Below are 50,564 nucleotides of genomic sequence, written 5' to 3'. Positions count from 1 at the left end.
GACGCGCTCGCGCGGCAGGTTTTCCGGCAAGGCCTTGCGGCCGCGCTTCTTTCCCGTCGCCCCTTCGCTCGCCGGCAAGCCCGTGTCCGGCAGGACAACGACGTCGCCATCTTCGTTGTCGGCGGCGTCCTCATCCGCGGCCTGTTCGGCTTCATTGAAGAGGCGGTCAATGTGCTTTTCACTGCGCGGCGCAAAACGATGCAGTCGTGCAAGCGCCAGCTCTTCCTCGAGTTTGACGACGCGTTCGGTGAGTTGACGGTTCTGCGCCTGCAGCGCAGCAATACGCGCCATCAACGCTTCAACAGTCGGTTCGCCGGGTCGATTCATCAGATTCTTGAATCGAAAGCATGCCGCCGCGTCAACCGCTCAATTCGAGAGCCCTCAACCGGCAACCTGATATTGCCGCACCGGATGGCGGACCATCGCATCGATGTCGATGCCGTCGAGGATCCAGTGCAATTGCTCGGTCGTAAGCGTGACCACCGCTGCCTCCCGGCGCGGCCACCGGAACTTGTCCTCGGTCAGCCGCTTCAGGACCAGCACAAAGCCCGACCGATCGAAGAACAGGAGCTTCATCCGGTCGCGACGGCGATTGCAGAACGCAAAAACCGCCGGAGCAAACGGATCGAGCGCCATCGTCTCTTGGACCAGAACCGCAAGGCTGTTGATGCCGGCCCGGAAGTCGATTGGCTCGCGGTGCAGGTAGACTTTCAGGTCAGCGCCCAGTCTGAACATGACCCAGTGCTCCGATGGTCGCCGTCAACGCATCCACATCACCGCATTCCAGCGTCAACGTCACGCCGTTCGGCAGCGACGCGCTCACCTTGGCTGGAGAGGAAAAAGGCGCTGTCCTTTTCGATGCCGATCTACGTGCCCCATCGCAAGTCCCCGGCAAATCCACCGCAGCCATGCTGCTCTGTCGCAGCAAGGCCCGATCGGAAGTGCTTTCAATCTGAACCGGGATGAACGCCGATGGTGGGGGCTGTGGGAGGGACTGGGTCTCCGCCCGCTTCTTTATCCACTTCCGAAGAAGGTTCGCATTGACCCCATGTTCGAGCGCAAGCCTCGATACCGACACGCCAGGCTCAAGACAGGCCGAGACAAGACGGTCCTTCGATGCCGGGTCGTATCGGCGTCGCCCGTCCCGACCGACAAGCCTCACCCGCAGTTTCTGCTCATCTTCTTCCATCACAAGGTGTCCACCTATTTTGGTGGACACCTCATGCATCAGAGCACTCAACAGCAAAAGGTGCGGGGAAATTCGCGCTTACTAAAGAAGCGCTCCGAGAAGAAGCCTCTACAAAACCGGACCTCGCCGGTCCGTCAAGCGCACCTTCTAGGGTGTACATTCCAAAATTAACTCGGCATGACCTTCGTTTTTGACCCCCTGACCCGGGCGCGTTCGCTGTCGGCGCGGTATTGAAGCAGAACCAATGCCGCGCCTGCTTCGGCTTTCCGAAACCGCAGCGCGTCTTTCCTTGAGACTTGGCAGCACGGGGCGTTCAACGGAACCGTGCTGCCTTCAATGTACAGCCAGTTATCCAATCAGCCGGCGGTCTTGTAAACGCGGCAGCCTTTTTGGCTGCTGCGAGCGCCGCCTTCATGTCGAGTTCTTCCAGGACAACTAGCTCGTTTATCCAGCCGCTTGCCCGGACCGCCAGTGCTAGGTCCATCCCATCGGCCTGGTCCGGAACCTCAGCATTGATGACAATATCATAGGCGCCGCGAGTAAACATCATACCGCATACCTTGCTACCAACGCTTTCCAAAACCGCCTTGATTGCAGCTTCTCGGTCTGAACTTTGCATCAATCCCTTGTAGGCATGGGGCGGACAGTTTCCCAGGATTGTCACTTTCATGGGTATTCCTCCCGATCTTGTACTACTTTCGTCATTGGTCGTTTGACCAACACGGAGCTATCGCGGACGGTTGGGTCAGCCGTAACCCTGCATCGCAACGCTTTTGCTCACATCCAAAGCTGGCAGCGGGAAAGGTTCGACTTGCCCTGCGGTCTTGTCCAGATACTGCATCAAGGCCGTCACGAGGTGGTAGAAAATGCTCGCGGGCACCTCCGTCGCCAGTGACCTTCCGCGCTCGTCAATTCTGTCGATCCACAAGCCTAGCGGTGCGGGATCGATATGCCATTTGAAGAGGCGGGCGACACGTGCTTCGATCTCAGGTTTGAGATCAGGCCCGCCGATGCCGTCCAGGGCGACGGCCGCCTTGACGGCTTCGCATTGCGGCCAGCTGCGGGAGAGCCGGTCGAAGGGAATTCCCTGCCGCGACACGGCTGCATAAGCCAGGCCCGTGGCCCGGTTCAATCCGCTGGCGATCGCCGACGAATAGAGCTTCCTTGCATAGGCTGCCAAGTCTTTCTGCCCGCTTGCCCGCGCGAAATCGATGAGGAGCGAGGCCCATTCGAAATGGTGCCCTGGTTCGGTCCACTGTCCCTCCTCTCCCGGCAACGGTAGCCAATCGACATCGAAATGTTCCCCAAGCGTCCAGCTCTCCTGATCGAAGAAACGGCACCGGAAGAGATCGACGACACGTGCCGCCCGACGGAGATATGCACGCTCGCCGGTGACGCGATGCCAGGCAAGGAAGGATTCCAGCATGTGCATGTGCGGGTTCGAGAACCGCACCCCCTTCCAGCCGGGGGTCTCGAGGAAACCGTTCAGGCTGACGTCCTCGAGATGGGTGTCGATGAAATGGAACGTCTCTTGTGCCAGTTGCAGGGCTTCCTGATGGCCGCATCGGTGAGCGTGGGCAAGCGCCAGGAGCACGCAGGAATGGTCGTAGGCGTCCTCCGTCGGGTCAGCCACGCTGCCATCGGAATTAAGGATGCGCACCCAGCCACCGCGTTCGGTGCGGCCGTGTTTGGCGATAAACTCGATGCCGTGGTCGATGAGCTTGTCGGCCGGTCCAGCCCAGCCGCGTTCTTTGGCCACCGCGAACGCGTAAATCTGGCGCGCCATCGTCCGCATGCGCTTGGGTTTGCCCAACGGCCTTGCATCGAAACCGAGCGCCTCGTGGAAGCCGCCATACGCATCGTCGACACCTGCAGTGGACCACAGCGGCAGGGTTTCGTTGAAGAGCCAGTGCTCGACCCGCTTGCGCCATGACCCGCTGATGATGACCCGGTCGTCCGACCCCGTGAACTTCGTTTCAAGGCGTCCGCTCTTCTCGAGTTGTTCGACGACTTTCTTCGCGTTCTGGCTGTGGCTGACAGGAGCGACGAATACCGCGTCCGGTGTCGTCACCACCGCCACATCCTTCATTCCAATGACTGTCAGCAGTCTGCCCTGGCTTCTGAGATAGGAGTTGCCGCAATCCATGGCGACAACGTCGCCCATTACGACATTGCCGTCGCGGTCCGTCGGGCTGGCTTCGAGCAGCGATTGCCACGATCCAAGGTCGTTCCAGCGGAAGGAAGCCGTAACCATCGCAATACCGCGTGCATGCTCCATGACTGCGTAGTCGATCGACGTCGACGGGACAGCCGAATAGAAGCCCTGGGGCAGGTAGATGCCCAAGACGTTGGTCCGTGCAGCCTTATGGGCCCGTTCCGCGCTGTCCCAGATGTCTGGCCGGAACTCGAGAAATGCCTTCCGCATCGTGTCGGCACGAAACAGGAAGATGCCGGCGTTCCAGTAGAATCTTCCCGAAGCCACATATTTGCCGGCCGTCTCGGCATTGGGCTTTTCGACAAAATGTGAAACGGCGGCCCCGCCGTCACCATTTGCCGTAACCTCGATGTAGCCGTACCCGGTTTCGGGATGGGTCGGCCTGATGCCGAATACGACAATGCTTCCTGAATCGGCGGCAGGCATGCCAGCCTCGACGGTTTGCCAGAACTGCATTTCGGTCGATATCTGATGGTCGGAGGGCACCACGAGCACAAGCGCGTCACCGCCATATTCGGAGATCGTCTGCAACGTGGCTATGGCCACCGCAGCGGCGGTGTTGCGGCCGACGGGCTCGAAAATCGGTCTGCCCCCGTTCAGGCCGAGCGGACCGATGTCCGAGATAACGCGGTCGGCATGCCGTTCGGAGGCTATCAGATAGATCGGCGTCTCGCCGTCCGAGCGCGCCTTGAGGCGTCGGACAGTCTTCGCAAGCATCGAGCCGTCGCCCGAAAGGTCGTGGAATTGCTTGGGATTGTCTTCGCGCGACAGCGGCCACAGCCGCGAGCCGACGCCCCCGCTCATCACAAAACTGACGATCCGCTCCGGCATGATCCAGTCCCCTCAAAATTTCTGGTTGTAGGCTCCGACCTCTGGATTGCGGCGCAGCACGGCATCGACAGCCCCGAACATCTCGCGACGAAGCCGAATGCGTTCGGCCTGGCTTGTCCGACTGTGTCCTGGGTCACGCATTTTGCTCGGCTCTTGCGCGGACAGACGTAGCACGCTGCCGGGCGGGAGGCTCCTTCATGAATTGGGGTAGCCCTAACGCCCCGATTGGCACCCCCTAGTCCAATAGGAGCATGCCTGTCGGCGACCGAAAGGATGTCTCGTGCGTGCTGCTCGGGCTGACGACAAGGGTGGGCTGGGCTGCAACATGCCGGTGACCGCGTTCAAGTTCCGGTTCCGCGAGAATGGCGCCGAAAGGCATTTCGGAGGCTGGCTCGCCTCTCAAGGCTTTCAAGGAGTCAGCGAAACGTCGTCTGTTCAGAGAAGGAATGACGGATTAGGCCGCGCTCTCATTGGACCGACGCAAACGGCGAGTACCCGAACGCACGCCCGCGAGATCGATACCTCACGCGGAACTGGCGTTCAACCGCCGATGGCAGATCTCGCCGGAATGAGAGATGTCATTCGTGGACAGGACGAGAGCGGCTGCCGCCCAGGCTGCCAAAGGCGCAGGCCCATAGGTCTAGAATTGGCGGCGTCTATCTTTCGTGAAGTTGCAGGCACGCCTAGGCCGAAATACTCCCAAAGCGAGGTGAACCAAGCGCTTTTCTGGAGTCGGAGAACGTCAACAAGGGACGCTGACCGGCAACTCCCGGCGTGCCAAGTCGATTTTCCGGAACGGCCGCGAAGGCGGCAAGCGGATCGTCTGCGGCTCCGCGCGCAGCGGCGTGTTGAGGTCGGCCGAACGGAGATCGTTTTGCTGACGCTCCTCGTCGGCGTCATGGTCGGGTCGAAATCGAACAGAAGGTCGCCAGCCTTCACGCTCTGTCCATCGCGCACGTGGGTAGCGCGGACAACGCCCCTCTCTAAAGGCTGGTGCGCCCGCTTGGCACGATCTTGCCGGTCGCGTTTGCGACGATATTGATGCTGCCAAGACGCACATCACGGAGCCGGTAAGTGTTGTTCATGACCGGTGGCGCTTTCTAGACGCTACTGTCCCTATGCCAGCGCTCTCGCTCCAGACGTTTCAGATCGGCCGCCACCATTTCCGCCACGAGGTCGCTGAACGTCGTCTTAGGCGACCAGCCGAGCTTTGAGCGGGCTTTCGCCGGATTTCCCATCAGGAGATCGACCTCCGTTGGACGGAAATGGCGTGGGTCGATTCGGACGAGGATTTCTCCTGTCTTGCCATCCCGGCCGATCTCGTTCACCCCCTTACCTTCCCAGACGATGACGCGGCCGACTGCCCGAAAGGCACGCTCTACGAACTCTCGAACCGAGTGGGTTTCGCCCGTGGCGAGGACGAAGTCGTCTGGCTCGGCGTGCTGAAGAATCCGCCACATGCCCTCCACATAGTCGCGAGCATGCCCCCAGTCGCGTTTCGCATCCAGATTTCCAAGATAGAGGGCGGACTGAAAGCCTCGCTCGATACCTGCAACCGCACGTGTGATCTTGCGGGTCACAAACGTCTCGCCGCGCGTGGGGCCTTCATGATTAAACAGTATGCCATTGGAAGCGAACATTCCGTACGCTTCACGGTAGTTGATCGTGATCCAATAGGCATAGAGTTTGGCCGCCGCATAGGGAGAGCGCGGGTAGAACGGCGTCTTCTCCGTCTGGGGCACCTCTTGGACTTTGCCGAACAGCTCGGAGGTTGATGCCTGATAAAAGCGCACCCGCTCTCCCATCTTCAGGATGCGGATGGCTTCAAGCAGCCTGAGTGTGCCAAGGGCATCGGCGTTGCCGGTATATTCAGGCGTCTCGAAGCTTACCTGGACATGGCTTTGGGCCGCCAGATTGTAGATTTCGGTAGGGCGCGTCTCCTGAACGATGCGAATGAGATTGGTCGCATCGGTCAGGTCGGCGTAGTGGAGAAAAAAGCGTGCGTCCGGTTCGTGCGGATCGACGTAGATGTCGTCGATGCGTTCGGTATTGAAGGAGGAGGATCTGCGTTTCAGTCCGTGGACAGTATAGCCGTTCTCCAGCAGCAGTCTGGCAAGGTAGGCACCGTCCTGACCGGTCACACCAGTTATGAGCGCAATGCGATCTGTCATCGGGTCCCATCCAATCCTTGAGGGCTGTGGTGGCCTCGTCGACCGACGGTCTGCCCCACACTCCTCTAACGAAAGGCGAAAGTGCCTTGTTCTGCCAGAGTGTCTTTGTGGCAGGCACGCCAGCAAAAGAGGTAATCCCCACCGCTCAATGCCCGTCACAGCTACTTCCCGTGCGTCCCTTTCTGCTTGGCTAGCCTCTTCAGCCTATGCTCCTATGGCATGGACGTAGCCGCCCTGCCGCGAGCCGTCACTTCACAAGCGCTTGCGCCACCGCTTCTCCGGGAGCTGCATGCCGGCCATGCTGCCGTCGGCAATGCCGAACATGTGGGTCGGCTGATCAGTGCGGCGCGGGCGATGCCGCCGAGAAACGGTTCTCGGGTCACCTGGCAAGCGTGGCGTCAGGTTGTTGCCGACGATCCCGCCACCGACGGCGGCTTGTCGAAAGTTCTCGTAAGGCTTGCTATCGCGTCAGCAAAAATGACAACTCGTGGCCCGCAGGAGAAACATGGAACAGGGTGTAACCCTGGCCCTTTATCGCTTCCACTGTTCGGTAGGTTTGCTCCACGGGAGTGCGGTGCCACCAGTGGTGAAACTCGACGAGAATCTGTCTCGGTAAGACATCAGATCCAAGCACCTCTGGAAGGACGTCGTGCTCTGCCCCCTCGACGTCGAGTTTCAGCACATCGACAGTTGCCAGTCCGAGCATATCCAGGATAGTAGAATAACGCCTCACGTTGCAGACAATGCTCTTGCCTGTAACCAACTTCGTGGAAAAATTGCTGCGTGTGTCATCTTCGGACACAGCAAACGTTTGCTCCCCGTCGAAATTAGATATTCCCAAGGGGTAGATCCGCACAGTGGGGGGTAATTCCTGAGCGGCAATCCAGTCAAGACTGGCCGGAGTCGGATCAAACCCAAAGACCTTTGCACCGAATACTTTGCTGACTTCCAGATCAAATGAAATATCGTCCCCTAAGCCAAAGGAAAGAACAATAGGGGAGGGAGCAGCTAGAAGAGGCTCGACCGCAACGACCCAACCTCCATATGCGGAGCCGAGTTTTTGTGTAGGAATAGAGCATTCGGGCCGGAGAAGATGATCGAATCCTAAGGCCGCTCTTACAACTCGCTTACAATACCGGAGCCCATCTGGATTGTACATCAATGGTTGCCTTTGGCTTATTCTTAGTAGCTGTTCCGCTTGACTGCGCCGTCCTCACTGTGTCCGCCGTCCTCACTGTGTCCAAAATAGACAACAGCGCCAGATGGGGTTCAGTCTGGCCTAACGCGGAGCGGCTATCGACCTGTGAATTTTATATCGATTCCCTCCCGCGACCAGAGTGTCATTGTGGCAGGCGCTCCAACAAAAGGAGGTAATCCCGTCGCTCGGCGTTCGTAACAGATGCTGCGGAGCATCGCCTTGGGCTCGGCCAACGTCGTCGCCCTACCGCGTAGGAAGTAGGAGCCGCCCGCTGCGAGCGCCGGCTCACGAGTCGCCTCGTCCCCGGGGCCGTGCCGGCTACTGCGGAGCCAAAGAAGTGGCAATCCTGTTCGTTGCGGAGCTGAACGCAGGAAGGGCCGGCAGTTCGAATCGGTCTTGGCGGGTTGCAACGAAATTGACCTTGGGTTCGCCGAGCGAAGAGATCGGGCTTGTCGAACAGCGCGGCGCGCGCAGTGTGCTGGCTACCTCAAAATGGCAGAGGTAGTAGGGCCAGTGGAAGCCGTAGAGCGGCCTTGTCCAGCTTGCCGGATGCCTAATCCGCTTCATTGAGGTAATCCGCCGCTGTTGCGAACACCTTTCAGCATGATTGTTGTTGTCCGGCCAAGATGACGCTTCAGCGCGGCGATGCACGTCATGTCGTTGGCGGCTTCACACCAGTTCCTATTGCAGAAGCCCTTTGGCAAGTTCTCGCAACGCCTGGAACGCAACAACAAGGTATGAGGCCAGAAAGCTGCACAGATAGAAGCTTGATGGGGCGCCGCGCTCCCACCGGAGAACCAGGGCGCCGAGTTCAAGGCTCGGGTGCGTTTGTGCTATCCATACCAGGGCGGCGGCCAAGGCGAGGCTACCCAGAGCATTGGTCGGGTAATGCAGCCCCAAGTAGACTCGCGCAAGCTCTACCACCAAGGTGCAGGCCAGGGCGAGGAGTCCGAGTTCGAAGCGAACGAGAAGAATGGCGATCGCTAGACCCGCGAACAGAACCGCTCGCTCGCTGGGGAACCCGGGGGTGCCGGCGAACGGCGCTGAGCGCAGAACGGCAGCGTCGCCCAAAACGTCCGGGATATGAAGTCGAAGTGCGGAGTCAAAAATCGGCTTTGGCGTCGTCGGCAGAGCGCCCTGCAGGAAATGCGCGACGAGCGCCGCGAGGACAGCTGCGCAGACGCCGCTCACCAGCCTTGCCCTCGACTCCGGACCGTCATGGGCGAACCAGCAATACCAAAGCAAGGACACAACTATAGCGCCCTCGGTTGTTGGGTAGACGGCACCGAAAGCGAGCCGGTTGGCGAAGGGCTGAGTGCTCGCTACGGTGTTGACGGCCGTTGCGAGGGGCCTGTCGATCCAATCCGGGTTAAGGGCCAGGAAAGTCGTACCCACAAAGAGGAGGCAAAGCGCGGCGGCATGCGTCAGGCAATGGAAATCGGACATCAGTTCGGCCATCTCAACTCTAAGGTTCGGGCGGCGGAACATCTGAAGTCCCGCTAACTAGGCGGTTGCAGAAACCTCGCGGCGCAGGGAGGCTGCAGAGCGGCCGAAGAAGGCAAGATCCTGCTCCCGGCGCAGTGTGTCGCAAAGCCGCCCGATCGGAAGCTCGATGTCGTCATAGCCGAGCACCTCGTCCCGCTTCACGTCGCGCAGCAGCCGGCAGCCCTCGGCGAGCCCGATCGGCACAAGCCGCTCGGCGTGCACCGTTCGCGCGTTCTCGCAGAGCCCGTAGGTCATGTAATGTCCAAGGCCATCGAGGATCTCTCCGGCACCAAGGTCCCGCTTGGCGGCGGCCACCACATCAACGGTCGGCGCGCCCAGGGGCGCAATCGCAGCATCGCGGAATATTGCGGCCCTCGCCACCGTGGCGGGCACCTCGAAATGACACAGATGATAGGGCCAATAGAAACAGTAGAGCGGTCCGGGGCCCATCTTGTAGAGTGAGAGATAGTGCTTCTCGACGGCATCCTCTGTGGTGCCAAGAACGAAGATGCCGGGGTTGGGCATGGCGCCGACACAATAATCAACTATCCCCGGCCCCTCGAGGAGCTGATTGAGGGGATACCACCCGACCGCCCCCTGGATCGGGGTTCCAGGCTCGACCACAGGCCCGTACATGCCGCGCTTCGCCACCCGCATGCCTGTGGCGTTGGCGACGATGGCGTTCTCGAACGAGATCTTCGTGCCGTCCGCGAAGGAGGTGACCATTGGGGCCTTCATCCCCCACTTCTTGGCAAAACCCTCCTGAGTCGTCGGATTTCGGTAGGGATCGTGCAGGCCCTTGATGTTCCCGCAAAGCACCGGACGTATGCCCAGGCCCCTGACCCAACGGTAGAGGTTCATGATAACGCCGGGCTGATCCCCCTCCACATTGGTGAGGACCACTCCTGCCCGGTCGGCATACACTTTCAGGATCGGTCCGATCGTGCCGTCGAGTTCGGCATTCATCAGGGCGACATGCTTGCCGTGCCGGATCGCGCGCATTGTGACGTGGGCAGCGAACTCGATCGCGCCTGTCGCCTCGATGATGACGTCGATGCCGTCGGCCTCGCAAATGTGCATCGGGTCCGCCGTTAAAGCGCGGCGACCGCGCGCCACAAGATCCTCAAGCGCTTTGGTGCTGGTCGCCTCCATCACATCGTCTTCGCCTGCAGCGGCATAGGCATCTCGCGCCTTTTCCACGTGCCTGTTGGAAATCGCCACGAGTTCCATGCCTGGGACATATCGCAGCATCTGCAGCGCGATGCCTTGGGCCATGAAGCCGGCCCCCACCATACCCACGCGAATTGGCCGCCCCTGAGCCTCGAGCCTCTCCAACTCCCTGTCGACAATGAACATTGACGTCTCCCCTGTGCTGCTCCCCGAAAGGTCGGGTGGCGAAAGGTTAGCGGTCATAATCGGGCCAGCTTCGGTCCTTTTCAGAAATCAGTGCCGGCACATCCACCGGCCACTTCACGGCGAAGGTAGGATCGTTCCAGCGAACACCGCGCTCGGCCGCCGGTGTGTAGAATTCGGAGACGAGATATGTCGCCTCGGAGTGGTCCTCCATGGTGAGAAAGGCGTTCGCGCAGCCCTTCGGTATGACCAGCATCCGCTGGTTCGCCGCTGACAGGTCCACCGTGAGGTGCTGCTTATAGGTGGGCGATTGGGGACGCAGGTCGATCAGCACGTCGTACAGGCTGCCCCGGATGCAGCGAAGCATCTTGTCCTCGCACTGGGGAGCCAGCTGGTAATGGAAGCCGCGCAGTGTATGCTTGTGCCTGTTGTATGAAATATTCACCTGCACGACACGATCCGGAAGCCCCTGCTCGGCAAACTCGCGCGAACACCAGCCGCGTGCGAAAAAGCCCCGCTCGTCTTCGAATTTCTGCAGTTCCACCAGGGTGGCGCCGGGAATATCGGTCTTTGTGAAAAGCATCGTAGATCCATTGGTCAAATGAGTGTCACGTCGGGTTGCATCTCCGACCATCTCTGCTCAGGGTGGCTCGCGCCGGCGGTCCTCTTGTGCGATCGAAGGACGGCCATCAGGCTTGCGCCGGATGCAAGAGGCGCGAGCCGTGGACTTCATAGCCGATAGGCACATAGGCTAGGTGTGAGAGTGCGCGTCTTACACTTTCCCGGCGTTCCGGCTTGACCGCGAACATAAGGAATCCGCCGCCGCCGGCGCCGCACAGCTTGCCGCCTTCCGCACCTGCGTCCCTGGCGAGGTCGTAGTGGCCATTGATCGCCGCGTTGCTCACGCGGGACGCCAAACTCCGCTTCATCTCCCACCCTGCGTGAAGGACGGCACCGAAGCGCTCTACGTCGATGACGGGCTCCGCAAAGATCTCCTGAAGCATGAAGGCATCGTCCCGCATCCGCCTGAGCGTATCGAGATTGCTTGACGTTTTCGCCTTCTGCTCTGCCAGCACGGAACTGGCCGGCCGCTGATGCGACGTCCAGAACATCATCAGGTTGCTGAAGAGATGTTCGATGGCGCCATTGCGCACCCGCTGCGGCTCGACCGTTACCGCGCCGCCCGGCTGGAAGCGGAACAGGTTCATGCCCCCGAACGCGGCGGCATACTGGTCCTGCTTGCCGATCGGCTCCTTGAGGATGTCCATCTCGATGTGACATGCCTCTTCGGCCAGTTGGCCAGGGGTGACACGTTCTCCCCGGAATGCATGCAGGGCGTTGAGCAGTCCCACCGTGAACGAGCTCGACCCCCCCATGCCCGTCGAGGCAGGCATGTCTCCGACCGTCGAGATGTAAATCGGCGGTTCGATCTCCAGGAAACGCAGGCATTCGCGAGCGATGTTGTTCTTGATCTCGCCTATGGTGTTTACCTGCTCCGTCTGTGAATAGTTCAAGCGGATGGGTTCATTAAAGATCTCGCTGTGACGCTTGACGGTGACATAGATGTACTTGTCCACTGCCGCGCTGAAGACCGCGCCGCAATCGAGATTGTAGAAATCGGGCAGATCGGTACCGCCGCCAGCAAAACTGACGCGCAAAGGAGTGCGCGTCAGGACGAGAGACGGTAGACGCTGTGCAGCGCGATCGATGATGGTCGGAAGGTCCAGTCCTGAGCGGCGCTCCACCGCTTTGGTCCCGTCTAGCTGTTCCATATTTTCCCCCTTGAAAATCGACGGAATGAAAATTAGGCAACACGCGGCTGTGCGGTTCGCCAGCGCAGCTGACCATCGAGCGTCCCCGCCTTGAGCAAATGATCGAGCCAGCGCAGCCGCGTGAAGCGCTTGTCGGTAAAGTCTTCAAATCTAAGTGCGATCGAGCGGAACGCCTCGTAAAGGTCCTGTGCTCCCTTTCGCGCTGTCCACTGAAACTCGAAATCCGGGAAAGTCCGTGAGAACTTGCTGAAGTCCGCCTTGTAGGTCCTTTGATCCGCGCCCGGCTTCGGTGTCATTGTGAGCTGCGCGCCGGCGACGGCCTCAACGGCGATCTCCGCTATCTCGCGCACCTGAAGATTGAGGCTTTCAACACCCATGTTGAACGCCTCATTGTGGATGTCCTGTAGCGGCGCCTCCAGCATCAATTTGAAATAGCGCGCGAGATCCTGGACATGAACCACGGGCCGCCATGGCGTGCCATCGCTGTGCACTTCGACACGTCCAGTGGTGAAGGCGCTGCCCACGAAATTGTTCAGCACGGTGTCGAAGCGCATTCGCGGCGACAGACCATAGACGGTGCCGTTGCGGCAATAGACGGGCGAGAACCCGTCGTCCGCCAGCGCGCGCAGCGCTTCTTCGGCAACAACCTTCGATCTTGCGTATTCTGTTTGCGGCGCCAGCGGGGCGGTTTCGTCGACGACGGCGGCTTCCGACATGCCATACATGATGCAAGAGGAGGAAAATAGGAACCGCCGGATGCCCGCCGCCTTGGCCATCGTGGCCAGACGAACTGTTCCTTCCGCATTGATCTGCCTCGTCCAATCCGCGTTGAGATTTCCGATCGGGTCGTTCGAGAGTGCCGCCAGATGGATCACCGCGTCAAAGCCCTGCAGATCCGGGGGTTCGATGGCGCGTAGATCCTTTGTGATCTCGGGCACACTGGTATTGTCGGCTCCCAGGGTGCACGCACGAAAATATCCCATATCCAGCCCGACCACCTCATAGCCCGCCGCCTGCAACACGGGCACCATGACAGAACCGAGATATCCATTGTGTCCGGTGACGAGAACGCGTGTTGGTTCATTCATGTCTGCCCTCGCTCCGTTTCGAAAGGAGTTGACGGGTGAGGTCCAGAAGCGAGCATCGCTCGCTTACTTGCGCATATAGGCAGTCCGCGGCTTCGGCCGCTTGACGGTCACGATCGTCATCGCCGACAAAGAGTGTGCGTGTGAGGTCGAGATCAAAGTCGCGCTGTGCCTGATACAGCATACCGGGTTTGGGCTTGCGGCAGTCGCAGCCGTCGTCCCAGCCGTGTGGGCAGTGGTAGATCTCCGCGATCTTGCCGCCGACGGCCTCGCACTCGGCGCACATGCGCTGGTGAAGCGCCTCGAGATCAGCGGCGGTCATCGCTCCGCGCGCTATCCCTGCCTGGTTGGAGATGATGATTATGCGGTAGCCAGCCTCGTTCAGAAGGGCCAACGCCTGCTTTGCACCCGGAACCCACTCCCACTGGTCCCATGAACACACATATTGAGCCCGTGGCGGTCTGCAGTTGAGTACGCCGTCCCTGTCTACGAGCATGGTTTTTTCGCGGCTCATAAAGCGCTCCGTCGCGGGTAGGCGCTCGATCGAGCCCACGCTGTAATAGCGGTGCTCGCTCACGAAGCCGGCGAGGCGATGCTGCGTCGCGAGCGGCGTGTAGATGGCCTCCTCGAAGAGGGTGTCCTCGTCGGGCAGGAGTTCGAGGGCGAGATCGGTTAGTATGGCATAGCTGATCTCGACTCCCTGCAGCCCGGGCGTGGTGCGGAGCCGGTCGAAGACGGTCACATTGTCGTTCGCATCAAGGATCACGCTGCCGCGTGAATAGCCGTCCTTGTTGCTGTAGACCGTAATCATTCCAGGCTTGCCGGCCGCACAGAAGCGTTGCCACAGCCGCTCCATGCGCATCGGCCAGTAATTGTCGCAATACAGCAGCAGGAAGCACGGATCTATGAGGTGACGGGCATTGGATACCCGGCTGCTGGTGAGGTCGTCGGGACGGGTGACGGCATATTCGATACTGAGCCCGAACCTCCTGCCGTCGCCGAAATGGTCCATCACCACATGGGGCAAATACCCGAGTAGAAGAAGAACCCTTTCGAACCCCTCCTGCCGCAGCTGTTCGATCTGGTATTCCAAAAAAGGGCGGCCGAGCACCGGCACCATTGGTTTCGGGCGATCGAGTGTGATCGGCCGCATGCGCGTGCCACGCCCGCCGGCCAGGATGACCGCCTGACGCGGCCGGCTGTAGCCGCGGCCTTCGACATCTGCCTTTTGCAGGCAGGGCGAGCTCGGCAGGACAATATTCATTGACCGCGCTCCGGTCGGTCGGCGATGAGGTATCGCGTGATGGCATGACAGATCGCGGCGTGGACGTCCTCGACGAGTTCGTAGGTGCCTTTTTCGGACCGCACCCATACTGGCTGATCGACGAGCTCTTTAAGCGTGCCGCCGTCAAAACCGACAATGCCGATGGTGGCTACCTTCCTTTCGCGAGCGAGTTCGACTGCCCGCACGAGATTAAGCGAGTTCCCGCTGGCTGAAATCACTATGAGCACGTCACCCGGCTTGGCGAAGTTCTCCATCTGGCCGGCAAAGATACGCTCGTAGCCTTCGTCATTGCCGAGTGCCGTCATCCAGGAGACGTTGTCTGTCAGGCCTATGACCCGGATTGGCTGCCTTCCCGAGCGTTTCGTGGCCTTACCGAGGTCATTGACCCAGTGGGAGGCGGTCGCTGCGCTGCCGCCGTTGCCGGCGACGAAGACTGTGCCGCCCGCATCGCGTACGGCGCGCAGCAACTGTATCGCCTCCTGCACGGCGTCCGTATCGATCTGCGCCAATGCGATGCAAAGCGATGCCAGATAATCCTGCGTGAATTCTTTAGGCTGCAACCAGAGGGCATCATCCCGCGAAGATTTGCGACATGCCGTCACTCCCTGATCGATCGCGAGCTCTGTCATGCCACCCTCGATTGCTGCAATGGTGAGCCATCATCACAGCGTGCGAGCACTTCGAGTTCAATTGCTATTCCGAACGGGAAGCTGGCGGGCGGCGCTCATCGGAGGTACTTAAAAGGAATATCCCTTGTTCTCCGTACAGCCGACACGTCGGCACATGGCCATATCGGCGTCAAGATCGTCACGGTGTCGCCCGACAACAATGGCGTAGGCAAACCCGCGGTGATGGGGCTTTACCTCCTGCTCGACGGCGCGACGGGCCGCTCCTTCCATGCGCTCTTTCGGCAGCACGGAGAGAACAAGTTGATAGATGGGTAACGCTTTGAACCGGATACCCGACGAGATGCTCCAGTTGCCCATCCGAGCCAATGCCTTCGAAAGCTCGTCAAGCGCTTCCGACGGCAATGCCGGCGCTGCACCGCCCGGGTCGTCCGCCTCACCTAGCCGGCGTACCGCTCGCGGCGGACCCACGCGACCGCGCAGAGCTGCTGGCCCGCCTGCACGAAACTGCTTCTGCCAGCGATAGAGACCCTTGCCAGAGATGCCGAGCTCCCGCGCCAACTTGCTCATATTGGCGCCCGCAGCCATGCGTTACACCGCCGCTCTCTTGAATTCGCCACTGAACCGCCGCCCCGGGTTCTTCTCTCCTCATCAGCTCTCCTTAACGAATGGAGAACTGTTACCCTTTTCGTGTCTCAGAATCGGGGTGCACCACACCGGTTCGGACAGGATATTCGGATATTCCTTTTAAGTACCTCCGATGAGCGCCGCCCGCCAGCTTCCCGTTCGGAATAGCATTTGCACTCGAAGTGCCCGCACGCTGTGATGATGGCTCACCATTGCAGCAATCGAGGGTGGCATGACAGAGCTCGCGATCGATCAGGGAGTGGTGCGCGAGCAAGTGCTTGGGGTACCCGTGCACGCGCTGGGCTTGGCGCAGGCAGTCAACTGCGTCTTCGACTGGGCCCTGCGGCGGGAGAGCCGAACGGTTTTCCTGTGCAATGCCCACAGTGTCGTCACCGCCCGCCGCAATCGCGCCCATGCCGAAGCGATGGATAGCGCCGATCTTGTCGCGCCCGATGGAGCGCCGGTGGCCTGGATGCTGAGACGGCAGGGACACGCGGATCAGCCGCGCATCGCCGGACCGGACCTGATGTGGATTTGTTGCCGGAGGGCATCGGAACTGGGCTCGGCAATGTTCCTGTACGGCGGCAGCCCGGGCACTCTCCAGCGTCTCGAACAGTGCATTCGAACCGAGTTTGCCGGCATAAACATCGTGGGCTCTTACTCACCTCCGCCCCGCCCTCTGTCGGCCGAGGAGGATGAGGCAGTGGTCGGAATGATCAATCAGTCCGGTGCGAGGATCATGTGGGTGGGGCTCGGATGTCCCAAGCAGGAAAGCTGGATGCAGGCGCATCGCGGCCGGATCAATGCGGTCATGTTAGGGGTAGGAGCAGCTTTCGATTTCCACGCCGGAGACGTCAAACGGGCGCCGCAATGGATGCAGAAGAGCGGGCTGGAATGGCTGCACCGGCTCTTCCAGGATCCCCGCCGGCTGGCGAGCAGGTATCTCGTGACGAACAGCCTGTTCATCCTGGCTTTGTTGCAGGCAACGCTGCTTCCCAGGCGCAGACTTCGTGACGGTTAGAGGGAGGCGGAACCAGTGAACACACTTGGACCGCCGTATTGCCGATCTGCGCCAACTTCTTCACGGCCGGCTGTTCTTTGGCGCTGCTTCTGGGAGGCGGCGCTGCCATATCTGGACTGGGTGGTTTGCATTGCCTCGACAGGCACCTGACTGGAGGCTACCATGACCCTGAGCAAACAGGCCGCCAGTCTGGCTGTCCTGCATGTCACCGACGTCCTGCAGCCGCTGATCATCTTGCCCTATGCCGGGCGTGTCCTCGGACCCATGAGTTTCGGGCGCTACGCGTATGCGCTCGCCATCGGACAACTCGCTGCCGTCGTTGTGGCCTATGGATTTCATTGGACGGCGCAGCGCAGGGTAGCTTCCCTCCGATACGAGCCGGCGGCGATCGCGTCCCTGGTTGCTCAGGTCATGGCCACCAAGGCAGTGCTGTTCATTGCCGTATGCCTGGTGGGCCTTGTGCTGGCCGGCGACGTGCTGGCGCTCAGTAGGCCGACATTCCTGTGCGCGATGCTCTCGGCCGCCGGCGGCATTATTTTTCCGGCATGGCTCTTCGTCGGCCTTGAACGCGCCTGGCAGGCGGCCGTCGCCGTGGTTGTTGCTCGCGTTCTGGCGCTCGTCTGTTTCGTCGCCATGGTCGCATCACCTGACCAGGTCGCACTCGCCGTTGCCATCCAGAGCGCAGTTCCCGTCGTCAGTGGCGTCATCTGCTTACCTTTCATCCTTCCCATTGGGTTCGGCGGCTTCAGGTCCGTCACGCTTTCGACGATTGGAATGCAGCTGCGCAATGGCTGGAGGGGATGCCTTTTCATAGCCGTGGAGACTGCCCTCGTCACCCTCCCTGTTGCCCTTGTCCAGCATTTCGCAGGCTATGTCGCAGCCGGGCAATATTCTGTCGCCGAAAAGTTTCTGTTAGCCTCGAGAGTATTTTTCAAGTTGCTTATGGATACTTTCTTACCGAGGGTTTCATACTACGCTCATGTCGATCCGGCTGCCGGGGTTCGATTGATAAGAAGATCACTATTCACCGTAGCGGGCGGGGCGGCGATGAGTATTGGAATGTTCTTTATTGCTCCATACATAATTTTGATTCTGTTTGGAGATAAATTTTCAGGAGCGACACCTATAGTGCGTGCGATGGCAATCATACCATTTCTTATGAATATAAATACATTCACATCAAATGTATTTATGTTTAGTTACGGATATGAAAACGAATGGGCGGCCCTTAATGCAGCCGGTCTGCTAGTATTCCTGGTGGCCGCATATTCTTTGTCTTTCGTCATGGCGGAGCAAGCCATTGTTTACGCGATGGTGGCGAAGGAAGTCGTCGTGCTGGTGGTTTCAGCCGGCTTCTTCCTCATTGGCGGAGCGGCAGTCCTTCGCACGGCGGCGGCTTGCGACGCAGGCCGGGTGCGAGCACATCCCCCGGCGTCCCAATCCGCGCCGTTGGAGCACGAGGCCGATCGTTTCCAGTCGTAGGAGAGTCTGTATGTTCGCCACCGATCACTTCGTCGTTCAGCCGTCCGGGTCGCCTCACCAGCAGATACCTCCCAAGGATCGCGACGAGCTGACCGTGAAAGACATCTTGAGATTTATTCGAAGCAGTTGGCGCCTTTGCCTCCTCTGGATGGTTGTAAGCCTTGGTGTCGGCGGCGCATATACAGTCCTTTCGCCTGGATATTACAGCGCTTATGCGACGATCCTCCTTTCATCTCCGCCCGCTCCGCAACCGGGCGAAGCTCAGGCGGATGAGAGGGTCTATGTAGAGAGCCAGATACAGGTCATTCAGTCGGACGAAGTCGTCGGACGTGTTGTTGACCACACTGGCTTAGCGGAAGACGAAGAGTTTGTGACGGACGACAGCTTGCGCACCCGGATATCCAGCTATGTGCAGGGCCAATTGGCGTCTCACTTCGGCACCGAACTGCCGACGGCGGAGCCAAATATTCGGGATGAGGCGATGGTCCTTGTGAGGCGCGCGTTTTCCGTTCTTCAGATGGGTTCCTCCAGCGCCGTCGAGATCGGGGTCACCTCTTCCGATCCTCAGTTCTCCGCCATGCTCGCGAACGCGATCGCCGACGGTTACATCGGAAATCAGCGCGAGCGCAGGCAGGCGGCTGGCGCGGAAGAAGCATCTGATCTGCACAAGCGGCTGGCGGAACTTCGGGAAAAGGCTTTTGTGACCGAATCACTGAAGGAACTCCAATCGGACCCTGAATCTGCGGAGAGGGCAAGAGTCCTTTTCCGCGAGCAGCAGAGCGCGGCCGAGGTTTATCGCTCGCTTTACAATGCCCTTCTGCAGCGGACCCTCTCCGATTTTAGCGCCTCGTCGCTGATCCCGAGCGCAAGGGTCATCACCGCGGCCGAACCGCCTCGCCAACGCAGTTGGCCGCCACCCGTCCTGATGGTAGCCCTCTCCGTTATGGCCGGTGGGGTTGCCGGCGTTGGTCACGCATTGATCAGGCAAGCAATGAACCACCGCCTGATAACGGTCGAGGATGTGCACAGGTCGACCGGCCTTGATCGGATTGTAGGGATACGCAGAATTCCCCGCCGCAGGTGGAATGTTGTGGGGCCATGCGAGCAGTCTTTGCAGCCCGTCTACTCAAAGGACGCTCCCGAGCTTCACAGCTCGCTGAGCAAAATTGCCAGCCGTATGCGCGGAGTTCAGGGCCGCCAAGGCGGATTTGTAATCGGCGTTGCTTCACCCCTCGCCAAGTCCGGAAGCTCCACGGTGGCGGTTCATCTCGCAAGGCTCATTGCGGCGACCGGGCAAAAGACACTGCTCATTGATGCCAATTGGCAAAAGCCATCGATGAACCAGCCAATGGTGAACGCGGAGCCAGGTCGCAAGCTCGCAAGGGCGTTTGCCATCATTCCCGCGCATCAGGGAGGGCTGGAAGTTCTGGTTCTCAGGCCCACCGGGTCAATCTCCGAGTTGAATGCCTCGCTCTCCATCTCCGCTGCACTCCAGCATCTGCAGCAAGAATACAGTTGTATAGTGGTTGATTTTCACAGCACCGATCGCATCGCTGATCTGGAAGCTGCCATGGGCGTCATCAACGAGGTCCTTTTGGTGTTGCAGGCACGCCGCACTTTCGCGGATCACCTCAAGGGAATCCTGCGCATCATCCCTGCAGAGAAACTCTCGGCAGTAATTTTGACCAGGATGAACCGTGCGGCTTTCAGTCCTAACCGGGAATACAGGCCATGACCTCGCCAGCGACATTGTCACGCAGGAAGGGTTCAAAGCCGGTCGACCTCGTTTCCAGCCATTCCCCTGACGTGCTCGACTACACCCTCTTTCTCTCGGGCATTTGGCTGGCCTGCGCCCTCGCAATATCCCTGCGCCTGCTTGGCCTTTTCTTCATAGTGGTCCCGGTCGGTGTCTGTCTGGCCTATGCCTTGCTGCGGCAGACGGTGCCGCCTCGTCTGCTCGCGGTCTACACCGCCTTCTGCCTCTTCATTGCCCTGCTGTCCAGATACAGGCTGATGCCGGATTCCTGGCAGGTTCACTTCCTTCAAGAAGCAGTCACAAGGCAAATCGTCCCGATTGTTGGATTCTTCGCCGTCGCATGGGCGTCCAAGGCTTATTTCCGCCGCAGGCTGATGAGCGGCAATGCCTTTTTTGGTGCACCCGTTTTCCTGTTCCTGTCTCTCGTTGTCGCGCCGGCGGTGATGTTTCAGCAGGACGTGCAATATCCGCGCGCATCTGGGCAAGCCGCGATAGTGATTCTTTATGGTGCGCTGATCAACAACATGGTCATTGCCGTGTTTTTCATTGCAGGCGGTATCTTTCTGACGAACGACTGGCGCCGATACGGCGGCATTTTGCTCCTTTTGGGAATAGCCCTCGCCAGCCCCTTGGCTCAGTTCAAGGTGCTTGCGGTCACGACGATCGTCATTCTGATTGGCGTGCCCGGCCGGTTGATGGCCGCAGCTTTGGCGACCGCACTGACTTCGGCTTATGCCGTCGGGCTCAACTTCATACCTCAAACCTTTGCTCTGGACCCGAACTCCGGGATCCGACTCGCGTTCATTTCGGACGCACTCGTATCCGTTGCGGATACATACGGGTTTGGCATCGGATTTGGGAGGGAATCTGTCCGATGGCGATACGAGTTTCCCGGATTCGAGGATATTACCTTTCTTCCCGACACCCATAATATTACGCATGCCAGAATGCTTGAGGTACTCTCGACAGGAATTCACAATTCGTTCTTTCAAGCCATATTGCGGACGGGGGTCATTGGTTTCATTTTGATCGTGTCTGCCATTTTGGTGGCCTTCCCGCCAAATCGACTGCCACGCGGTGTTCGCAATCATGCGTCCACGGTCTTCATCACGATTTTCCTCGCCATGTTCGTCAATCCGGCCCTGGAGAGCCCTCTACAGATTGTGGGAATTGCTTTCTCATACGGCTATTTGATTGCGCTTCGCGCCAGCGTTCCGGCCTTGGCTGTGGAACTTCCTCCAGTTGAACCGGATCGAACGCAGCATTACGCTTGTTCATACATCGGAACGAACATGGATGCGGCCCTCCCGACATAGGGCAGGCTATCGGTCTCGGTAGAAGGGATCGCGTTGTACGATTTTGGCGCGGCAGGAGCAGGGGAGCCGTCCACTGATGTGCCCGCTCATGCGGCGGCGCCGTGCCGGTCCATCAGGAGTGCCTCGAAAGAGCCAGCGAGCCAGCCATTTTGCCTCGGCCTCGGCTATGCCTCTTCTGGTAGCATAGGGCCATCCACTGCGCAGGTTCGCCCGCGCCGGAGAAACCCGTAATAAGCCGCCCGTAGAGATACGGGGGCAACCCGTTGGGGGACCCATGAAGCTGTTGAGATCCTTGTTGTCGGCGCTGTCGATGACCATGGCTTCGACCCGCCTCGCTTCGTTTGCTGGCGCCATCGCTCTGATTCCGACAGCGGCACTTGCCGACTACAAGCTAAAGCCCGGAGATACGCTGGAAGTATCGGTCCCTGGTATTCCGGATTTCAGGCAGCGATTGCTGATCGGAGTGGACGGCGAGGTGAACTTGGCGCTGGTTGGAGCGGTTCAAATCAGCGGCCTTTCCGTTCAACAAGCGCAGGAAATAATCGCCGGCAGTCTCGCCAGCAAGCCCTATCGGCGGGGGACCGAGGACGGCCGTGAAATAACGCAGCTGATCCAGACGGACCAGGTCTTCGTTTCGCTTGCCGAATACCGGCCCATCTATGTTTATGGTGATGTGGCCAGGCCGGGAGAGTACATCTTCCGGCCGGGTATGAGCGTTCGACAGTCTGTGGCGGTTGCGGGTGGCTACAGCGCTGCCCAGGTTCGCATCGCCAATCCGCTCATGGAAGCGGCCGATTTCCGTTCCGAGTACAAAGCCCTATGGGCGCAATTCGCAATGGAACAGGTTCGCATTTGGCGCCTTCGCACCGAACTCGGCGAAGAAGTCGAACATGTCGAGAACGCACCGGTGCCTGAGGCGCTCGCCGAACGATTGAAGCAAACGGCAACAGCGCATATCGAAGCTCGTCTGTCAGACAGTGAAAAGGACAAGGAGCTTCTGCGACGTGCTGTCGAGGAGGCTAACCTGCAACTGGGGCTCCTGTCTGAAAAGAAGAAGAAGGACGAAGAGGGGAGCCAGGCCGACACCGACGATTACGAGAGAGTCAGGACGCTGTTTCAGAAGGGCCTGGCGGCGACCACGCGCCTATCTGAAGCCCGTCGAGCGGCGCTTATGTCATCAACCCAGCTGCTCGATACGATCGTCCAGGCATCGAACATCGAGCGCCAGCGCGGCGAATATGTCAGACAGATGAACAAGATCGACAGTGAACGACGAATCGCGGCCTTGGGAGAGCTACAGGATGCCTATATGAATCTGGCCCAGATCTCGGCGCGTCTTGAGGGTACCGCGCAGAAGCTGGCACTTACAGGTCAAGCGCAATCCACCTTGCTGATAGCCGCGGGTCGGCCCGAGATAACAGTGCATAGAAAGCGAGAGCAGGGCGCCGAGACGCTCCCCGGCAGCGAAGATCTCGGGCTTGCGCCCGGCGACGTTGTGGAGGTCGTTTTGCCAAAGGTCGACTTTTCCGGAGCCGTCGCGTCGTCGCCACGGGCGTCCGGGATGCCGAATTGAGATTCGGACGTGGCGGACTGCGATGCGCGTCTTAATGGTTCATAATTTCTACCAGATAAGGGCCGGAGAGGACAGCGTGGTTCGGGAGGAGCTCGCGTGCCTCCAGCAGAATGGGGTCGACGTCGAGCTGTTCTCCGCCACGAATGAGGATATCGTGTCGGTCGCGCGGAAGATTTCTAGCGCCGTGGGGGTCATCTACAACCCTCATTCACGGCGGACCCTGTCCCGAAAATTGGCGGAATTTTCACCGGATGTCGTCCATATCCACAATTTCTTTCCTCTCCTGAGCCCCTCCATCCTGGATGCGTGCCGCGAGGCCGGCGTGCCATCAGTGATGACCTTGCACAATTTCAGGATTCTCTGTCCCAGCGCCTTGCTTTATCCCGATGAGAGGCTTCGGGAGCGAAGTCTCCGCCACGCCTGCTGGTGGACTGTTCCGAAGAAGGTCTACAGGAATTCCCTGGCGGGCACGCTCGCCGTCGCCGCAATGGTCGAGTTTCACAAGCGGGCCGGCACCTGGTCCCGCAAGGTCGACCGCTTCATTGCCCTTACCGACTGGGCCAGGCACAAGCTTGTGGAAGGCGGCCTGCCGGCCGAACGCATCGTCGTCAAGCCGAATGCGGTTGCCAGGCCGCCGATCTTCGGTGACCTTCGTCGCAATGGAGGGCTGTTCGTCGGACGACTGGATGAGCACCACAAGGGAGTGGCCACGCTGCTCGAGGCGTGGAAGGAGATCGACTATCCGCTGCGGATCATCGGCGACGGGCCGTTGGCTCCGCTCGTCGAGCAGTCTGCGGGCGAGCGCGTGGAATATCTCGGGCGTCAGTCGCGCGACACGGTGCTGAAGGAGATGCAGGCTGCAGCATTCCTGCTCTTTCCGTCGAAAGGCTATGAATTGTTTCCCATGACCGTCATCGAGGCCTTCGCAAGCCGGCTGCCGGTCATCTGCACGGATTTGCCGTGGATCAAGGGGGTCGTTGAGCCAGACGTCACCGGCCTTGTCGTTCCTGTCGGCAATGCCGGCGCGTTGGCCGATCAGGTGCGCTGGGCGCTTTCAAACCGATCTGCCTTGCAGGAAGTGGCAGGCAGGGCCTATGCCGCCTATCAGGAGCGGTACACGCCCGAAGCAAACTTCAATCGGCTGATGGCCATCTATGAACCCCTGGTCAGGCGCCCGATCCGGGCCTTAGTGGCAGTGTCGTGAGGTGGGCCGGAACATGGGCTGGCAGGAACCGACCAGGGCGGCCCATAGGGCAGACCAAGCTTCACGCGTCAACAAGCGCAGTGCGGGCCGGGGTACTCCCCATTTGCTCGAGGATCGATCCTGCCGCCTCGCATACTTCGGCGAGGTCCTCTTTTGCTTCCATTGCTGAAACACGGTGCCACTGGAGGCTGCGGCCGCCCGCAGGCACCTGTTGTCACGGTTCGATCGAATGCGCATTGTCTTGACCCGGCGCGAACCTTTGGATTCACCTGATGGTGTGAGCATCTTCATTGTGGCACTTGCCCAGGCGTTGCTCGAACTGGGGCACCAGGTGCAGATCGTGGTCGGCACCTTCGAAAGCGCGAAATTCCAGCGACTTCTTTCGCCTCGCCTCAAGTTGCCGATAATCGGATTGAGCCGCACGCGGTTGACCGGACCGGCCTCAGTCGCGGCATGGCTGCGGGCGATCGGTATCATCAATCGGTTCCGGCCGGACCTTGTCATCCACAGCGAGACGGTGCCGCTACCGCTGCGTGGCACGATCGTCCAGGTCGTTCACGATCTCGAGAGGCGGAAAGGGCCGCTTGCGGCAGTATGGCGAGCCATTCGACGCGCGAGCATGCGGCGCTGCCACTACGTCGTCGCCTCCACGACCGAGCTTCAGGAGGAACTGGTGCGAGATCTTGGGCTGCCAAGCGACCAAATCCTGAAAATTCCCAAATGCATCGATCGCCAGTCATATGCGTCTCGTGGGCTGGCAGAGCGCGAGCGGGCAATCCTCCATGCCGGCACGTCGCCCTACAAGGTGCCAGAGGCGACGATCCGGGCATTCGGCGCCCTCAACGACCCTTCCGTACGGCTCTACCTGACGGGTGACATCACACGACCGGTGACGAAGGCGGTCGACGCTCTTCCTGAAGCGATACGGGGGCACGTGGTCCTTCTCGGGATGGCAGAGGGAGCACGCGTTCGCGAACTACACAGCCGCGTTCGCGTCGCCGCTTTCCCCACGCGCTATACGGTCCCTGTCGCCTCGGCAACGGTGATGGAGGCGATCGCCACCGGCACGCCCATCGTCGGGTCTTCAAGGCTCAGCCGGGATCTGCTCGCGGATGGCGTGAATGGGGCAGTGGTCGAACCACAGGCCGAGGCGATGGCCGCAGCGCTGAAGGCTGTGCTGGACGATGATGACCTTTGGTCGCGTTTGTCGGCAGGTGCCGGCCAGTGGGTGGGACGGTTCGATGCACAGGGAGTCGCAAAGCAATATCTCGAGCTCGCGGATCTCTGCGGACATGGGAGATGACAAAGGGACTGCCGAGCCGCAGCGGCATTCAGGCTCGCAGATCGTCAGCGGCTTCCTCGGGCACCTTGGACCCTCGCTGAAAGCTTCTTACGATTGGGGATTGCGATGATCATCGGCTACTGTCGTATCAACACCTTCGAACCCGCTGCCAGGCTGGAGGCGCAAAAGCTTTATCTTGCCCGCTTGGGAGCCGAGAAGTTCTTCTGCGAGAAGACTGGCATATTCGGTTCGACGCCGGAGCTCGAGAGGGCGATCGCATGTGTCAGGAAAGGAGACGTGATTGCGGTCACGAAGCCGTACCGTGTTGCGCGCACAACCCGCGAAGTGCTGGCGCTCATCGAAAGGCTTGGCAGCAAGCATGTCGGTCTTCGCATCGTCGACACACCTATCGATACGAGCACGACGACGGGACGCATGATTCTTGCATCAGCGCCTCTCTGGACGCTTGGGATGTCGCCGTCGCGGTCAATGCTGTCAGACCTGCTTCTCTTTTGGCGTCGTCGTCGATAGGGCCACATCGGATCTCTGCTCACTGCCAGTTGAAGGCAAGCCGCAATGGCGGTCTGGGATCAAATGGCTTGCGCTCGATGGACCAACCGGCATGCACGGCCGCCCTTTGCCAGATGAGGTTGCGGGGACTGGCGAGCGCGTAGACGCAGCAGTCCCTAACACTGTGCTTTTCAGCGCCTTCTGATATCCGGGTATGGAACGACAGGCCGTTGGATGTCGGGGCGTCCCTGCCGTCCCGTGGCTCATTGTAGGTGTCCCGGCTCCGGCAGCGGTTGAACGAACAACCGCCACTGCCGACCTTGCCCTGCGGAACGGCCGAGAAGGCGCCGTTGCCCTGTTGAACGGCATCGACGTCATCGACCCGGCAATTGAAGCTTCCCTCCAGCATGACGCCAGCGCCCGTGGGACTGTTGTTGTAGAAGACGAGTCCACGTCGAATTGTACAGCGATCCGAGTGAAAGGCGGAAATGTTGTCCTCGGTCCAGGAGGTGGGACCGTTCTCGGCCGAGAATTCTTCCAGGCTCGTATCCGGAGAGCGGTCGAACTGCACATTCTGTCCACGGGGGAACGGCCCGCGCGCGTCGTGGAGTTCGAGGAAGCTCATCTGGGTGCCTGGACAGTCGAAGACATAGATATTGGAGGAGCCGCGGGACGCCTTGACACGGATGATGATCGCATCGGGGCAGCTTTCCAGCTCTATGTTGTTGCGGTTCTGGCTTGGTTCGGTCCCCGGGGGAACGCCGACATGATCGATCTCGAGATCCTGCAAGCGTATTCCGGCGGCTCCGCGGGCGTATATTCCGCTGCCCATGGCATGACGAATGCGGCAGCTGCGTACGATGACGCCCTGATGGAGTGCCGTGATCCCGTTGCCATAGGGGGCGTAAATGTCAAGGTTTTCAATGATCTGCCCATCCGCGCGCGTGAGCACGGGTCCACTTGGACGCGCAAGGGAGACGGCACCCCCGAACCATTTATCGCCCGATCGCCCCTGGGCCAGAGGCACCGCTGCACCGACGGCACCCGAGGCAGGCAGCGCTAGCAGCCCGGCAAGGAGACGGCGCCGATTAAGGCGCCGGGGTTCAAGAGACTGCCGGCCGCGCAACATGAAATTTATCAGCCCGCCCAGTTCGGGTGCCAAACGTCGATTCGGCTTGTGCGGAGACGTCGAGGTGGCCAACGCGATGCAGATAAACCCTACCTCTCGGCAAGGCGGCTTCTTCGGTCAGGTTGTCGTCAGGCATCCCCATTTTTCCCCTGTGCGCCAGCGGCGCAGGTTCGCGAAGAATGCACATCGGCGGCAGGCTTATGCACGCACAGCACTTCGCACACCATCTCTCCATTCTGGCCGCCGCGAAAGCCCTTCATAAGGCTTAACTCCGATGGGCAAAGTGCCATCGGCCGGATTCCCTGCCATTCTCTGAAGCTGGTAATAAGCGGAGCGCGAGGCGATGTCGGTTGAAGCGGACGTCTTTGACTATGTGATCGTCGGAGCCGGGGCGGCAGGCTGCGTCTTGGCCAATCGTCTGGCGGCTGATGGGACCAATATGGTCTGCCTGCTCGAGGCGGGCCCGGCCGACAGCAGCATCCTTCTGCACATTCCGGCGGGACTCTACAAGACATCCTCGAATCCGAAATATGCCTGGCAGTTCGACACGGAGCCTAGTCCGGGGACGGCCAACCGTTCTATTCCGATGTCGCAGGGCAAGACACTAGGCGGTTCGACCGCAATTAACGGGATGAACTACAACCGCGGCGCGGCTGCAGACTTCGACGAGTGGGCCCACCAGGGCAATCGAGGCTGGGGCTACGCCGACGTGCTGTCCTATTTCAAGAGAACCGAGCGGAGGCTTGGGGCATGCGATCCCTTCTACCGCGGGACGGACGGACTGCTTCCAGTTACAGATTGCGATTGGCGACATCCACTATGTGATGCATTCATCGAGGCCGCGCTCAATGCCGGCATCCCGCGTAATCCCGACTACAATGCGGCAAGCCAGGCCGGTGTGGGCTACTATCAGCGCTATATCGATAACGGATGGCGCGTGAGCGCAGCGCGGGCTTTCCTACGGCCGATCGCCAGAAAGAAGAACTTGGACGTCCGCACGAACGCGCAGGCCACGGCCGTCCTGTTCGAGGGAAAGCGTGCCATCGGCGTTCGATATGGACGAGGGGGGCCGGGTCATCCCACCAGCTGTGTGAAGGCCCGTCGAGAGGTGATCCTCTCCGCTGGCGCGGCGAACTCACCAAAGCTGCTGCAGCTGTCAGGCGTGGGTGCTGCGAGAATGCTCTCCGGCCTTGGAATTCCGGTTGTGCACGAATCCCCCGGTGTCGGTGCAAATGTTCAGGACCACTACATAGTCCACCTGATCGCCCGGGTGGAGGGCATCGAAACGGTCAGCGGACACGGCTTCGCCCTCCTGCGCGAGGCAGCGAAATGGATGCTGGGCCGCCCGAACTTTCTCGCCGTCAGCCCGTCGCTCGTCTACGGGTTCGTCAACTCGCGGGATCTTCACTCCACCCCCGATATCCAGCTTGACCTTGCCCTGGGCAATTATACCGATCACGGCGGCGCGCGGCGGTTGCCGGTCATCAAGCTTGGCTATTATCAGTTGCGACCGAAGAGCGTCGGACATGTTCGGGCGGTCTCGGCAGATCCGTCACAAGCGCCGCTGATCCAGCCCAACTATCTCGCCGATGATCAGGACCGACAGGTCGTCATCAACGGCATGAAGACTGTGCAGCAGCTGTTTCGGGCCCCCGAGCTCAGGCGCTACAACTGCACGGAAGAGCTTCCCGGCCCGAAAACAACGGACGACGCCGACCGGCTGCAGTTTGCCCGCGAAACCGGGCTGACAGCCTATCATTTGTGCGGATCGTGCCGGATGGGCCCATCCGCTAGTGTTGAATCTGTCGTGGACGACCAGTTGCGGGTCCACGGCCTCGAGGGCCTGCGGGTCGTTGATGCTTCCATTATGCCCTCCGTTCCCTCGGCCAACACTTCGGCCGCTGTCTTTATGATCGCGGAAAAGGCAGCAGACATGATCCTGGGTCGGCAACCCCTCCCGGCACTGGAGCACTATGCGCCGGGCCAACCTGCGGCGGCCGAATAGTTGAAAGTCGAATGACAAGTGCCGGGAGAATTCCTTGAAGAGACGTACACTGGTTGCCTCTGAATTCAATGCGAAGGACCGGGCTCACTTTGCGTCGGCGTATGAGTTTTGCCGCATCGTTGCCGAATGCGAGGATGCCGATCTGATCGCCCCTGGCATCGACAACTACCTAACGAGACGCTTTCACGCCATTTTGCCAAAGCACGACCCTCACAACGTCCAGCGTGACTTCAACAGACTGACAAACGCGTTTCGCAAAGGGCTGGGGTTAATGAATGCGCCAAGCATTGAGCATGTTCGGCTCACGCAAGATTATGACCTTTTCTTCTTCGTCGCCTGGAGTCCGCAAAGCCTTGTAGAATTGTCTCGGATCCACGACTGGCGCCGCCGATGCAAGGTTGCTGTCGCGTATCTGTTCGAGCTCTGGTCGAGCACTCTCGAAGAGGACCGCCGATATCTGAAGCTCCTGGACCAGTTCGACCACGTGTTCCTGTTGCACAGCGCGTGCATACCTCGCCTGCCTCAATACACCCGCACGCCCTGTTCCTTCCTTGCCACGGCCGTCGACGGCCTCATTGCAACGCCGTACCTATCGCCGGTCAAACGCGTGATCGACGTATACTCGATCGGGAACCGAGCCGCGAAGATACACCGACAGCTTCTGAAGCTGGCCGAAGAGCGGGACCTCTTCTATCTCTACGACACGCTCGCAAGCACAGATTCCCGGGTGAAGGCGTGGCATGAGCATCGTTTGCTGCTCGCCAATATCATCAGGCGCACGCGCTATTTCATGGCTTTCAGTCCAGCGACGCTTGCAAACTCGAAGGCCGTCACGGTTGCCGGCGAGCAGGTGCTGCCTGCCCGTCTTTTCGAAGGGGCCGCGGGGGGCGCCGTCATGCTTGGGACCGCGCCGCAATGCGCCGAATTCGGCGCGCACTTCGACTGGCCAGACGCAGTGATCGAGGTATCACCAGACTCGAGCCATATCGCAGACGTAATTGGCGAACTCGACGCAAACCCCTGCCGTACGGAATTGTTGCGCCGGACAAGTACGGTCCGTTGCCTGGAGATGCACGATTGGGTCTACCGTTGGGATCACATCCTAGCCACGATCGGCATGCAGCCGCTCCCACGCCTCCACGTTCGCAAGCTCCAGCTGCGACGGATCGCCGCCGATGCTATGGCGCTCGCCTAGACGATCAGGCCCTAAAATGAGACCCGGTTTCGGGTTCGGCGCTCAGCGGTGCCCAAAAAAAGAGAAAGAGCGGCAGTTTCGAACCGGTCGCTTCCGTCGGAGCGTCCGCCGCTCCAGGCCTGCGCGCGAGAGCATATCATTTCGAGGTACTCGAAAGACTAACAGGCGCCGGAAGCGGGCAAGGAAGGTCGGTGTGTCCGCCGGCTCTACCCTTTGGGGTTAGAGCTTATGCCGAATTGGATTCGCGCAGTGTCGCTGCCATTCTCTGGCCATTCCCCGTGCTACCGCAGCCACCGCAATCGAACTTCGCGTGAAGGGGCAATGATCGCAGGCGAGGGGTGCCACGTCACGCTGGGCACTCCGGTGGTTTTCAGCAGAGGAGGGGGGTCGTCCGATGTTGGTCGATGAATGCGGCTTCGAACGCAGGTGAACGTCATGGCACTTCTTCATGAAGGCCCCCGTGCGGGCGCCACGTCAAACGCACCGCGGTGGAACGCGCCCCTCAAGGTCAATGTTCTTCTGCAGTCGTCTCCGCTTCTCGAGGCAATGTCCGTCGTGCTGCTCAGCATCGGCTCGGGAATGGTATATGATCTTGTGAGTTTCGGACATTTCGGCGAGTACGGCCGGAACTTCGGGCTCGGTGTTGTTGTAGCCGCCCTTTTTTCGACTTCCGCATATGCGCGCGGCCTGTATCTGAGTTCCGAGCTGCGGTCGCTGGCCTCTCAGATCAAGGAGGTCGCGCTGATCTGGACGGCGGTCTTTCTTTGCCTGTCGGTTGTGGCGCTTGCACTCAAGGTGGGAGACATGTTTTCGCGCCAAGCCCTCATGCTGTTCTTCGTGACGGGACTTGGCGGCATCATCTTCGTGCGCCTTGGCGCCGGACGACTGTTTGCCTCGCTGACCAGGTCGGACATGCTTGCCAAACCGCAAGTAGTGATCGTAACGCAATCGGACGTGCGCGTGCCAAGCGGCGTTGTCCAGGCAATCGAGGCTTCCGGATGCCAGGTCTGCCAAACGATTACATTGCCTGCTGCATCCAGCGAGAGCTCGCTCCTTGAGTGTATGGATAAGCTCATTGAACATGTGCGTCGGCGTTCGGTCGACGAGATAGTCCTTGCTGTCAGTTGGGCTGACATATCCCTGATTGAGAAAATCACGGCCCACCTTTGCGTGGTCGCGGTACCCGTAAGGCTCCTACCGGACCACGTCGTTAGCGCACTCTTGAAGCGACCTGTCGTCAACCTGGGGGGGACGAGGGCGATAGAATTGCAAAGCGCGCCCCTGACGGCGCCTCAGCTCCTGATGAAGCGGCTCTTCGATCTTGTGCTGACCACTGTCGCCCTCCCATTTCTTCTGCCCCCTTTGGCCGTTGTTGCGGCGCTGATTGCGCTCGAATCCAGGGCGCCGGTGCTCTTCTGTCAGCGTCGGGCCGGGTTCAATGGCCGCACGTTCAAGATCTATAAGTTCCGAACGATGACGATCCTGGAGGACGGGCCCATTGTCCATCAAGCCTGCAGGGGCGATCCCCGCGTCACCCGCGTTGGGCGCATATTGAGAAGGTTTAGTATCGACGAGATTCCACAGCTATGGAACGTGCTGAAGGGCGACATGTCGTTGGTAGGCCCACGGCCGCACGCGCTCGCGCATGACAGCGAATACAGCCAGATCATCTCTCTTTATCCGGCTCGGCACAAGGTGAAGCCGGGGGTCACCGGCTGGGCACAAATAAATGGCTGGCGCGGCGCGACGCCTGATGTTTACATGATGATCAAGCGTGTCGAACACGATATGTGGTACGTCAACAACTGGTCGGTCTGGCTCGACGTAAAGATCCTGCTTCTGACCATCCCCCGCATCTGGACGGGGCGAAACGCCGTCTAGCCCAACTTTGCCGATTTATGTGGCAAGTGATTGATTTGCAAGGAGTGGCGGCTGGCCGACGACCCATCGATTAACTGCCAAGCGACACCCCACTCGGAAAAAGCGAACCTCTTCTTCGGTATAATTGAATACGACTTTGGGTGAGGCTCGACACCATGAGAGGTGCGGCTCTACTACAAAAGGCGCTGTTACAGAACAACTGAATGCAAGCGATGATCAGGGCGAAAAACAGCGACCGCTCAATGCATAACCTGCGACTTCAAGCAAAAGTGCCCGCACGGCAACGGCGTTGGCAAGTTACCGCTTTGGGAGCGGAGGGGGAATGCCATCAAGATCGTGTCTCTCTGGTCGTGAGTTCCACTCGAATCGAACGATCTCCACGCCCAGACAAACGAGGATGACGGCTTCTGTGAGCCCGCAACAAACCCGAACCACTGACCGAACTGCGGGGCCTCCCCTTGTAGAGTACGCTACGGCGAGGTTAGTTCCCCAAGGTCGGCTTGCATGCATCAAAGGGCAAAACATCCTGCTCAGTTCAACGCAGGGGGTAGTCTTTGCGCTCAATGACACTGCGGCGGATATCTGGCGCTCGCTTGAAGAAGGCGTGCCGGTCCAGGCTATCTTGGGCGAGATGGCAGCCCGTGGCGTTGATAGGCAAGAGGCCTATGGCTATGTCGAGGCTGCCCTTCAAGACTGGGAACGGCTCGGCCTAATCCAGCCTGCTCCACCGCCGTGCCCAACCGCAGCTCATCAACATATCTGCCAGGTCGTTGCTGTTCCAGGCGTGTGTGTGCGCATACTGTATCCGGCTGCCGTCGCCTTTCCGGCCGCGACCGTATTTCAGCATCTCGAAGTTCGAAACAGGGCCGTCGACGTCCTGTTCCATCTGGTTGAGCGTGGGCAGCGGATCCACCTGTTCCGGGATGGCCACTGGACTGATTCCTGTGGTCGAGACGAGATACCCATTATGATCAAAGGGCAACTGCTGGCCGAAGTGCTTGGGCACAGTGAATATGAACTCGCCCTGCATGCGGCGGCGCTGTTCAAGAACGGCCGCACGCTCCTCCTTTGTGGTAACCCTGGCTCGGGCAAGACGACCCTGACATTGGCGCTGGTCCACGCGGGGTTTGGCTTCGCGGCAGACGATGTGACACTTCTCGACTCGGCCGGACAGGGTATCGGCCTTGCTTTTGCGCCTTCAGTCAAATCGGGATCATGGTCCATTGTCGGACAATATTTCCCCGAACTCGGCAGGTCTCGGGTTTACCGGCGCCCCGATCGCAGGCGTGTGCGTTTTCTTGTGCCTAGGGATCATGTCCCTCCCGTTCCCCGGCCCGTGGGCTGGGTGGTCTTGCTCTGTCGGACGCAGGATGCCAAACCTTCCTTGCGCGTGATTGACCCGAGCGAGATCCTGGGTGGCTTGCTGAACGGCGCCTTTGCGCGGAATAAAGAGCTAAGTAGCACTGCGTTCGACGCTCTTTGCCAAGTCATCCGATCGGCAGAGGGCTTTTGCCTGACCTATGCCAAATTGGGTGACGGGTTGGAACTGCTGAAGGCGGCGTGCCGATGAAGCCTACCAGGGACGCGTTCGAGTCCCTGATCGCGGGACTTAACGGGCGCCTGGTGGTAACGGCCGACTGGCTGGCGGTGATTGCACTCGCCAACCACACTCTGCTTACGCCCGTCTTGTGCGCCACTCTTGCGCACACGGGCCAGCTTGACCGGCTCCCCGAAGAAGTGGGCCAGTATCTTCAGTTCATTTACGGCTGCAACCGGGAACGCAATTTGCGCTTGCGCAGGCAGCTGAATGAAGCCGTTGCTGCCCTCAATCAGGGGAGCGTCGTTCCGGTCCTGCTCAAAGGGGCCGTTCCCTTGTTCCTTTCGTCGAGCGGCAGGGTTCCCGACAGAATCATGAGCGATCTCGACTTGGCTGTGGAAACGACAAAAGAAGGGGCTGCCCGGGCTTGTCTTGCCAAGCTTGGCTACGCCGAAGTGACGGTCGCTGGTGGCATGGCGCGCCCGCAAGATGTCGGTCTCCTGGAGCTCCGGCCGTACCGGGAGATTGACCGCCAGCCCCCGAGGCTTGCCCGCCGTCACGGCCTTAGGGTGAAAATCCCCGCCCCACAGTCGAGGGCCCTCCACTGGATCATGCATGATCTCATCAAGGAGGCGGACTACTGGCGCGGAAGGACCGACTTTCGCCACCTTTATGATCTGGCACGGCTGGCGGAACAGCATAAGCTGGATTGGGCGGAGCTCCGAACATCCTTGCCCGATCAGAATGCGCGGAATGCGTTCGATACTCAACTCTTAGCCTTGAGTCACTTCTTTGGCGTCAGAGCACCGGCGCAATATGTGCGGCGTCCCTTGGTTCGCTTTCAACACTGGCGGCGCGTCTTCCCCTTGTACCATCCCGTCCTCGGCGTTCCATTGCGCCTGGTCGGCAATTCGGTGTGGGGTATGTGGCGACTCCTACATGGCGATGGCTCGGGCCGACGGAGTCCGCTCGACTTTGGACGCCGCGCAACCAGCATCCTCCTTGACGGCGATCTCGGGTCAAAAATGTAGTAATACTTAATTTCCTGGTTGTATCTTGATGGCGCCTTGTCTGCACAAAAGGCATATGTCAAGTTAGAGCGTTGGAGTTGTTACACAAGGATAGGAGTACTTTCGATGAAGAGCGGGAAGTCTTCCAAAGGAAATACAGACAGCCAGGTGCCGGAAGAACAGGCGCGTCGAGAATTTCTAAAGAACGCCGGGCGTTTTGCTGTTGTAACACCTCCATCCATTGCTCTGTTGCTTGGCACGAGCTTAAACTCGCAAGCTATTGCCGCATCGCATGGCGCGCGTCCCGGGAATGGATTCGGCGACACGGGCCACGTCCACTCTGGTCCTCCTGGGCAAAATCCTTAGAATGGTTGCTTTGGTCGTTCTGACCGTTCCTCGTCTCTGCGGTCTATCCTGATCCCGGCATACCGGGCCTGAGTTTCTCGCGGACCTGTTCGGGGAACTGAGAGACCTGCACGGAACCTTTCAATTCGTAGTAGGGCTCACGCGTCACTTCCTCATGGGGCGCGTCCGCCGGCAACGGTCTGCACCTCGCCGATCGCGACCGGCGTCGAGCGAGCCTTGAACGAAGGCAGTCGCATCTCGGCAGGAAGGCCCTCGGCAACATTGTTGATGAGTTGATGTCGACAGGCGACTCTTCGCCGGACGGTCAAGTGTCGTCATCAGGGATGATCTCCATCAAGGTTTCGCCGGCGCGAACCGACGGCTCCTATCGTGTGTACCTTAAAGCCGACAACGCTCCCGGACCGCGGTGCGCTCGGTCGGTTGAGCACGTCATCTGCAACGTGCAGCTTTTCGCCAGCTTCGGCGAGGTTGGCGACTTGTCTCGGCAATCGTGACTAGTTGCTGCCGTCGCTCGTCGGCCCGAACGTAGCGCCGGCACCGCGGCAGCCCGTCTGGGATGGAGGGCGCGCCGGACGGCCGGCGTCAGAGGCAGGCGTCCGGCAATCGGCGGGTTCTCCTGGAATATGCTTTCCAGGCGCACATGGGCGCTGCGCGCCGACGCGATACTTTTCCATTGCATGATCTCGTCGGGGCAAGCGCCCGACCATAATGAGTGACGCCGCAAACAGGACGCGCCCCGGAGATTTCCTGGTTAATAGCCAGGTACGCACCGACTCCCATTATGGCCGTTTGAATGGCCATGCGCAGAAACTTGGATAACGCAAGAAGAGTGCCGCCGCGCTTGCCCGCGCTGACGGACTAACCGAGCCCTTCCTCGGGGATACCGGTGCACGATGACCGTAACAGCGGGCCTATCCCGAGCCGCCGGCGCTACCGTCGGCCGTTCCCAAAGCGGCCTGACGGCATGTTATTGCCGCGGCGCATATGCGGAATCGGCGGCTCGCTCGCAGTGACGATAGAGCTGTTCCCGACCCGCTACGCAGATCTGAGCCTTTAGCGATCCGACCGGATCGTAATGCCGCATGGATAAACTCGGAATTACACGAACTTGTCTCAGTGCCGAGGCGTCCGCTGCTTCGAGGATCAGAGTATCCGTTCGATGAGAAGCCATGTCGCGCGACGCCGGCGACCCAGGCGCCGGCAATGACGCAGTCGACACGTTATAGCCCGCGGGCAGTCCCAGGATGAAATCGTGAACGCCGGCGAGCGATGCCCGCTCCATGGGGATAGCCGGATCGGCGAGCGCGATGTTCTCGCGAATGGACCGGTTGAAGAGCATGTTCTCTTCAAAACGACGCCGATCTACATCGACCAGCTTCACAGGCCGGCTCGCTTCGACACACCATAGGCCTGCGCCGCAAGGCTTGGGGGAAAGATGTCGCTCGATGGCCGAACGAGCCAGTTCCTCTCGACGCCACGGCGTCAGACGGGCATTCTTGTGAATATTGATTTAGTACCCTCCGGTGAGTGCTGAAAGTCTGTAACTCCAGTCTCCTCGGTTCGGTCCGCGTGAACTACGGAAAGCTCACAACTCGAGTCTGTTCCATCCCGATGATATCGGGATGGAACTCCATGAGCGTGATCTTCTCCGAAACCGGGCTCCCCTTTTTGGTACGCTGACCTTCGGTTCGGGATCATGGCTTTGAGGTACTGTGATCCAGTCCCTATTTGCCAGGGCAGCCCCTCGCGGGATATTGGTTCCCCGCGTAGTCCTTCAGGTCACAAAGAACGAGGCTGCGGTGAGCGACAGATGTGGGGAGAGGGTGGCGAACTGCGTTTGAGATGCGCCGCCGGCCCCGTCATCGTCGAAAGAGAGAGCCCCGGTTTCACTGTTGTAGATGATATGATCGGAACTGTCATGCGCGGCTGCACCAACAAAGAAAGCTTTGGATGGAAGCCCTCCCGGCTGAAGCCCGGCAAAAACGGTATCGCTGAGATGGAACGTGTCCAGGGAGCGCTTGAAGTCGGTGATCTTGTCGACATTGCCGGCTCCAAGAGCAGTATTGAACGAGAAGGCATCGTGGCCGCCGTGACCGGTCAAGACGTCGGCGCCAAGCCCGCCGTTGATGACATTGTTGCCGGCATTGCCCTCGATCGTCTGGGCGAACTCGTTGCCGGTGAGGCTCATCGTCTTCGTGCCGGACGGGTTGTTGGTGGCGAGATGCTCGATTTCCGAGCCGGCCGAAAGCGCATAGCTCACCGAGGCGATCACACTGTCGTTGCCGCCGCCCACTGCCTCAACCACCTTCTCGTTGGCATTGTCGACATAGTAGGTGTCGTTGCCGCCATAGCCGATCATCGTGTGGCCGCTGGTTCCATGCAATACATCGGCGCCGCTGGTGCCGTACAAGGTCCCATCGCTGGTGTCGCCGGAAGGAGGGACAGTCCAGGTTCCAGATCCAGTGTCAGTCCCGGTCGAGCCAGTGATTGAGGAAGTGACGCTCGCGTCCGTGACAGTGCCGGTCGAGCTATCCGCTGCGTAGTCCCAGGTGAACTGGTTATCGACGTGTGCCACTGGGGTCGCCGTGGGATCCTCGTGCACGTCGGCCACGACCGCCTTTGACGCGTCCCAAATGATGTTGTTGGGATTGCCAGGGTTGGTGTAGCTCGAGTTCAGGATGCTGACCCCACCGGAGCTTACATTCCAGATCAGTCCATTCGACGAGGGAAGCCCGCGGCCTTGATCCTCATCGATACCGTCGAACGACCTCGTGTGATCGAAGGTCACATCGCTCGCGTAGGAAGAGAACGCGCCATTGCCCTGATGGATGGCGTCAACGTGATCCACCCTGCCGCCGGTCGATCCGTTCTCGAACATGACGGCCACTCCGGTCTGAGAGTTGTTACCGTCGATCACCCCATTTGAGATCGTCGTATTCGGGCTGCCATATACCGAGACGATGTCCTCCGGATGCGAACTGCCGGCGTCGTTTACGGCATAGAAGTCGGTTAGCGAACTATTGCCCGAGTTGTTGAACTGGACGAACTGACCGCGCGGCATTGGGCCATGGAAGTCGTAGCCATCGACGTGTGAAAGACTCGCGCCGGGCGAGTTCACGAGATAGATGCCAGTCGAGCCTTCCCGCACTGTGGTGTTATGAACGGTCAAGTTCGAGGCGTTTTCTGCGTTGATGTTGTTGATGTTCGGGCTCGTCTCGGGGTCGATTCCCGCCGGCGGGTCGGCGTTGATGACTTCGGTGTTCTCGATCGTGACGCCGTTTGCGCCCGATACCACCACCCCGTCACCTTCGACGTGATGAATAAGACAATTGCGCAGGATGACATTGTCGTGCGTAATCGTGACCGCGTCCCCGTTGGTGACGTAGATGTCAAGATTTTCAATCACCTGGCCATCATACTGCGATTGGATCGGTGTCGTGGTGTAGGTAAGACCCTGCGCCGGCTGCGTCGTTGCCGTCGACGCGGAAACGGTGGAAATGGGAGCTTCGGTCGTCACTCGGCTGCCTCCGTCGTCGCGCGTAAGTTGTTCAACCATTCCGAGTGTGTTCGCAGTATTTCCTTGTAGCGACTCATCGATCTCATGTGTTTCTCCAGTTAAGCAGTAATCTCTATAAGTATCTACAAAGACACTCACGGGCAATAAAACGAAGATCTATCGTCTTAACGAAATTCTGACAATACAACCAGAAATTTCATATGGGATATAATGCTAACGTTCATGACCATAATGCGGCCTTGATAAGGCTATACTGAGACTCTCCCGGGCGATTGGCGTTGCGCTCAAGCTTGCGCCTACGTCGAATTGCAAACGTCGTCTAGTATGTCGGATTACGTGTGAACTTACCCCGAGGACAGGAGACAAGGTCATGCACGCATGAACGTTACCGACACGGGTCCGGCACAGCTCGAAACAGGTGATCTACGAGGGCTATCCTGAATCGGCTACAACTACCGACCGACCTGCACGCTGCCATCGGCGTGAGCAACTGCAACGGCTTCCCGCACTCGTCACGTGGCGGCGGTAGCTTGCGGCGCAATTCGGTGCGCGCCTTCGCGACATCGCCGAACTGGAGACACCTACCGAGCCTTGCTGGACTCGCAGCAATTGGCAAAGCTACTGTGTGAAATTCCCCCACTGGTTCGACCAGCGGCCCGTCTGCCTCCGGAAGGGCATGCCCTATTGCGATACCGCGGCGATGCGGGAGCACCTCGCCGAGATCAGTCGGAGCGCCGACGACGGCGCGCATGCGGTGCTGATCCTGATCAGGCCGGATCGCAAGTGACGCGGCCGGACAACATCACTCTGATGTTCGTGCCGCGCGCTCACCGGAACTGAACCCAGTCGAAAACCTGCGGCAATTCATGACAAGGGGCTCTCCAACCGTATATTCAAGGACTACGACGAGATCCTCAATCATTGCTGCGCCGCTAGGAACAAGCTCCTTTTCTGCGCATTTCGCAAAAACGGGACAGTCGTTCCGCTAAATCGCGGACAGCAGTTTCACTAAGTCGCGGACAGCTGGATGTGGTCGGCCCTCGGTTGCCTGGTTGAACTCATTTGCGATTGATTTCGCCGTTTTCGGCGTCGGTCAAGAGCGGCGGTGGTTTCTGTTTTCTCATGCTGTCGCCTTCGAGGGTGACGCGATGGGCGTTGTGGATGATCCGGTCGATAGAATGGCGTCGGCGATTGTCGGCTCGCCGATCATGGCATGCCACTGGGCGATTGGCAGTTGCGCGGTGATCAGCGTCGATTTCCGGCGGTAGCGTTCCTCGAAGATTTCCAGCAGATCGAGACGCGGCTGGTCGGTCAGGCTGTGGGTGCCCCAGTCGTCAAGGATGAGCAGTTGCACCCGAGCCAGCTTGTCGATGAGACGGGGAAAGCGGCCGTCCAGACGCGCCAGGGCGAGATCCTCAAACAGACGTGGCGTGCGCAGGTAGAGCACGGAATGATCGAGCCGGGCGGCCTGACGTCCGAAGGCGCAGGCCAGCCAAGTCTTTCCGGTGCCGGTCTGCCCGGTGATGATGAGGTTCTCATGCGCCTTCAGCCAGGCGCCATGGGCGAGCGATAGCGTATTGCGCCGGTCGAGCCCGCGATGTGCGGCGAAGTCGATGTTCTCGATGCAGGCATCGGCAAAGCGCAGCCTGGCAACGGCGAGATGGTTGGTGACACGCTTGTCGGCACGCCTGGCGGCTTCACGATCGAGCATCAGGCCAAGCCACTCGTCGCGACTGAGATCGTCGGCGTTGCTCTGGTCGGCCAGGTCCCGATAGGCGGCGGCCATTCCGCCAAGGCCGAGAGCCTGCATCTGGTCGAGGGTTGGATGTGTCAGCATGGTTGGTTTCCTTCCTCATTGATAATAGGAGCCGCCGCGGATGTTGGTGTGCGATGGCGTGGGCTTGACCGGCTCGGCCGCGGGCGGCACGCGGTCGAGGCCGGATTTGAGGATGGCGTTGACGGAGGAGTAGGTGATCGCATTGATGGTCAGCGCCCGCGCGCAGGCCGCCTCGAGCCGATCCCGCTCGTAGCGACGGGCCAGCGAGAGGATGCCAAACGCGGAGCGGTATCCCTGCTCGGGATGGGGACGGTCGCGCATCATCCGCTCGACCAGCATGGCGGTGTTGGCGCCGATCCCGGCTGCCTGCCGGATCAGGTTCGCCGGCGTCGTGTTGGCATAGCGCTGATGCGCCTTGGGCATGTGCTCGTTGACGGTGACATGGCCGCAGCGCTGCGAGCGGCGGACATGGCTGGCGACGCGCTTGTGATCATGGAAGAGCTCGACCACCCGGTGGGTGAGCCGCACATCCACGCGCCGCCCGATCAGCGCGTGCGGCACCGAGTAGAAGGTCCTGTCGATCTCGACATGGTAGTCGGGATGCACCTTGGCCGATTTCCACTCCGCATATTCGAACGGCGCCGGCGGCAGCGGCGCCAGAGCCGACCGCTCGATCTCCTCGAACAGTTCGCGGCGGCTTTTGCCGACATGGCGCATGGGGCGGTTGTTGAGATCCTCCAGCAACCCCGCGATTGCGGCGTTGAGATCGCCGAGACTGAAGAAGCGCCGGTTGCGCAGCCGGGCCAGGACCCAGCGCTCGACGATCAGCACCGCGCCCCTCGACCTTGCCCTTGTCGAGCGGCTTGCGGCTGCGGGTCGGCAGGATCGTCGTGTCGTAATGTTCGGCCATGGCGGCGAAGGTCTGGTTGAGCGTCGGCTCGAACCACAGCGCCTTGGCGACGCCGGCCTTCAGATTGTCGCAGACGATCGCCTTCGTTACCCCGCCGAAGAAGGCGAGTGCCCGGCACTGGCCCTCGATCCAGTCCGGCAGCTTCTGGCTGAAGCTGGCATGGGCGAAGGTGAAGGACGAGGCGCCCAGCACCGCAACGAAGATCTGAGCCTGGTAGATGACGCCAGTATCGGGATCAACGACGGGCACGGTGTGGCCCGCATAGTCGGTCTGCATCACTGCGCCCGCCTCGTGGCGGTTGCGGAACGTTGCGCTCGCCCGGCGCTGGAAAGCGCCGAACCGGTCGCAAAACCACGTGTAGCCATAACCATCGGGATGCGCCGCACGGTATTCCTGCCACAACAGCGTCAGCGTCACGCCCTTGGGCTTCAACTCGCGCGCGATCATCGCCCAATCGGGCTCGTCCATATCCTGCGGCGGACGGCCAACCCGGCGAAACAGAAGCCTCTCAAGCGATACGTCATTGTCACAGCCCGGCGGAAGCGGCCAGTCCGAGATGCCAGCCTCACGCGCCCGCAACAGATAGGTCGAAACCGAAGTCTTGCTGATCTTCAGCCGTTCCGACACCGCACGCACCGAGAGGCCTTGCTCATGCGTCAGGCGCAGGATTGATCGTAGGTCTTTCACTGTCGTTCGTCTCGCTTGCTTTGAAACCACGAGCTCGGGTTCTTGACCAAAAGCCCCAGGTTGAAGATTCGGGATACGCCTCGATGATGCTGCCCTACGCCTAAAGAGGGTATTTTGGTGTACGGCTTTCCTGGCGTAAGGTTAAAAAAAGAAAACTGTACGGTTGGCGCATGGAGCACCTAATCGACGCGTGTAACCAATCGCGCCGGGTGAGAAGCGATGATGACAAGGCAATCTTTCGTAACCGTGCTTGTCGGGCCAAGCGAGTTACTTCGAGAAGGTGTTAGTCGAATCCTGAATGAAGAAGATTTTCGCGTTCTTTTCTCTACGGTTTCTGTTAACGATCTTCTGCAAAAGCCGTTACCGCATCACCGGTCGATCTTGCTAATCATAGATATCGGCGGTGCTGATGCGGAAGCTGAATTCGCGCAGATTGCTGAGTTTAAGGCGATTTACCCAGCCAGCCATGTCGTTGCGCTAGCTGATCACTGTCGCACGACCGATATAGTCTCAGCCTTTCGTGCGGGGGCTGACGGGTATCTGACAAAGATCGCTGCTTACGACACCTTCATCAAAGCCCTCGAATTGGTTATGGTTGGGCAAACGGTACTACCTGCGGAAACTTCGATGATTATTCAAGATATAAGGCAAGGTTCGAAAGATGAACCGATAGCTTATGAGTTACCAAAGGTGGAAAGTAAAGTGGAGAGTAGCGATCAAGAACTGGTAATTTTGTCGAATCGCGAAAACTGTATTCTGTGCCGCTTGATCCAAGGGGAGTCAAACAAAGCGATCGCGCGCCAAATCAACATTGCCGAAGCTACGGTGAAGGTACACGTCAAAGCCATACTTAGAAAGATTCGAGTCCGCAACCGAACACAGGCTGCAGTTTGGGCGATGAATCATGGTATGCTTACTCCACCGACTGGCAACGGCGCGCCGGGGAACGATACGGTGGTACCTCAGGAATCTCACCATCGGCATGATCTACTTGAAGCAAAAAATGCATACCTCGTTTTCGACAATCGTCCTCCTATCTGACCTGCGACAGAGCTTCGTTTTGGCTGGTGCATTCACTTTCCGAAGCCTCGTTCCCGATCAAGGGCCAGCACAAGATTTTCGATACGATCGAGGTCTGGCTAGACAGCAGTTCAGCTGCCGATTCCGCCCTTGGACGTTCAGCAATAGAATGCGGCTGCGGGACTCACGCAAGTTGGGAAGTGTTACGCTTGGGCGCTTGGGCTCACTACTCAGCCAGAGTTCCTTCTGCGAGAAGGTCGTTGACCTTGCAGGCGACTTCCGTGCGGTTGGTCGCCTTTAGTTTCTTCATGATATTGCGGATGTGGACCTTCACCGTGCTTTCGCGTAAATTCAGTTCGTGGGCGATCATCTTGTTCGCCTTGCCGCGCCGGAGCGCTTGCGCAACCTCGGCCTGCCTAAGCGTGAACATGCCTGCCAAAGGCTGCGTGTCGCGGCTGCCCGAATCTATCAGGTGCCGCATAGCAATGACACTGCTCGCCGGCACGAAGATGCCTCCCGCTGCCGCAAGGTTGATGGCCTCGACGCAGACATTGATTGCAACAGAGGTCGGAATGTAACCGCGTGCACCGCATTCGAGAGCGGTCAGTATCTGGGCAAGGTCTTCGGTGTCGGCCAGGACGACCACAGGGACTGATTTGAACTCGCCCGAAATATGCCTGATCTCGTCAGCGATGCCACGATCGGTGACCTTCCGACTGCCAAGGTTGAAGAGTATGGCTGCAAGGGGAGGGGCCGATCTCTTTCTGACGCGCCATTCCTCGACGGACGCCAAGGCGGCGACATCCATGCCGAGTTCGTGGTCCACGAGAGCCGATGCGAGACACTCGCGGTCCAGAGCCCTTCCGTCCAAGATGAGGAGGCATTCCCTGCCTGTCTGCCCTTGGTCGATTCCCGGCCCGCCGGACGGAACTTCTGACTGACTGGCCGAATTACAATTGTGCAGTCCTGCCGTGGCACCCATGTCAATACTCCCTCTTTCCCACACAAGCCGTCTTGCGCTGGCCGACATGATTTCCGCATTCTCTCGCAGTGAAAGTTTGGTACTGCGCGTTTTGAAGGGTCGAGACTCGATTACCCCATTTGCGTCGTTGTCAGTTCCCCAACCCCCAGTGATACCCAGCGTGGGGTAAGTGTAGGGGTTATTTATAAGCAGTCTCTAACATAGATTGCTTTTTTGGTAATTTTCAGGGAACCGATGCCAAGCTGGACCCAAAGGGCTGGATTCTGTGCGAAAGGCGCATGCATTGGACACCCAGCCATCTTCAGCCCAGCAGACAGCCGAATCTGGATCAGCGTGTGCCTCCGACATTTCATCGGCAGACCAGAACCGCCGAAAGTGCCGTTGACATTGTCGGGGGACAGTGCTGGCAGCATTGGCTCCCCACTTTAATCGAGCAGGCCTTGGTAAGCGGCCCTCTGCGCATAATTTGGCAGCACGCCGCACTCGCGCGATAGGCCGAGTTGCCGCGGCCACGATGATCTCCCTTGTCACACTTGGTCAGCACGAACGGGTTGCGTTCCGCTCGGCCCAACCGTCGACCGCATCGAGCCGGATACCGCTGTCGTCGAGACGTCAGGCGTCCTGCGCACGACCAGCCCTCCATAAATGTCGTCTCGAACTGTTCCGGCGACGGAACGACCGTTTTCATTTTGGCGTCCATGCGCTGGCGTTCAAAGAGAGATAGCCGCTACCTGAGGTACTCGCTGTCGAATCCGGCTGTTTCGACCAGCTTCTTGCGGTTGATCACCTCTACATGGCCTGACTTGAAAGAGACGAGATCGGCCTTGCGGAGCTCCCTTAACGTTCGGTTGACGTGAACCGTGGTCATTCCGAGGATGTCGGCCAGTTCATGCTGGGCAAGAGGACACTCATATCTTCCATCAACCGACAGCTCAACCATGGAGAGCCTCTCTTCCAACTCGAGCAGGAAATGGGCGGTACGCCTCATCGCGTTCCGCCGCCCGGTATTTATCAGATGTTCGGCAAGGATGGCGTTCAGGCGCGCCAGCGAGGAGGTGATCTTCTTCCCGATTCGGCCGTCCGACAGGATCGCCTCGACCAGTTCCTTACTGGAAATTTCATAGACAGCTAGTTCGGTTATGGACGCCAGCGACGCAAGACGGGGTCCGTCCAAACCACGGTAACCGACAACGTCCCCCTTGAGGGGAGTGTCTATGATCTGCCGCTCTCCGTCTGGCAGCGCGTGATAAAGTATAGCCCAACCCGATTTTACAATGAATATCTCACCGTTGTCGTCTTCCTGGCGGCATATCACCGAATGGGGTTTATAGGTTTTTGCGGTAACACCGAGAAAATCGTTGTTCCCCCACTCGTCCTTCGACAACGTTCCCCCTATGGGATGCGAGCACATGAACTCCAATAGTGTCTGCATGAAGAATCGGCGCGTTTGATTTTATTTCCATACGACTACAATAGTTTCTCCCGGATAAAGTCGGCCGAACGACCTCTTACCGTAGGGGAGGGGTGGCCTAATGTCCTCGTCTGTTTGAATGAGGTAAACTGCGTTTAGATCAAGGTGTTGCAAGCATCAGGTGGTTAAGTCTCCCCGCTTGAGCGAGACGATCCACGGCAAGGCCTGCAGAAGTGTGGTATCGAGGGCCGTATGGCGGGCCTCCTCGACGCGCGTGTCGTCGTGCATAATGACAGATGTCGCGGAATCATTTTGCACCTCGGTCGTGAGGAAATCCCGCGGACAGGCATTCGCCCGCAGGCGAGGCCGCCGAAGACTGCGCTTCCTCAGCAGACTATGCTGGCGCCGTATGTCGCAGTTAACTCAGGCCACGCTGCGGATAAGCGTTCCACAAGTCTGCGACGGTGTTGTTTCTCGCGTTCACAAAGGGCGAAGAAACGCGGAAGGCTGGCATCTGATTGACGGTGGAAAAGCGCGGTCGCGTTAGTTGTCGCACCTCACTAGACGGTTTCGAGCCGGCCGAACCGAACCGGGATGAGTTTCCGGGTCTCGAGCTGCCCTGCCGCATCCTTGTCGATGACAGTCAGAAACTGTGCTTCTTTAGATCCCAAAGGCAGAACCAGCCGTCCCCCCGGCTTGAGTTGCTTCAGAAAAGCCGGCGGTGTCTGCTCAGCCGCCGCCGTGACCAGGATCTTGTCGAATGGGGCGTGCTCGGGCCAGCCGCGAGACCCGTCTCCGACACGAATGCCGACATTGGATAAGCCTAGCTCCTGCAGGAGAGCCTCCGCACGGCTTACGAATTCCTCGATGATTTCTACGCTCCAAACCTGCCCGGCGAGTTCCGCGAGGATTGCGGTTTGATAGCCCAGGCCAGTGCCGATCTCGAGGACCGCCTCGTGCGGTTGGGGAGCGAGGAGATCGGTCATGAGAGCGACGATGAATGGCTGCGAGACGGTTTTATCGAAGCCGATCGGCAGCGGCATGTCCTGGTAGGCATAAGGTGCAACCGAGGCTGGCACGAAGCGATGCCGCGGCACTCGCCGCATCGCCGCCATCACCCGCTCATCGAGCGCTGCCTTGCCGAGTTCTTCGCTTGCAAGGTCGGTATGGATTGCAATCATCTCGACCATGTGCCTGCGTAGGACCGCAAGGTGCTCTTCGTTCATTGGCTTCATGACGGTGGGGCCTTCCTCAACCAGCTTGCTGCCGGTGAGCATTATATCCTGTTCGTCACGGTAGCGCCCGCCATCGTTTCCATTACGGGTGCCCACGGCAAGCGTGGGTGACCGTCTTGGCAGGCTATCGCCGGCGGCGACCCTGGAGATTCTGGGCGCTATATCGCATAGCGGCGTGTCCCACATACGGCTATCTCGCGCATCAGCTTCGCCAGCACCGGCCGGGAGGGCGAGGCGCCGGAGCCGTGCTCCTGGTGGGCGAGGCGGCAGCCAGCCACCTTGACCTCGTCGGACGTCGGTCGCCCGATCCTCCGTCGAGACGCGGGGATCGCCAATGGGCGGCCGATCGAGAGAACTGGACGTTGTGCGTGCATTTGGCCGGTTTCGGGGGCGACATTGTCGATCTGAGGACGGCGCAAGGCCAGGCCGACGCCCAGTTCGAAGATATGGCTTGTGCCTGGATGGATTTTCTCGCCGATGGCAAACGGCCGCCGTCATGGAGCATCCACGACCGCTTGGTTGCTGAAGGCAAGTTCGGCATTCTCGTGCCCAGCTTCGCCCCAGGTGCCGGCACATCCGATCAGAACCTCGTGCTATGGAGCTGGGGCGAGGGGCTCCCGCACCAGGTCAAGGTGATCGATCCGGAAGGCCGGCTGCCTCGGAACCAATTGTCTGGAGCTAACGCCGCAAGGGTCGGATCGAATTGCGACTCAGGCGATTATCCGCGCCGCCCGCGAGCGTGCGTTCCGCGTCATTGTAATAGTTTGAGGCCTGCTGCGCGGAGCGATGCTGCGACTGCTGCATGGCTTCGGGCAGCGGAATACCGCGGCGTGCGATTTCGGTGAGATAGCCGGAGCGCAAGCTGTGGGCGGAGAAGGCTTCCGGATCGAGCGCCCGGCCTCGGCGGTGCGCCGCTTCAGGATCAGATTGACGGCCTGCGGCGTCAGGACGCGCGCTTCGAGATTGCCCCAGTGGTCGATGCCGCCAAACACGACGCGGTCGCTGATCCTGGCGCGTTCCAGCCAGTCCTTCAAGACCAGCACAGGCCGGCCGACGAGCAGCACGAAAGCGTCGCTGTCGGCTTGCGTCGTCTCTGTGCGGCCGAGCCGTATCGACAGGCACGGCAATTTATCGCCGCCGGGAGCGTTGGGATCGGCCGGAACCGGGTCTTCGTCGACCAGCTGTTCGACGCGAAGAGCAGAAATTTCGCTGCGACGCCGGCCGCTGCAGGCGAAGGCCGTGATGAGAATCGCGCTATCCCCGACGTCGACGAGACGGTCACCGGCGCATGTTTCAAGAGGGCGGCCAGAATATCGGCGGTCACAGCCTTCCTGCTCTTGCGGCCGCGGACGGGCCTGGCGCGCACCGCCAGTTTGATCGCGCTCTGCAGGCCCCGGGGCTGCAAAATTTCCGCGCAAACCGCGCCATTGAATCACGTCGAACAGCTCGACAGCCGCCAGCGCACGGTGCACGGCGCATACGGACGGCTTTTACCCGCAACCGGCCCTCCGCCTTCGGCGCGGCCATGACCGCAACGGCACACTCTGATCAGACGGTTGCCGGAAGGCGCGGCTGGGGAGGTCAGCGACTACCTCGTTGCTGCCCCCAGAATTGCCATGATCTCCTGTCCCGCCATCAGAAGCTGATGCCTACGATCTTTACGCCGATACGATCGGCGAGTTCGAGCAATTCGGAATAGACGTCAGAATTCCCGGTCAAATCGAGCGACACGCCGGACTGCACCAACGTCCTTGCCGGAATTCGATCGCCAAACAGCATCACGGCGAGAGCCCGGTCGTCCTGCCGAGAAATCCAGCAAAGTCCCTGGATATCTGGGCATTGTACGTGAATGGCTTCAGCCCAGGGGCGTGTTGCTGGGTAGCGGTCCTTCTCGGTGTCGATGATCTGGCTGCGCTTGATGCCGAGTTTCCTCAGCGCTGTGACGCTCAGATCAGCCAAGACCAATTCGCCCTGCGGCGCCACCTGCGAATAGACTTGATCCGCCAGTTTCACCTTGTCGTAGGTCTTCAGGCCCGGCGCGAATGGCACATCGTGGAAGACGGTTTCCATCGCCGCGCAGTCAAAGGTCGTGCCGCCGTACAGAGTTGGGATATTGGCCCCAGTTGCATTCTTGATCGGGCTGAAACGGGCATTGCCTTTCAGGCCTGGATTGAACTCGACGCCGGCATAGAGATTCAAATGGATACGATGGATAACTTGGTCCGCCGGCCATATCGTTCGGGTGATGATATCCTGCAAATCGTGCGATGGAACGGGAATCCCAGGTCCCCGTCCAATCTTTGATTTAGCCATGGAGTGCGCCTACCAACTCATCCTCGGCGGCTGCAAGAACGCGCTCGGGTTGCGCAGGGAGCACATCTTGCGGACGCTTGCCCCCAAGGAAGCTATTGACCGATGCAAACCAATAGGCGAGCCCCCAGTCGTCCTTTTTCTCGTGTAAGACGCTCAGAACCTTAGCGAGCGTTTTGATAGGCCGATATCCAGCGGCGGAATCCAGAGCATACCCAGGGAAATAGTCTACGCCCCGATGCCGAACTGCAAAGATCTGGCCTTCTTTCTTCCACTTGTTTGGCTGCGCACTCAGGTTGCTTGTGCTGAACCCAGCCATTTTGGCGATTTGGGGAGCGGTCAGCCAATCGCCGCTCTCCAGCACTGCCTTTCTCGCCTCGGCCGTCATCCGCGCCTCGACAAGCATGTACTGCGGGGGCGGCACCTGAGGGACCAGGGCCTCGATTATTAAGTTAATGGCTTCACGTTGACGACTCATCAGGATGGTACGGACCAGAGGCGCGATGCTGACGACCGTGTCCGCAAGGGCGCGAACTGCGGGTTCACTCCCATGCTCGAACGTTAGCGCTATGACTTGCTCCGCAGTCAGCCGATCAAGTTGGTCACCAACCTCCTTCGGAGTTCCGGTGAGCGCGCCAAATCCCGATAGCTCAAAGGTGTCATTGGTATGTGCCATAATATTCCACTCCGCTGGGTTGGTGAGGATGATTACATATATAGCACGATAACCGATCTCATCAAGTGCTGTTGCTGCGATGCTCTCGGACGCCTGGGAAGACATCAGTCCACTCCAGCATCAACCCTGGCTCGGCACCCTTCTAGTCGCTCGCATGCTGCGGCAGCGCCGCAAGACCGCGGCCCCACCTGCTGGCGCTCAACAGCGGCCTGCACGTTATCGGCCGTGAGCGCCGGCGTCACCGTGACCGGACCACACGCCTGCTGGCATTTGTCGACGCCTTTACTGAAGCCACCGCGCTCGGCCTAAAGGAACATGACCGGCCGGCGTTGGCGCGGGAACAGATGCTGCGCCGCACCAGGAGCCGGCGCGGCAACTCGAAGCTGCCTCCGCATAATCCATTCCAGCAAATCCGCATCGAGCGTTGCGTGCCTCCCGCCGTGCAGGTACCTCGATACTGTCGCCTTACGCTTGAGCTGCTCAGACATCGCCGGCGTCAAATTCACCAATGGTGTCGCACAGTCCGCGACACCGGATCACCGCGCCGCCTGATCGGCCGCGTCACCCAATTCCGACCATAGCTCCTCGCGAGCCGGCCTCAAGCACAAGAGCCGCTCCGACACGCCTGTCGCCCGAATTGAGAAACTGACCCCCTGACGAGATGAAGAACTGACCCCCTCGGTTATGAGAGGAGGCATGAGGGGGTGGACGAAGCCCATCCTCACAATGTTCGCCTACCGGGACAAACGTGACGCAACGGAACGGATGGTTCACCGGTAAAGTCTTGGGGAGGTTTGCGAAAGGAGACCAGCATATGACCTGCGAACGAGATGTCGGCACGTTCGAAGAGCCCGTGACCGTTTTGCTGTCCTCGGGCAAAGTCAGTGTTTCGAGCACCCGCGAAGCCGCCGAAATGCTGCTTTACCGCTGGCCCA

40 protein-coding genes and 6 pseudogenes are annotated in these 50,564 nt (G+C 59.7%); 19 read left to right on the top strand and 27 right to left on the bottom strand.

What is annotated here, in order from left to right; translation table 11 throughout:
* The 14 genes from NKJ81_RS28940 to NKJ81_RS28870 all read right to left on the bottom strand — a co-directional run.
* Nucleotides 1–327, bottom strand: a 327-nt coding sequence (locus NKJ81_RS28940; RefSeq protein WP_352542516.1) for an IS66 family transposase, incomplete at its 3' end; no start/stop codon positions are given.
* Between the two features lie 54 nt (nt 328–381).
* On the bottom strand, nt 382–735 hold the full coding sequence (tnpB, locus tag NKJ81_RS28935) for an IS66 family insertion sequence element accessory protein TnpB (RefSeq protein ID WP_014761846.1): 354 nt from the start codon (nt 733–735) through the stop codon (nt 382–384).
* A complete protein-coding gene (tnpA, locus tag NKJ81_RS28930; protein WP_352496699.1) occupies nt 716–1,189 on the bottom strand; it encodes an IS66-like element accessory protein TnpA in 474 nt (157 codons plus the stop codon). Before tnpA ends, tnpB begins: the two co-directional genes overlap by 20 nt.
* A 313-nt stretch (nt 1,190–1,502) precedes the next feature.
* Nucleotides 1,503–1,859: a GYD domain-containing protein gene (locus tag NKJ81_RS28925; RefSeq protein WP_352542515.1), complete on the bottom strand. Its 357-nt coding sequence runs from the start codon at nt 1,857–1,859 to the stop codon at nt 1,503–1,505.
* A 75-nt stretch (nt 1,860–1,934) separates the two neighbouring features.
* Nucleotides 1,935–4,235 (bottom strand): AGE family epimerase/isomerase, encoded by a 2,301-nt coding sequence (locus tag NKJ81_RS28920; protein WP_352542514.1) that lies wholly within the window; start codon nt 4,233–4,235, stop codon nt 1,935–1,937.
* A 1,100-nt stretch (nt 4,236–5,335) separates the two neighbouring features.
* Nucleotides 5,336–6,406: a GDP-mannose 4,6-dehydratase gene (gene gmd / locus NKJ81_RS28910; RefSeq protein WP_352502827.1), complete on the bottom strand. Its 1,071-nt coding sequence runs from the start codon at nt 6,404–6,406 to the stop codon at nt 5,336–5,338.
* Nucleotides 6,407–6,866: 460 nt separating this feature from the next.
* Entirely contained in the window at nt 6,867–7,565 is a 699-nt protein-coding gene (locus tag NKJ81_RS28905) for an FkbM family methyltransferase (RefSeq protein ID WP_352542513.1), read from the bottom strand.
* Between the two features lie 720 nt (nt 7,566–8,285).
* Complete coding sequence (locus NKJ81_RS28900; protein ID WP_352542512.1) at nt 8,286–9,062, bottom strand: phosphatase PAP2 family protein; 777 nt, start codon at nt 9,060–9,062, stop codon at nt 8,286–8,288.
* Nucleotides 9,063–9,107: 45 nt separating this feature from the next.
* Entirely contained in the window at nt 9,108–10,445 is a 1,338-nt protein-coding gene (locus NKJ81_RS28895) for an NAD(P)H-dependent oxidoreductase (protein WP_352542511.1), read from the bottom strand.
* A 46-nt stretch (nt 10,446–10,491) separates the two neighbouring features.
* Nucleotides 10,492–11,025 carry a dTDP-4-dehydrorhamnose 3,5-epimerase gene (rfbC, locus tag NKJ81_RS28890; protein ID WP_352542510.1) on the bottom strand — a complete coding sequence of 178 codons (534 nt, stop codon included), beginning with the start codon at nt 11,023–11,025 and terminating at the stop codon, nt 10,492–10,494.
* 106 nt (nt 11,026–11,131) lie between these two features.
* Entirely contained in the window at nt 11,132–12,214 is a 1,083-nt protein-coding gene (locus NKJ81_RS28885; protein WP_352542509.1) for a GHMP family kinase ATP-binding protein, read from the bottom strand.
* A 32-nt stretch (nt 12,215–12,246) separates the two neighbouring features.
* Complete coding sequence (locus NKJ81_RS28880; protein ID WP_352542508.1) at nt 12,247–13,302, bottom strand: NAD-dependent epimerase/dehydratase family protein; 1,056 nt, start codon at nt 13,300–13,302, stop codon at nt 12,247–12,249.
* Nucleotides 13,295–14,563, bottom strand: a complete 1,269-nt coding sequence (locus NKJ81_RS28875; RefSeq protein ID WP_352542507.1) for an HAD-IIIA family hydrolase — start codon at nt 14,561–14,563, stop codon at nt 13,295–13,297. Before NKJ81_RS28875 ends, NKJ81_RS28880 begins: the two co-directional genes overlap by 8 nt.
* The gene (locus tag NKJ81_RS28870; RefSeq protein WP_352542506.1) at nt 14,560–15,213 is read right to left on the bottom strand and encodes an SIS domain-containing protein; all 654 of its coding nucleotides are present in this window, start codon (nt 15,211–15,213) and stop codon (nt 14,560–14,562) included. Before NKJ81_RS28870 ends, NKJ81_RS28875 begins: the two co-directional genes overlap by 4 nt.
* 138 nt (nt 15,214–15,351) lie before the next feature.
* On the opposite strand from NKJ81_RS28870, the pseudogene NKJ81_RS28865 reads away from it, so the two are divergent.
* Nucleotides 15,352–15,471 (top strand): annotated as a pseudogene (locus NKJ81_RS28865) (bifunctional Delta(1)-pyrroline-2-carboxylate/Delta(1)-piperideine-2-carboxylate reductase); the annotation flags it as partial.
* 201 nt (nt 15,472–15,672) lie between these two features.
* Here the strand turns inward: NKJ81_RS28865 and NKJ81_RS28860 are convergent.
* A pseudogene (locus NKJ81_RS28860) lies at nt 15,673–15,798 on the bottom strand (helix-turn-helix domain-containing protein); the annotation flags it as partial.
* Between the two features lie 271 nt (nt 15,799–16,069).
* Between NKJ81_RS28860 and NKJ81_RS28855 the strand changes: the two are divergent.
* The 8 genes from NKJ81_RS28855 to NKJ81_RS28820 all read left to right on the top strand — a co-directional run bounded on the left by NKJ81_RS28855 (nt 16,070) and on the right by NKJ81_RS28820 (nt 26,002).
* On the top strand, nt 16,070–16,858 hold the full coding sequence (locus NKJ81_RS28855) for a WecB/TagA/CpsF family glycosyltransferase (protein WP_352473821.1): 789 nt from the start codon (nt 16,070–16,072) through the stop codon (nt 16,856–16,858).
* Between the two features lie 162 nt (nt 16,859–17,020).
* Entirely contained in the window at nt 17,021–18,340 is a 1,320-nt protein-coding gene (locus NKJ81_RS28850; RefSeq protein WP_352542505.1) for an oligosaccharide flippase family protein, read from the top strand.
* A 10-nt stretch (nt 18,341–18,350) separates the two neighbouring features.
* Entirely contained in the window at nt 18,351–20,075 is a 1,725-nt protein-coding gene (locus NKJ81_RS28845; RefSeq protein ID WP_352473818.1) for a GumC family protein, read from the top strand.
* On the top strand, nt 20,072–21,412 hold the full coding sequence (locus tag NKJ81_RS28840; RefSeq protein WP_352473817.1) for a hypothetical protein: 1,341 nt from the start codon (nt 20,072–20,074) through the stop codon (nt 21,410–21,412). The genes NKJ81_RS28845 and NKJ81_RS28840 overlap by 4 nt, the downstream gene beginning before the upstream one ends.
* Nucleotides 21,413–21,707: 295 nt before the next feature.
* Complete coding sequence (locus tag NKJ81_RS28835) at nt 21,708–22,985, top strand: polysaccharide biosynthesis/export family protein (RefSeq protein WP_352542504.1); 1,278 nt, start codon at nt 21,708–21,710, stop codon at nt 22,983–22,985.
* Nucleotides 22,891–24,189, top strand: coding sequence for a glycosyltransferase family 4 protein (locus NKJ81_RS28830; protein ID WP_352542503.1), 1,299 nt, complete (start codon nt 22,891–22,893; stop codon nt 24,187–24,189). Before NKJ81_RS28835 ends, NKJ81_RS28830 begins: the two co-directional genes overlap by 95 nt.
* A 277-nt stretch (nt 24,190–24,466) precedes the next feature.
* A complete protein-coding gene (locus NKJ81_RS28825; RefSeq protein ID WP_352542502.1) occupies nt 24,467–25,492 on the top strand; it encodes a glycosyltransferase family 4 protein in 1,026 nt (341 codons plus the stop codon).
* A gap of 105 nt (nt 25,493–25,597) precedes the next feature.
* Nucleotides 25,598–26,002: a recombinase family protein gene (locus NKJ81_RS28820; RefSeq protein WP_352473812.1), complete on the top strand. Its 405-nt coding sequence runs from the start codon at nt 25,598–25,600 to the stop codon at nt 26,000–26,002.
* Nucleotides 26,003–26,021: 19 nt separating this feature from the next.
* Here the strand turns inward: NKJ81_RS28820 and NKJ81_RS28815 are convergent, their stop codons facing one another.
* On the bottom strand, nt 26,022–26,933 hold the full coding sequence (locus NKJ81_RS28815) for a right-handed parallel beta-helix repeat-containing protein (RefSeq protein ID WP_352542501.1): 912 nt from the start codon (nt 26,931–26,933) through the stop codon (nt 26,022–26,024).
* 520 nt (nt 26,934–27,453) lie between these two features.
* Between NKJ81_RS28815 and NKJ81_RS28810 the strand changes: the two genes are divergently transcribed.
* The 4 genes and pseudogenes from NKJ81_RS28810 to NKJ81_RS28795 form a co-directional block, all read left to right on the top strand.
* Nucleotides 27,454–29,115 (top strand): GMC family oxidoreductase, encoded by a 1,662-nt coding sequence (locus tag NKJ81_RS28810; RefSeq protein WP_352473810.1) that lies wholly within the window; start codon nt 27,454–27,456, stop codon nt 29,113–29,115.
* Between the two features lie 34 nt (nt 29,116–29,149).
* Entirely contained in the window at nt 29,150–30,310 is a 1,161-nt protein-coding gene (locus NKJ81_RS28805) for a glycosyltransferase (RefSeq protein WP_352542500.1), read from the top strand.
* A gap of 435 nt (nt 30,311–30,745) precedes the next feature.
* Nucleotides 30,746–32,191: an undecaprenyl-phosphate glucose phosphotransferase gene (locus tag NKJ81_RS28800; RefSeq protein ID WP_352542499.1), complete on the top strand. Its 1,446-nt coding sequence runs from the start codon at nt 30,746–30,748 to the stop codon at nt 32,189–32,191.
* A gap of 322 nt (nt 32,192–32,513) precedes the next feature.
* Nucleotides 32,514–32,846: pseudogene (locus NKJ81_RS28795) on the top strand (PqqD family protein); the annotation flags it as partial.
* Nucleotides 32,847–32,900: 54 nt separating this feature from the next.
* Here NKJ81_RS28795 and NKJ81_RS28790 read toward each other — a convergent pair.
* Nucleotides 32,901–33,122 (bottom strand): hypothetical protein, encoded by a 222-nt coding sequence (locus tag NKJ81_RS28790; protein WP_352542521.1) that lies wholly within the window; start codon nt 33,120–33,122, stop codon nt 32,901–32,903.
* A 36-nt stretch (nt 33,123–33,158) separates the two neighbouring features.
* Between NKJ81_RS28790 and NKJ81_RS28785 the strand changes: the two genes are divergently transcribed.
* From NKJ81_RS28785 to NKJ81_RS28775, 3 genes are all read left to right on the top strand, one after another.
* On the top strand, nt 33,159–33,761 hold the full coding sequence (locus NKJ81_RS28785) for a hypothetical protein (protein WP_352542520.1): 603 nt from the start codon (nt 33,159–33,161) through the stop codon (nt 33,759–33,761).
* The gene (locus NKJ81_RS28780) at nt 33,758–34,759 is read left to right on the top strand and encodes a nucleotidyltransferase family protein (protein ID WP_352542498.1); all 1,002 of its coding nucleotides are present in this window, start codon (nt 33,758–33,760) and stop codon (nt 34,757–34,759) included. Before NKJ81_RS28785 ends, NKJ81_RS28780 begins: the two co-directional genes overlap by 4 nt.
* 105 nt (nt 34,760–34,864) lie before the next feature.
* Entirely contained in the window at nt 34,865–35,104 is a 240-nt protein-coding gene (locus NKJ81_RS28775; RefSeq protein WP_352542497.1) for a hypothetical protein, read from the top strand.
* Between the two features lie 967 nt (nt 35,105–36,071).
* Here the strand turns inward: NKJ81_RS28775 and NKJ81_RS28770 are convergent.
* The 4 genes and pseudogenes from NKJ81_RS28770 to istA form a co-directional block, all read right to left on the bottom strand.
* Nucleotides 36,072–36,485, bottom strand: a complete 414-nt coding sequence (locus tag NKJ81_RS28770; protein ID WP_352542519.1) for a hypothetical protein — start codon at nt 36,483–36,485, stop codon at nt 36,072–36,074.
* 393 nt (nt 36,486–36,878) lie between these two features.
* Complete coding sequence (locus NKJ81_RS28765) at nt 36,879–38,621, bottom strand: right-handed parallel beta-helix repeat-containing protein (protein ID WP_352542496.1); 1,743 nt, start codon at nt 38,619–38,621, stop codon at nt 36,879–36,881.
* Between the two features lie 1,058 nt (nt 38,622–39,679).
* Nucleotides 39,680–40,458 (bottom strand): annotated as a pseudogene (gene istB / locus NKJ81_RS28760) (IS21-like element helper ATPase IstB).
* A 15-nt stretch (nt 40,459–40,473) separates the two neighbouring features.
* A pseudogene (istA, locus tag NKJ81_RS28755) lies at nt 40,474–42,025 on the bottom strand (IS21 family transposase).
* Nucleotides 42,026–42,214: 189 nt separating this feature from the next.
* On the opposite strand from istA, the gene NKJ81_RS28750 reads away from it, so the two are divergent.
* A complete protein-coding gene (locus tag NKJ81_RS28750) occupies nt 42,215–43,036 on the top strand; it encodes a LuxR C-terminal-related transcriptional regulator (RefSeq protein WP_352542495.1) in 822 nt (273 codons plus the stop codon).
* A 205-nt stretch (nt 43,037–43,241) separates the two neighbouring features.
* On the opposite strand, the gene NKJ81_RS28745 is transcribed toward NKJ81_RS28750, so the two are convergent.
* From NKJ81_RS28745 to NKJ81_RS28715, 6 genes and pseudogenes are all read right to left on the bottom strand, one after another.
* The gene (locus NKJ81_RS28745; protein ID WP_352818814.1) at nt 43,242–43,997 is read right to left on the bottom strand and encodes a LuxR C-terminal-related transcriptional regulator; all 756 of its coding nucleotides are present in this window, start codon (nt 43,995–43,997) and stop codon (nt 43,242–43,244) included.
* 727 nt (nt 43,998–44,724) lie between these two features.
* Nucleotides 44,725–45,381 (bottom strand): Crp/Fnr family transcriptional regulator, encoded by a 657-nt coding sequence (locus NKJ81_RS28740; RefSeq protein ID WP_352542494.1) that lies wholly within the window; start codon nt 45,379–45,381, stop codon nt 44,725–44,727.
* A 587-nt stretch (nt 45,382–45,968) separates the two neighbouring features.
* Nucleotides 45,969–46,643, bottom strand: a complete 675-nt coding sequence (locus NKJ81_RS28735) for a protein-L-isoaspartate(D-aspartate) O-methyltransferase (protein WP_352473846.1) — start codon at nt 46,641–46,643, stop codon at nt 45,969–45,971.
* 710 nt (nt 46,644–47,353) lie between these two features.
* Nucleotides 47,354–48,126, bottom strand: a pseudogene (locus NKJ81_RS28725) (tyrosine-type recombinase/integrase); the annotation flags it as partial.
* A 152-nt stretch (nt 48,127–48,278) separates the two neighbouring features.
* Complete coding sequence (locus NKJ81_RS28720) at nt 48,279–48,956, bottom strand: RES family NAD+ phosphorylase (RefSeq protein WP_352542493.1); 678 nt, start codon at nt 48,954–48,956, stop codon at nt 48,279–48,281.
* Nucleotides 48,949–49,734, bottom strand: coding sequence for a hypothetical protein (locus NKJ81_RS28715; RefSeq protein WP_352542492.1), 786 nt, complete (start codon nt 49,732–49,734; stop codon nt 48,949–48,951). Before NKJ81_RS28715 ends, NKJ81_RS28720 begins: the two co-directional genes overlap by 8 nt.
* On the opposite strand from NKJ81_RS28715, the gene NKJ81_RS28710 reads away from it, so the two are divergent.
* Entirely contained in the window at nt 49,709–49,858 is a 150-nt protein-coding gene (locus tag NKJ81_RS28710) for a DUF1612 domain-containing protein (protein WP_352502796.1), read from the top strand. The two genes, NKJ81_RS28715 and NKJ81_RS28710, sit on opposite strands and share 26 nt — an antisense overlap.
* Nucleotides 49,818–50,210 (top strand): DUF1612 domain-containing protein, encoded by a 393-nt coding sequence (locus NKJ81_RS28705; RefSeq protein WP_352542517.1) that lies wholly within the window; start codon nt 49,818–49,820, stop codon nt 50,208–50,210. The genes NKJ81_RS28710 and NKJ81_RS28705 overlap by 41 nt, the downstream gene beginning before the upstream one ends.
* Nucleotides 50,211–50,564 lie beyond the last annotated feature (354 nt).

Source organism: Mesorhizobium sp. M0018 (assembly GCF_040323955.1).
GTDB lineage: Bacteria > Pseudomonadota > Alphaproteobacteria > Rhizobiales > Rhizobiaceae > Mesorhizobium.
Note: the sequence above shows the minus strand (reverse complement) of the source record. Positions and strands in the feature narration are given on the sequence as shown.

What these genes read in the sequence shown, in the direction of transcription:
- NKJ81_RS28920 (WP_352542514.1), bottom strand. Translation starts at nt 4,235, where the DNA reads ATGCCGGAGCGGATCGTCAGTTTTGTGATGAGCGGGGGCGTCGGCTCG.
- rfbC (WP_352542510.1), bottom strand. Translation starts at nt 11,025, where the DNA reads ATGCTTTTCACAAAGACCGATATTCCCGGCGCCACCCTGGTGGAACTG.
- NKJ81_RS28850 (WP_352542505.1), top strand. Translation starts at nt 17,021, where the DNA reads ATGACCCTGAGCAAACAGGCCGCCAGTCTGGCTGTCCTGCATGTCACC.
- NKJ81_RS28810 (WP_352473810.1), top strand. Translation starts at nt 27,454, where the DNA reads ATGTCGGTTGAAGCGGACGTCTTTGACTATGTGATCGTCGGAGCCGGG.
- NKJ81_RS28875 (WP_352542507.1), bottom strand. Translation starts at nt 14,563, where the DNA reads ATGAATATTGTCCTGCCGAGCTCGCCCTGCCTGCAAAAGGCAGATGTC.
- NKJ81_RS28820 (WP_352473812.1), top strand. Translation starts at nt 25,598, where the DNA reads ATGATCATCGGCTACTGTCGTATCAACACCTTCGAACCCGCTGCCAGG.
- NKJ81_RS28800 (WP_352542499.1), top strand. Translation starts at nt 30,746, where the DNA reads ATGGCACTTCTTCATGAAGGCCCCCGTGCGGGCGCCACGTCAAACGCA.
- NKJ81_RS28895 (WP_352542511.1), bottom strand. Translation starts at nt 10,445, where the DNA reads ATGTTCATTGTCGACAGGGAGTTGGAGAGGCTCGAGGCTCAGGGGCGG.
- NKJ81_RS28715 (WP_352542492.1), bottom strand. Translation starts at nt 49,734, where the DNA reads ATGTCTTCCCAGGCGTCCGAGAGCATCGCAGCAACAGCACTTGATGAG.
- NKJ81_RS28785 (WP_352542520.1), top strand. Translation starts at nt 33,159, where the DNA reads ATGATCAAAGGGCAACTGCTGGCCGAAGTGCTTGGGCACAGTGAATAT.
- NKJ81_RS28925 (WP_352542515.1), bottom strand. Translation starts at nt 1,859, where the DNA reads ATGAAAGTGACAATCCTGGGAAACTGTCCGCCCCATGCCTACAAGGGA.
- NKJ81_RS28870 (WP_352542506.1), bottom strand. Translation starts at nt 15,213, where the DNA reads ATGACAGAGCTCGCGATCGATCAGGGAGTGACGGCATGTCGCAAATCT.
- NKJ81_RS28880 (WP_352542508.1), bottom strand. Translation starts at nt 13,302, where the DNA reads ATGAATGAACCAACACGCGTTCTCGTCACCGGACACAATGGATATCTC.
- gmd (WP_352502827.1), bottom strand. Translation starts at nt 6,406, where the DNA reads ATGACAGATCGCATTGCGCTCATAACTGGTGTGACCGGTCAGGACGGT.
- NKJ81_RS28750 (WP_352542495.1), top strand. Translation starts at nt 42,215, where the DNA reads ATGATGACAAGGCAATCTTTCGTAACCGTGCTTGTCGGGCCAAGCGAG.
- tnpB (WP_014761846.1), bottom strand. Translation starts at nt 735, where the DNA reads ATGTTCAGACTGGGCGCTGACCTGAAAGTCTACCTGCACCGCGAGCCA.
- NKJ81_RS28745 (WP_352818814.1), bottom strand. Translation starts at nt 43,997, where the DNA reads ATGGGTGCCACGGCAGGACTGCACAATTGTAATTCGGCCAGTCAGTCA.
- NKJ81_RS28905 (WP_352542513.1), bottom strand. Translation starts at nt 7,565, where the DNA reads ATGTACAATCCAGATGGGCTCCGGTATTGTAAGCGAGTTGTAAGAGCG.
- NKJ81_RS28780 (WP_352542498.1), top strand. Translation starts at nt 33,758, where the DNA reads ATGAAGCCTACCAGGGACGCGTTCGAGTCCCTGATCGCGGGACTTAAC.
- NKJ81_RS28735 (WP_352473846.1), bottom strand. Translation starts at nt 46,643, where the DNA reads ATGAAGCCAATGAACGAAGAGCACCTTGCGGTCCTACGCAGGCACATG.
- NKJ81_RS28885 (WP_352542509.1), bottom strand. Translation starts at nt 12,214, where the DNA reads ATGGAACAGCTAGACGGGACCAAAGCGGTGGAGCGCCGCTCAGGACTG.
- NKJ81_RS28855 (WP_352473821.1), top strand. Translation starts at nt 16,070, where the DNA reads ATGACAGAGCTCGCGATCGATCAGGGAGTGGTGCGCGAGCAAGTGCTT.
- NKJ81_RS28900 (WP_352542512.1), bottom strand. Translation starts at nt 9,062, where the DNA reads ATGGCCGAACTGATGTCCGATTTCCATTGCCTGACGCATGCCGCCGCG.
- NKJ81_RS28775 (WP_352542497.1), top strand. Translation starts at nt 34,865, where the DNA reads ATGAAGAGCGGGAAGTCTTCCAAAGGAAATACAGACAGCCAGGTGCCG.
- tnpA (WP_352496699.1), bottom strand. Translation starts at nt 1,189, where the DNA reads ATGGAAGAAGATGAGCAGAAACTGCGGGTGAGGCTTGTCGGTCGGGAC.
- NKJ81_RS28710 (WP_352502796.1), top strand. Translation starts at nt 49,709, where the DNA reads ATGCTCTCGGACGCCTGGGAAGACATCAGTCCACTCCAGCATCAACCC.
- NKJ81_RS28720 (WP_352542493.1), bottom strand. Translation starts at nt 48,956, where the DNA reads ATGGCTAAATCAAAGATTGGACGGGGACCTGGGATTCCCGTTCCATCG.
- NKJ81_RS28845 (WP_352473818.1), top strand. Translation starts at nt 18,351, where the DNA reads ATGTTCGCCACCGATCACTTCGTCGTTCAGCCGTCCGGGTCGCCTCAC.
- NKJ81_RS28840 (WP_352473817.1), top strand. Translation starts at nt 20,072, where the DNA reads ATGACCTCGCCAGCGACATTGTCACGCAGGAAGGGTTCAAAGCCGGTC.